This is a genomic window from Ruegeria sp. HKCCD7628, from assembly GCF_057221005.1.
This window is the reverse complement of sequence record NZ_JBWVBA010000003.1, coordinates 225,480-282,101: the sequence shown is the minus strand read 5'-3', so window position 1 is coordinate 282,101 and position 56,622 is coordinate 225,480. Positions and strand designations below refer to the sequence as shown.

At 58.2% G+C, this 56,622-nt stretch carries 54 protein-coding genes and 1 pseudogene (2 of these 55 running past the window's edge); 28 read left to right on the top strand and 27 right to left on the bottom strand.

What is annotated here, in order from left to right:
* The 3 genes from AC2TAD_RS09900 to dctP form a co-directional block, all read right to left on the bottom strand.
* Positions 1-957, bottom strand: partial view of a TRAP transporter large permease gene (locus AC2TAD_RS09900; RefSeq protein ID WP_209196515.1) — the 5' portion only. 447 nt of this gene lie to the left of the window's left edge; only the first 957 of its 1,404 coding nucleotides appear in the window; the start codon lies at positions 955-957; the stop codon falls past the left edge of the window.
* The gene (locus AC2TAD_RS09895) at positions 958-1,587 is read right to left on the bottom strand and encodes a TRAP transporter small permease (RefSeq protein ID WP_480867429.1); all 630 of its coding nucleotides are present in this window, start codon (positions 1,585-1,587) and stop codon (positions 958-960) included.
* Positions 1,588-1,650: 63 nt separating this feature from the next.
* Positions 1,651-2,667: a TRAP transporter substrate-binding protein DctP gene (gene dctP, locus AC2TAD_RS09890; RefSeq protein WP_170352915.1), complete on the bottom strand. Its 1,017-nt coding sequence runs from the start codon at positions 2,665-2,667 to the stop codon at positions 1,651-1,653.
* A gap of 428 nt (positions 2,668-3,095) precedes the next feature.
* Between dctP and acs the strand changes: the two genes are divergently transcribed.
* The 9 genes from acs (at position 3,096) to AC2TAD_RS09845 (ending at position 13,244) form a co-directional block, all read left to right on the top strand.
* Complete coding sequence (gene acs / locus AC2TAD_RS09885; RefSeq protein ID WP_170352913.1) at positions 3,096-5,060, top strand: acetate--CoA ligase; 1,965 nt, start codon at positions 3,096-3,098, stop codon at positions 5,058-5,060.
* Between the two features lie 7 nt (positions 5,061-5,067).
* On the top strand, positions 5,068-5,751 hold the full coding sequence (locus tag AC2TAD_RS09880; RefSeq protein WP_170750782.1) for an adenylate kinase: 684 nt from the start codon (positions 5,068-5,070) through the stop codon (positions 5,749-5,751).
* A 181-nt stretch (positions 5,752-5,932) separates the two neighbouring features.
* The gene (locus AC2TAD_RS09875) at positions 5,933-6,217 is read left to right on the top strand and encodes a DUF4212 domain-containing protein (RefSeq protein ID WP_170352909.1); all 285 of its coding nucleotides are present in this window, start codon (positions 5,933-5,935) and stop codon (positions 6,215-6,217) included.
* Positions 6,218-6,221: 4 nt separating this feature from the next.
* The gene (locus AC2TAD_RS09870; protein WP_170352907.1) at positions 6,222-8,006 is read left to right on the top strand and encodes a sodium:solute symporter family protein; all 1,785 of its coding nucleotides are present in this window, start codon (positions 6,222-6,224) and stop codon (positions 8,004-8,006) included.
* Positions 8,007-8,116: 110 nt separating this feature from the next.
* A complete protein-coding gene (locus AC2TAD_RS09865; RefSeq protein WP_480867425.1) occupies positions 8,117-9,940 on the top strand; it encodes a DUF294 nucleotidyltransferase-like domain-containing protein in 1,824 nt (607 codons plus the stop codon).
* 25 nt (positions 9,941-9,965) lie between these two features.
* Positions 9,966-10,484 carry a hypothetical protein gene (locus AC2TAD_RS09860; protein WP_480867424.1) on the top strand — a complete coding sequence of 173 codons (519 nt, stop codon included), beginning with the start codon at positions 9,966-9,968 and terminating at the stop codon, positions 10,482-10,484.
* A 1-nt stretch (position 10,485) separates the two neighbouring features.
* Positions 10,486-11,898: a 3'-5' exonuclease gene (locus tag AC2TAD_RS09855; protein WP_480867422.1), complete on the top strand. Its 1,413-nt coding sequence runs from the start codon at positions 10,486-10,488 to the stop codon at positions 11,896-11,898.
* A gap of 89 nt (positions 11,899-11,987) precedes the next feature.
* On the top strand, positions 11,988-12,488 hold the full coding sequence (locus AC2TAD_RS09850) for a flavin reductase family protein (RefSeq protein ID WP_209196525.1): 501 nt from the start codon (positions 11,988-11,990) through the stop codon (positions 12,486-12,488).
* Between the two features lie 54 nt (positions 12,489-12,542).
* Positions 12,543-13,244, top strand: coding sequence for a sulfotransferase family 2 domain-containing protein (locus AC2TAD_RS09845; protein ID WP_480867420.1), 702 nt, complete (start codon positions 12,543-12,545; stop codon positions 13,242-13,244).
* On the opposite strand, the gene AC2TAD_RS09840 is transcribed toward AC2TAD_RS09845, so the two are convergent.
* From AC2TAD_RS09840 to AC2TAD_RS09830, 3 genes are read right to left on the bottom strand one after another with little or no spacing between them, the layout of a single operon-like run.
* Entirely contained in the window at positions 13,245-13,724 is a 480-nt protein-coding gene (locus tag AC2TAD_RS09840; protein WP_170750768.1) for a DUF6505 family protein, read from the bottom strand.
* A gap of 2 nt (positions 13,725-13,726) precedes the next feature.
* Positions 13,727-14,416, bottom strand: a complete 690-nt coding sequence (locus AC2TAD_RS09835) for a biotin/lipoate--protein ligase family protein (protein ID WP_480867418.1) — start codon at positions 14,414-14,416, stop codon at positions 13,727-13,729.
* Positions 14,413-15,474 (bottom strand): Mrp/NBP35 family ATP-binding protein, encoded by a 1,062-nt coding sequence (locus AC2TAD_RS09830; protein WP_480867416.1) that lies wholly within the window; start codon positions 15,472-15,474, stop codon positions 14,413-14,415. The genes AC2TAD_RS09835 and AC2TAD_RS09830 overlap by 4 nt, the downstream gene beginning before the upstream one ends.
* Positions 15,475-15,583: 109 nt before the next feature.
* On the opposite strand from AC2TAD_RS09830, the gene AC2TAD_RS09825 reads away from it, so the two are divergent.
* Positions 15,584-16,312 carry a hypothetical protein gene (locus tag AC2TAD_RS09825; protein WP_170352887.1) on the top strand — a complete coding sequence of 243 codons (729 nt, stop codon included), beginning with the start codon at positions 15,584-15,586 and terminating at the stop codon, positions 16,310-16,312.
* On the opposite strand, the gene AC2TAD_RS09820 is transcribed toward AC2TAD_RS09825, so the two are convergent.
* Positions 16,306-18,258, bottom strand: coding sequence for a 4Fe-4S binding protein (locus AC2TAD_RS09820; RefSeq protein ID WP_480867414.1), 1,953 nt, complete (start codon positions 18,256-18,258; stop codon positions 16,306-16,308). The genes AC2TAD_RS09825 and AC2TAD_RS09820 overlap by 7 nt on opposite strands.
* A gap of 264 nt (positions 18,259-18,522) precedes the next feature.
* Here AC2TAD_RS09820 and AC2TAD_RS09815 point away from each other — a divergent pair, with 264 nt between their 5' ends.
* The 10 genes and pseudogenes from AC2TAD_RS09815 to AC2TAD_RS09770 all read left to right on the top strand — a co-directional run bounded on the left by AC2TAD_RS09815 (position 18,523) and on the right by AC2TAD_RS09770 (position 27,688).
* Positions 18,523-19,077 carry a DUF3305 domain-containing protein gene (locus AC2TAD_RS09815; RefSeq protein WP_170352885.1) on the top strand — a complete coding sequence of 185 codons (555 nt, stop codon included), beginning with the start codon at positions 18,523-18,525 and terminating at the stop codon, positions 19,075-19,077.
* Positions 19,062-19,658 (top strand): annotated as a pseudogene (locus AC2TAD_RS09810) (DUF3306 domain-containing protein); the annotation flags it as partial. The gene AC2TAD_RS09815 and the pseudogene AC2TAD_RS09810, both read left to right, overlap by 16 nt.
* 4 nt (positions 19,659-19,662) lie before the next feature.
* Positions 19,663-20,274, top strand: coding sequence for a TorD/DmsD family molecular chaperone (locus AC2TAD_RS09805; protein WP_480867413.1), 612 nt, complete (start codon positions 19,663-19,665; stop codon positions 20,272-20,274).
* Between the two features lie 63 nt (positions 20,275-20,337).
* Positions 20,338-20,526 (top strand): ubiquinol-cytochrome c reductase iron-sulfur subunit N-terminal domain-containing protein, encoded by a 189-nt coding sequence (locus AC2TAD_RS09800; protein ID WP_353393099.1) that lies wholly within the window; start codon positions 20,338-20,340, stop codon positions 20,524-20,526.
* A gap of 106 nt (positions 20,527-20,632) precedes the next feature.
* Complete coding sequence (locus AC2TAD_RS09795; RefSeq protein WP_480867411.1) at positions 20,633-23,527, top strand: formate dehydrogenase subunit alpha; 2,895 nt, start codon at positions 20,633-20,635, stop codon at positions 23,525-23,527.
* 12 nt (positions 23,528-23,539) lie between these two features.
* Positions 23,540-24,133, top strand: a complete 594-nt coding sequence (gene fdh3B / locus AC2TAD_RS09790) for a formate dehydrogenase FDH3 subunit beta (protein WP_037307340.1) — start codon at positions 23,540-23,542, stop codon at positions 24,131-24,133.
* A gap of 73 nt (positions 24,134-24,206) precedes the next feature.
* Positions 24,207-25,412 (top strand): formate dehydrogenase subunit gamma, encoded by a 1,206-nt coding sequence (locus AC2TAD_RS09785; protein WP_480867409.1) that lies wholly within the window; start codon positions 24,207-24,209, stop codon positions 25,410-25,412.
* Positions 25,413-26,672: a c-type cytochrome gene (locus tag AC2TAD_RS09780; protein WP_480867407.1), complete on the top strand. Its 1,260-nt coding sequence runs from the start codon at positions 25,413-25,415 to the stop codon at positions 26,670-26,672. It abuts the gene before it with no gap.
* A gap of 17 nt (positions 26,673-26,689) precedes the next feature.
* Positions 26,690-26,815 carry a hypothetical protein gene (locus AC2TAD_RS09775; RefSeq protein WP_269149587.1) on the top strand — a complete coding sequence of 42 codons (126 nt, stop codon included), beginning with the start codon at positions 26,690-26,692 and terminating at the stop codon, positions 26,813-26,815.
* Positions 26,816-27,688, top strand: coding sequence for a substrate-binding domain-containing protein (locus AC2TAD_RS09770; protein ID WP_480867406.1), 873 nt, complete (start codon positions 26,816-26,818; stop codon positions 27,686-27,688).
* On the opposite strand, the gene AC2TAD_RS09765 is transcribed toward AC2TAD_RS09770, so the two are convergent.
* From AC2TAD_RS09765 to AC2TAD_RS09725, 9 genes are all read right to left on the bottom strand, one after another.
* Complete coding sequence (locus AC2TAD_RS09765) at positions 27,685-28,503, bottom strand: ABC transporter substrate-binding protein (RefSeq protein WP_480867404.1); 819 nt, start codon at positions 28,501-28,503, stop codon at positions 27,685-27,687. The two genes, AC2TAD_RS09770 and AC2TAD_RS09765, sit on opposite strands and share 4 nt — an antisense overlap.
* A gap of 20 nt (positions 28,504-28,523) precedes the next feature.
* Positions 28,524-29,258 (bottom strand): ATP-binding cassette domain-containing protein, encoded by a 735-nt coding sequence (locus AC2TAD_RS09760; protein ID WP_480867402.1) that lies wholly within the window; start codon positions 29,256-29,258, stop codon positions 28,524-28,526.
* Positions 29,251-29,964: an ABC transporter permease gene (locus AC2TAD_RS09755; protein ID WP_480867401.1), complete on the bottom strand. Its 714-nt coding sequence runs from the start codon at positions 29,962-29,964 to the stop codon at positions 29,251-29,253. The genes AC2TAD_RS09760 and AC2TAD_RS09755 overlap by 8 nt, the downstream gene beginning before the upstream one ends.
* Positions 29,965-30,116: 152 nt before the next feature.
* The gene (locus AC2TAD_RS09750) at positions 30,117-31,106 is read right to left on the bottom strand and encodes an ABC transporter substrate-binding protein (RefSeq protein WP_170750741.1); all 990 of its coding nucleotides are present in this window, start codon (positions 31,104-31,106) and stop codon (positions 30,117-30,119) included.
* 53 nt (positions 31,107-31,159) lie between these two features.
* Complete coding sequence (locus AC2TAD_RS09745) at positions 31,160-32,005, bottom strand: ABC transporter permease (protein WP_480867399.1); 846 nt, start codon at positions 32,003-32,005, stop codon at positions 31,160-31,162.
* Positions 32,002-32,919, bottom strand: coding sequence for an ABC transporter permease (locus AC2TAD_RS09740; protein ID WP_480867579.1), 918 nt, complete (start codon positions 32,917-32,919; stop codon positions 32,002-32,004). Before AC2TAD_RS09740 ends, AC2TAD_RS09745 begins: the two co-directional genes overlap by 4 nt.
* Before the next feature lie 4 nt (positions 32,920-32,923).
* Positions 32,924-33,721 (bottom strand): ABC transporter ATP-binding protein, encoded by a 798-nt coding sequence (locus tag AC2TAD_RS09735; RefSeq protein ID WP_170750737.1) that lies wholly within the window; start codon positions 33,719-33,721, stop codon positions 32,924-32,926.
* A 462-nt stretch (positions 33,722-34,183) separates the two neighbouring features.
* Positions 34,184-35,638, bottom strand: a complete 1,455-nt coding sequence (gene hydA / locus AC2TAD_RS09730; RefSeq protein WP_170352863.1) for a dihydropyrimidinase — start codon at positions 35,636-35,638, stop codon at positions 34,184-34,186.
* A gap of 92 nt (positions 35,639-35,730) precedes the next feature.
* A complete protein-coding gene (locus AC2TAD_RS09725; RefSeq protein ID WP_480867397.1) occupies positions 35,731-36,981 on the bottom strand; it encodes a Zn-dependent hydrolase in 1,251 nt (416 codons plus the stop codon).
* A gap of 171 nt (positions 36,982-37,152) precedes the next feature.
* Here AC2TAD_RS09725 and AC2TAD_RS09720 point away from each other — a divergent pair, with 171 nt between their 5' ends.
* On the top strand, positions 37,153-37,761 hold the full coding sequence (locus tag AC2TAD_RS09720; protein WP_170750733.1) for a TetR family transcriptional regulator C-terminal domain-containing protein: 609 nt from the start codon (positions 37,153-37,155) through the stop codon (positions 37,759-37,761).
* Positions 37,762-37,795: 34 nt separating this feature from the next.
* Here AC2TAD_RS09720 and preA read toward each other — a convergent pair whose 3' ends face one another.
* The 3 genes from preA to AC2TAD_RS09705 all read right to left on the bottom strand — a co-directional run bounded on the left by preA (position 37,796) and on the right by AC2TAD_RS09705 (position 41,272).
* Entirely contained in the window at positions 37,796-39,100 is a 1,305-nt protein-coding gene (preA, locus tag AC2TAD_RS09715) for an NAD-dependent dihydropyrimidine dehydrogenase subunit PreA (RefSeq protein ID WP_480867395.1), read from the bottom strand.
* Positions 39,101-39,144: 44 nt separating this feature from the next.
* The gene (locus AC2TAD_RS09710) at positions 39,145-40,479 is read right to left on the bottom strand and encodes an NAD(P)-dependent oxidoreductase (RefSeq protein ID WP_480867394.1); all 1,335 of its coding nucleotides are present in this window, start codon (positions 40,477-40,479) and stop codon (positions 39,145-39,147) included.
* A 160-nt stretch (positions 40,480-40,639) separates the two neighbouring features.
* Positions 40,640-41,272 (bottom strand): cupin domain-containing protein, encoded by a 633-nt coding sequence (locus AC2TAD_RS09705; protein WP_480867392.1) that lies wholly within the window; start codon positions 41,270-41,272, stop codon positions 40,640-40,642.
* Between the two features lie 152 nt (positions 41,273-41,424).
* Between AC2TAD_RS09705 and AC2TAD_RS09700 the strand changes: the two genes are divergently transcribed.
* The 3 genes from AC2TAD_RS09700 to AC2TAD_RS09690 all read left to right on the top strand — a co-directional run bounded on the left by AC2TAD_RS09700 (position 41,425) and on the right by AC2TAD_RS09690 (position 44,499).
* Complete coding sequence (locus AC2TAD_RS09700; protein WP_480867390.1) at positions 41,425-42,420, top strand: hypothetical protein; 996 nt, start codon at positions 41,425-41,427, stop codon at positions 42,418-42,420.
* A 72-nt stretch (positions 42,421-42,492) separates the two neighbouring features.
* Positions 42,493-43,785, top strand: a complete 1,293-nt coding sequence (locus AC2TAD_RS09695) for an O-acetylhomoserine aminocarboxypropyltransferase/cysteine synthase family protein (protein WP_480867389.1) — start codon at positions 42,493-42,495, stop codon at positions 43,783-43,785.
* Between the two features lie 3 nt (positions 43,786-43,788).
* Positions 43,789-44,499 (top strand): GNAT family N-acetyltransferase, encoded by a 711-nt coding sequence (locus AC2TAD_RS09690; protein ID WP_480867388.1) that lies wholly within the window; start codon positions 43,789-43,791, stop codon positions 44,497-44,499.
* A 3-nt stretch (positions 44,500-44,502) separates the two neighbouring features.
* On the opposite strand, the gene AC2TAD_RS09685 is transcribed toward AC2TAD_RS09690, so the two are convergent.
* Positions 44,503-45,198, bottom strand: a complete 696-nt coding sequence (locus AC2TAD_RS09685; RefSeq protein ID WP_480867386.1) for an SIMPL domain-containing protein — start codon at positions 45,196-45,198, stop codon at positions 44,503-44,505.
* Between the two features lie 165 nt (positions 45,199-45,363).
* Here AC2TAD_RS09685 and AC2TAD_RS09680 point away from each other — a divergent pair, with 165 nt between their 5' ends.
* A complete protein-coding gene (locus tag AC2TAD_RS09680; protein ID WP_480867385.1) occupies positions 45,364-47,262 on the top strand; it encodes a hypothetical protein in 1,899 nt (632 codons plus the stop codon).
* Positions 47,263-47,310: 48 nt separating this feature from the next.
* On the opposite strand, the gene hppD is transcribed toward AC2TAD_RS09680, so the two are convergent.
* Positions 47,311-48,408 carry a 4-hydroxyphenylpyruvate dioxygenase gene (hppD, locus tag AC2TAD_RS09675; RefSeq protein ID WP_480867383.1) on the bottom strand — a complete coding sequence of 366 codons (1,098 nt, stop codon included), beginning with the start codon at positions 48,406-48,408 and terminating at the stop codon, positions 47,311-47,313.
* A gap of 146 nt (positions 48,409-48,554) precedes the next feature.
* Between hppD and AC2TAD_RS09670 the strand changes: the two genes are divergently transcribed.
* Both AC2TAD_RS09670 and AC2TAD_RS09665 read left to right on the top strand, forming a co-directional pair.
* Positions 48,555-49,010 carry an Lrp/AsnC family transcriptional regulator gene (locus AC2TAD_RS09670; RefSeq protein WP_170352849.1) on the top strand — a complete coding sequence of 152 codons (456 nt, stop codon included), beginning with the start codon at positions 48,555-48,557 and terminating at the stop codon, positions 49,008-49,010.
* A gap of 15 nt (positions 49,011-49,025) precedes the next feature.
* Positions 49,026-50,906 (top strand): monovalent cation:proton antiporter-2 (CPA2) family protein, encoded by a 1,881-nt coding sequence (locus AC2TAD_RS09665; RefSeq protein WP_170352848.1) that lies wholly within the window; start codon positions 49,026-49,028, stop codon positions 50,904-50,906.
* Positions 50,907-50,928: 22 nt separating this feature from the next.
* Here the strand turns inward: AC2TAD_RS09665 and cobT are convergent, their stop codons facing one another.
* Entirely contained in the window at positions 50,929-51,942 is a 1,014-nt protein-coding gene (cobT, locus tag AC2TAD_RS09660) for a nicotinate-nucleotide--dimethylbenzimidazole phosphoribosyltransferase (RefSeq protein WP_480867382.1), read from the bottom strand.
* A gap of 79 nt (positions 51,943-52,021) precedes the next feature.
* On the opposite strand from cobT, the gene cobS reads away from it, so the two are divergent.
* Positions 52,022-52,786 (top strand): adenosylcobinamide-GDP ribazoletransferase, encoded by a 765-nt coding sequence (cobS, locus tag AC2TAD_RS09655; RefSeq protein ID WP_480867381.1) that lies wholly within the window; start codon positions 52,022-52,024, stop codon positions 52,784-52,786.
* On the opposite strand, the gene AC2TAD_RS09650 is transcribed toward cobS, so the two are convergent.
* From AC2TAD_RS09650 to AC2TAD_RS09630, 5 genes are all read right to left on the bottom strand, one after another.
* Positions 52,783-53,553 carry an ion channel gene (locus AC2TAD_RS09650; protein WP_170750707.1) on the bottom strand — a complete coding sequence of 257 codons (771 nt, stop codon included), beginning with the start codon at positions 53,551-53,553 and terminating at the stop codon, positions 52,783-52,785. The two genes, cobS and AC2TAD_RS09650, sit on opposite strands and share 4 nt — an antisense overlap.
* 114 nt (positions 53,554-53,667) lie before the next feature.
* Positions 53,668-54,177, bottom strand: coding sequence for a CarD family transcriptional regulator (locus AC2TAD_RS09645; RefSeq protein ID WP_170352844.1), 510 nt, complete (start codon positions 54,175-54,177; stop codon positions 53,668-53,670).
* Between the two features lie 283 nt (positions 54,178-54,460).
* A complete protein-coding gene (gene fdxA, locus AC2TAD_RS09640) occupies positions 54,461-54,799 on the bottom strand; it encodes a ferredoxin FdxA (protein ID WP_170352843.1) in 339 nt (112 codons plus the stop codon).
* Between the two features lie 66 nt (positions 54,800-54,865).
* Positions 54,866-55,231 (bottom strand): RNA-binding S4 domain-containing protein, encoded by a 366-nt coding sequence (locus AC2TAD_RS09635; RefSeq protein ID WP_480867379.1) that lies wholly within the window; start codon positions 55,229-55,231, stop codon positions 54,866-54,868.
* A 6-nt stretch (positions 55,232-55,237) separates the two neighbouring features.
* Positions 55,238-56,622 carry the 3' portion of a helicase-related protein gene (locus AC2TAD_RS09630; protein ID WP_480867377.1) on the bottom strand. 1,426 nt of this gene lie beyond the right edge of the window, so only the last 1,385 of its 2,811 coding nucleotides appear in the window; its start codon lies beyond the right edge, outside the window; the stop codon is at positions 55,238-55,240.

Below are 56,622 nucleotides of genomic sequence, written 5' to 3'. Positions count from 1 at the left end.
AGCGAAACCGAGGAACCGCACGTAGATCAGAACCCCCCAGATGATCGAGAAGATCATCGCCGTCAGTTTGGCTGTTTCCAGCAGAGCGGATTTCAGTTCAGTCCAACGCATTCCGTGAAACAGGGCAAAACAGAAGACGATGAAGGCTCCGATAGCGCCGCCTTCGGTGGGGGTGCCCCAAGCCTTATCTCCGAACGGGTTGTAGACGAAGCAGATGATGATGAGGATCACAGCGACGATTGGGAACGCACCGGGCAGTGCCGCAAAGCGCTGCTTCCAAGTGAACCCAGTAACGGGTGGACCAACTGATTTGAAGATCACGGCGATGCCAACGATCAGCAGACCGTAAATGACCGCTGAAAATGCGCCGGGGATGAAACCGGCCAACAGCAGTTTGCCGACATCCTGTTCAACGATGATCGCATAGATCACCAAAATCGCAGATGGCGGGATCAGCGAGGCCAGTGTTCCGCCAGCAGCGACGACGCCGGCCGCGAATTGTTTATTGTACCCGACCTTCAGCATCTCGGGGATGGCGATGCGCGCAAACACGGCAGAAGTGGCGACCGAAGCGCCCGACACTGCCGCAAAGCCAGCCGTGGCGAAGACGGTGGACACCGCCAACCCGCCGGGCACCCAAGCGACCCAGCGTTTGGCGGCCTCGAACAGCGCGCGGGTCAAGCCTGCGTAATAGGCCAGATAACCGATCAGAATGAAGGTCGGAATCAGGCTGAGCGTATGGGCGGCAACCTTGGAATGGGGCACTTGTCCCGCCGTTTTGACAGCCACGGTCAGTGCTTTGCCAAAGCGGTCGGGATCATAGCCGAACTTGGCCCAGAAAATCCAGACCAGCCCAACCAGACCTGCCAAACCTGCCGCAAAGGCCACGCGCATCCCAGTGACGACCAGAACCAGAAGGCCGCCTGTGACCCACAGGCCGATATCAATCGTGTCCATCTAGTCCTGCCCTTCGAATTGCTCGGCCTCGGCAGCCGCCTGGGCGGCGACATCCTGTATCAGCGGCACGGCCACTGGTTTCTCCAGCCCTAAGACAAAGGCGCGGCCATAACCCCAGATTTGCAGGATCAGCCGCAAGCAAAGCACCGAGAAAGCAACCGGAGCCAACAGTTTGGCAGGCCAGAGCGGAATACCGATGTCGATTGAGCTGTCACGGCTCCACAACGGTGCGCCGAAATCGAACGAGCGGTCGAAATGGGACCAGCTGCCCCAGACAAGGGCTAGCATCAGAACAAGGATCAATACGACCGAGATCAGTTCGAACAGCCACAGCGCCCGCCCGTGCAGGCGCGAGATGACGATATCCATTCGGATGTGCCCGCCATCCCGCTGGACAAAGGAAATGCCAAGGAACGCGATCAGTGGCATGGCCTGTTCGATCCAGTCCACATAGCCAGGCAAAGGTGCGTTGAACGCGTTACGCCCGCTAACCGATACCACGGCCAAAACCATCAGCCCAAATACAGCTATCCCACTGATCAGTGCTAGGAGCTTCTCCAATCGCAATAGATGATGATCCAGACGGCTGAGACGGCTGCCGTCTTCAAGCACCGTGGCCTGTCCTGCCATGCCGGTGTTCCCCTGTTGTCTTTATAGGTGTCCGGGCGCCGAACAGGCACCCGGACTTAGTGATCAGTTACCGCCGCGCTGTTGCTTCAGCGTTGCCTGAACCAGATCATAGAGGTCTTGCGCAGGCAGACCCTGTGCTGACATATCCGCAATCCACTGCTCGCGGATCGGATCCGCGGCTTTTGTGCGGAACTCCTCGATTACGGCATCGTCGATTTCAACTTTGGCGACGCCTTTCTCGGACAGGACGCTGTCCCATTGCTCCAGTAGGCCGCCATAGTTGGCGAGGTAATGGTCAATCGCCTCATCAATCGAGCTGTTCAGCGCCTCGCGGTGCTCGGCAGGCAGCGCTTCATAAGCGTCGATATTCACCACGACCGGGCAGTTCACCGTGCCGGGATTGAGGTTCGCGGTCCACCAATCCGCCTCGTTGATGGTGCCGAACGACAGATGAGCGTGCTGGGCGAAAGCCACAGTATCCACAACACCCGATTCCATCGCATTGAACGCCTCTGTCGCAGGAACCGAGGTCGGGACACCCCCAACCGCTTCAAACGCCTGCCCCAGACCGCCGGTGGCGCGCACACGCATACCGTCAAAATCGGCCAGCTCGTCGCGCGGGTCACCTGTGCCGACAAGATTATACTGTGGCATGGGTGAGGTCATGATGATACGCGCATTCCACTGTGCCATCTCATCTTTCACCGCCGGGTGATCGTAAACCGCGTGGCTGACGGCAACCTCTTCTTCAAGGTTGCTTACACCCAGAAATGGGAGTTCGAGCACAGTGATGGCGCGGTTTTTGTCCCGGTGATAGCCCGCGCAGAACTGCGCCATCTCGAACGCGCCGATTTCAATGCCGTCCAGATTCTCTCGCGGCTTGGACAAGCCCCCGTAACTTACATTGATGGTGAATTCACCGCCGGTTTTTTCACTGACCAGCTCGGCCAGCTTTTCAACGTGCTCGGTAAAGGCGCGGCGTTTACCCCAGACCGAGGCGCTCCATTCGGTTGCCGCGGCCTCGGATACGAAGGCAACGGTCAGGGCGGCGACAGCGGCACCGCTCAGCATCTTTTTCATTATGATCTCTCCCTTATCTGCGCCCCTTGTCGAAGCGCTTGATGTCAAAGCTAGCGCCAACATCTGAGTGTGCCAACCCCCGGAAGATTTCACGGAACCAAGATAATCAGATCAAGTGACCGCTAACACGCTAAAGATGAATTTCCGATGCCATTTTTGGGCCCAACCAACGCAAACACGAGGATGGAAATCCGTTACAATTATCATCTTGTTATTAATAGATTATTATCAACATGATCCAAAAATGTTTTCATCTCAACGGCATTTAGAGAAATTTTTTTACAAACTAATCCATAGTTTCCGGTAATTTATTCCCTTGTTTTCTGTTCTCCGTATTATTCGGTATGGGGAGGAAGCGGGTCGACATTGTCAGTTTAGCAGGCAAAATTCGGCCCCACGAAATTTAGCCCAGAGGGAGGAGCCTCAGAATGACAACCGCTGCCCAGGCAGATGCCAAAACCTATCCGCCATCAGCAGACACTGTTGCCCGTGCACATGTCGATGCCGACAAATACAACGAGATGTATGCAGCCTCCGTCAACGATCCTGTTGCCTTCTGGGACGAACAGGGCAAGCGTATCGACTGGATCAAACCCTATACCCAAGTCAAGGACGTCAGCTTCGATTTCGGCTCGGTCGGTATTAACTGGTACGCCGACGGTACTCTGAATGTTTCGTCCAACTGCCTGGATCGCCATCTGAAAACCCGTGGAGATCAAACCGCGATCATCTGGGAGCCAGATGATCCAACTGATCCCGCTCAGCACATTACGTACGCCGAACTGCACCGTCGCACCTGCCGAATGGCCAACATCCTGGAATCAATGGGTGTGCGCAAAGGTGATCGAGTTGTCATCTACCTCCCGATGATCCCCGAGGCTGCTTACGCAATGCTGGCCTGTGCCCGTATCGGCGCAATTCATTCGATCGTGTTTGCCGGCTTCTCGCCCGATGCGCTGGCGGCACGGGTCAATGGCTGTGACGCCAAGGTCATCATCACAGCGGACGAAGCCCCGCGTGGCGGCCGCAAGACCCCGCTGAAATCCAACGCAGATGCGGCGCTGCTGCATTGTAAGGACACGGTGAAATGCCTCGTCGTCAAGCGGACTAACGGTCAAACCACATGGATCAACGGTCGCGACTACGACTACAACGAAATGGCGCTGGAGGCCGACGACTATTGCGCCCCCACCGAGATGAATGCCGAAGACCCGCTGTTCATTCTTTACACCTCTGGCTCGACCGGCCAGCCCAAAGGCGTCGTTCACACGACCGGCGGTTATCTGGTCTACGCCGCGCTGACCCATGAGGTAACATTCGACTATCACGAGGGTGATGTTTACTGGTGTACTGCGGACGTCGGCTGGGTCACAGGCCACAGCTACATCGTTTACGGTCCGCTGGCCAATGGCGCTACAACGCTGATGTTTGAAGGCGTCCCAACATACCCCGATGCAGGCCGTTTCTGGGAGGTTTGCGCGAAGCACAAGGTCAACCAATTCTATACAGCCCCCACCGCGATTCGCGCGCTGATGGGTCAGGGCAACGAGTTTGTCGAGAAGCACGACCTGAGCGACCTGCGCCTTCTGGGCACTGTCGGCGAACCGATCAACCCAGAAGCCTGGAACTGGTATAATGAGGTGATCGGCAAGGGCAAATGCCCTATCGTGGACACTTGGTGGCAAACCGAAACCGGCGGTCATCTGATGACCCCCCTGCCCGGTGCGCACGCTATGAAGCCCGGCGCGGCAATGAAGCCGTTCTTTGGCATCCAGCCAGTGGTTCTGGACCCCCAATCGGGCGTGGAAATCAGCGGTAACGGGGTCGAAGGCGTGCTGTGCATCAAGGATAGCTGGCCCGGTCAGATGCGTACCGTTTGGGGTGATCATGAGCGGTTCGAAAAGACCTATTTCTCGGATTACAAAGGCTACTATTTCACAGGTGATGGGTGCCGTCGGGATGAGGATGGCGACTACTGGATTACTGGCCGCGTAGATGATGTGATCAACGTATCCGGGCACCGCATGGGAACCGCCGAGGTCGAAAGCGCACTGGTCGCCCACGCCGCTGTAGCCGAAGCCGCCGTGGTGGGATATCCGCATGAAATCAAAGGACAAGGCATCTATTGTTATGTGACCTTGATGAATGATCGCACCCCCTCGGATGAGCTGCTGAAAGAACTGCGCACCTGGGTGCGGACCGAGATTGGACCGATTGCCTCGCCGGATGTGATCCAGTGGGCACCGGGCTTGCCGAAAACGCGCTCGGGCAAGATCATGCGCCGCATCCTGCGCAAAATCGCCGAGGATGACTTTGGCGCACTAGGGGACACTTCGACGCTTGCCGATCCGTCGGTGGTCGAAGACCTGATTGAAAACCGCGCGAACAAGTGAGGATGTGATGGACGCTGCCACGATCACCACACCCGTCGTCCTGATCCTTCTCGGCCCTCCGGGTGCCGGGAAGGGTACACAGGCTCGTATGCTTGAACAGAAGTTCGGGTTGGTTCAACTCAGCACCGGAGACTTGCTGCGTGCCGCCGTCGCGGCCGGGACTGAAGCAGGTTTGGCCGCCAAAGCCGTGATGGAGGCCGGAGATCTGGTCAGCGACGATATTGTCATCGCGATCCTGCGCGATCGACTGGCCGAGCCGGACTGCGCGAAAGGAATCATCCTTGACGGCTTTCCCCGCACCACGGTTCAGGCACAGGCGCTGGACACATTGTTGGCCGAATCTGGGCAAAAGATCAATTCGGCCATCAGCCTCGAGGTAGAAGACGCTGAAATGGTGATCCGGATTTCGGGTCGCTACACCTGCGGCATGTGCGGTGAAGGCTACCACGACACGTTCAAGCTGCCCGCGGTTGAAGGAAAATGCGACAAATGCGGCAGCTCAGAGTTCAAACGGCGCGCAGATGATAACGCTGAAACTGTTGCGTCCCGGCTGACGGCCTATCACGCGCAGACGGCACCGCTGATTGACTACTATCAGGCCCAGGGAGTGCTGAAGGGTATCGACGCAATGGGCCAGATAGATGACATCTCAATCGACCTGCAAGGGTATGTGCAAGAGGTCATGACTTAAAGGGTGGATCAAAGCGCAGGGCTTTAATCCTAAATCAGAATACTTCGAAGGAACTGCCTTGGCAGAACCGAGAAGTTTTACCTGACGTCACGGGGCGTTGGGCACAATCGCAAAGCGACCTGACGCGCATTAGGAGTTGTGTGCCAGGCCGTACGGCGAAAAAGCGAAGGAGGAACCCGCAATGGCGGATCAATCATCAAACTCCGCGCAGGCTGCCGAGTCCGACAAGGGCTATTGGCAGGCCAACCTGCGCCTAATTTACATCAGCCTTGTGATCTGGGCGCTGGTGTCGTTTGGATTCGGCATTCTGCTGCGTCCGCTGCTGTCGGGTATTTCCGTGGGCGGTACAGATCTGGGCTTTTGGTTCGCACAGCAGGGTTCGATCCTGGTCTTTCTGGTGCTGATCTTCAACTACGCCTGGCGCATGAACAAGCTGGACGCTGAATACGGCGTGGACGAGGAGTAACAGCATGGACCAGTTTACCATCAACCTGCTGTTTGTCGGCGCGTCTTTTGCGCTGTACATCGGCATCGCGATCTGGGCCCGGGCGGGTTCCACATCGGAATTCTACGCCGCCGGTCGCGGCGTTCACCCGGTCACCAACGGTATGGCGACAGCAGCGGACTGGATGTCAGCGGCCTCGTTCATCTCGATGGCGGGCCTGATTGCCTTCACCGGCTATGACAACTCGACCTTCCTGATGGGGTGGACCGGTGGCTACGTGCTGCTGGCTCTGCTGCTTGCGCCTTACTTGCGTAAGTTCGGCAAATACACCGTCTCGGAATTCATTGGCGACCGGTTTTACAGCCAGACCGCCCGTGTCGTTGCGGTGATTTGTCTTATCGTTGCCTCGGTGACCTACGTGATCGGTCAGATGACCGGTGTCGGCGTGGCCTTTGGCCGCTTCCTTGAGGTGTCGAACACATCCGGTCTGCTGATCGGTGCCTGTGTGGTGTTTGCCTACGCGGTGTTTGGTGGGATGAAGGGTGTGACCTACACTCAGGTTGCTCAGTACTGCGTGCTGATCACCGCCTACACCATCCCGGCGATCTTCATCTCGCTGCAGCTGACCGGCACCCCTGTTCCGGCGCTGGGTTTGTTTGGTGACACCGCAAGCGGTGAACCCCTGCTGACCAAGCTGGATGCCATTGTGACCGAGCTGGGCTTTAACGAATATACAGCCCACCACTCGAACACGCTGAACATGGTTCTGTTCACCCTGTCGCTGATGATCGGTACTGCGGGTCTGCCGCACGTCATCATGCGCTTCTTCACCGTTCCCAAAGTGTCTGACGCCCGCTGGTCCGCTGGCTGGACGCTGGTGTTCATCGCACTGCTGTACCTGACCGCCCCTGCGGTTGGCGCAATGGCCCGTCTGAACATCACCGACATGATGTGGCCTAATGGTGGTATCGAGGGCGGCGCTGTTTCTGTCGAAGCAATCGACACCGACCCGCGTTACGACTGGATGGCCACGTGGCAGAAAACCGGTCTTCTGGATTGGGAAGACAAGAACGGTGACGGTAAAATCCAGTACTATAACGACGCAAACGCCGACTTGCAGGCAATTGCCGAGGAAAAAGGCTGGGTTGGAAACGAGCTGACCAAGTTCAACCGTGACATCCTGGTTTTGGCCAACCCCGAAATTGCCAACCTGCCGGGTTGGGTGATCGGTCTGGTCGCGGCTGGTGGCCTTGCGGCTGCGCTGTCGACCGCCGCGGGTCTGTTGCTGGCGATCTCGTCGGCAGTGTCCCACGACCTGATCAAGGGTGCGATCAACCCGCAGATCTCGGAAAAAGGCGAGCTTCTGTCAGCGCGTATTGCAATGGCTGTAGCCATCGCTGTAGCAACGTGGCTGGGCCTGAATCCTCCGGGCTTCGCGGCGCAGACGGTGGCCTTGGCCTTCGGCTTGGCGGCAGCCTCGATCTTCCCGGCGCTGATGATGGGTATCTTCTCGACCCGCATCAACAACACCGGTGCGGTCGCGGGTATGCTGGCTGGTCTGGTTGTAACACTGATCTACATCTTCCTGCACAAGGGCTGGCTGTTCATTCCGGGCACCAACTCTTTCACTGATGCTGATCCGCTGCTGGGTCCGATCAAGTCGACCTCGTTCGGGGCGATCGGTGCCATGGTCAACTTTGCCGTCGCCTACTTCGTGGCCGGTGCGACCAAGGAAACTCCGCAGGAGATCAAAGATCTGGTCGAAAGCGTCCGCATTCCCCGTGGCGCGGGTGCAGCTCAGAATAAATGAGCATGATGCGGCCCAAAGCCTACTTGCCAAAGGCCGCGTCTTTCGACTGACTACTCCCGCCCGGCACTCTACCGGGCGGGATTTTTAAACCAGAAACCGAGGAGTATTCCATGCCCCTGTCCCATGATGAGATCACCCGGTTTCTGAAATCCGTACACCCTTATGACGCCCTGCCAGCGAATGTCTTGGATGCCATCGCACACCAGATCGAGGTGTGGGAGGTCGAAGAGGACTTCACGGTCTACAAATTGGGTCATTCTTTACCCGGTGTTTTTGTGATCTACGAGGGACAGATTGAGATCAAAGACCGGAACGATGTCGTCGTTTCGCATCTTGGTCTACGAAACTCATTCGGTGAACGCGGGCTTTTGAAGGATGGCAAGGCAATCACCAAGGCACGCGCCGACGCCTCATCGGTGCTGTTGCTTTTGCCTCCGGATCTGGTGCGCGAATTGATCGCCGGACATGAAGTCGTCGCAAAGTTCTTCAACCGCAGCCGCACCACACGCGCGGGACCACAGAGTCTGGCCACCAGTTCGATCGACGTTCTGATGGCGCGCAACCCAGCCACCTGCCCGCCTGATACACCGGTCCGCGAAGCCGCGCAGCTGATGCGTGACAAGCATATCTCATCGCTGTGCGTAACGGATCAGGAAACTCTTCTTGGCATCGCGACCCTGCGCGACGTGTCCGGCAAGTTTGTCGCGGACGAAATGCCAGCGGACACGCCCGTTGCCGCGATCATGACCGCTAACCCGATTACCCTGTCACCTTCCGATATCGGCTCGGATGTTCTGCATATCATGATGGAACGGGGGATTGGCCATGTTCCAATCTCCGAAGGTGGGCGGTTAGTCGGTATCGTTACTCAAACCGACCTGACCCATTATCAGGCCGTCAATTCGGCCGAACTTGTGCGCCAGATTGCAGCTGCGCAGACAGCGCAACAAATGGCGACTGTGACCAATGAAATTCCACAGCTTCTGGTACAGCTTGTTGCCGCAGGAAACCGACACGAGATCGTCACGCGCCTGATCACGGATATCGCTGACACAGCCACCCGTCGACTGTTAGCCTTGGCCGAAGCCAAGCTTGGCCCGCCCCCCGTACCCTATCTGTGGCTGGCCTGCGGATCGCAAGGGCGGCAGGAACAGACTGGTGTCTCTGATCAGGACAATTGCTTGATGCTGGAAGACAGCGTGACCGACGGTGACATGCCCTATTTTCATGCGATGGCACAGTTTGTATCGGACGGGCTGGACACATGCGGGTACTTCTATTGCCCCGGCGACATGATGGCGACAAACCCGCGCTGGTGCCAACCGGTACACGTGTGGCGCGACTATTTCAAAGGTTGGATCGCCAAGCCGAACCCCGAAGCACAAATGCTGGCATCCGTCATGTTTGACTTACGCCCGATCGGTGGCGCATTCGAGCTGTTCGACAAGCTGCAAGCCGATACGCTGGCTGCAGCCCGGGCGAATTCGATCTTTGTGGCGCACATGATTTCAAACTCGTTGAAACATACGCCTCCGCTTGGTTTGTTACGGGGATTTGCGACGATCCGGTCAGGTGAGCACCGCAATACACTGGATTTAAAGCACAACGGTGTCGTTCCCGTCGTCGATCTGGCCCGGATTTACAGTTTGCAGGGCGAGCTTCCCGAGGCGAACACGCGCGCGCGTTTACGGGCGGCTGGAGCGGCTGGTATCCTAAGCGAGTCCGGAGCGCGGGACCTGCTGGATGCATACGATCTGATTGCTGAAACCCGTCTGGAACACCAGGTGCGGCTTGTAAAAAGTGGCGAAAAGCCGGACAACTTCATGCCACCCACGGCCCTGTCCGATTTCGAACGCAGCCATCTTCGGGACGCGTTCGTCGTGATCAAGACGATGCAATCGGCGGCGGGCCACGGAAAAGGTATGCTGGGTTGAACCGGCCGAAATTGGGAGAAACGCAATGTTCCTGGAACTGATCGCCACACTCTTCGCAGGCGTTGCATTTGCAGGCGTCGTGATGCTGGTGAACAAGATGACGGGCGGTCGCTTGCCAAGGTGGGCAGCCCCTGTTGCAGCCGGTTTGGGGATGATCGGAATGACCATTTCCAGCGAATATTCCTGGTATGACCGCACCAAAGATACGCTGCCTGAAGGCATGGCGATTATTCAAGAAATCGAAAGTCGCGCTTTTTATCGCCCCTGGACCTATGCGGTCCCCTTTGTTGAACGTTTTGCCGCGATTGACACAGCCTCGGTTCGGACCAACGAACAGGTGCCCGAGCAACGGTTGGTAGACCTTTACTTTTTTGGGCGCTGGTCCCCGGTTTCCAAGCTGCCGGTCGCTGTGGATTGCGCACAAAACCAGCGCGCCAATCTGGCGGACGGGGCCGAATTCGGATCCGAAGGTCAGCTGCTGGACGCCGACTGGATCAACGCAGAAACCAACGACCCCATCATCGAGGCCACCTGCGGAGTGTAACATGCTGACCCGGTTAAGCCTGCGCTTACGCATCTTCCTGTTTTTTTGCCTGCTGGCTGTAGGCGGGTTAGCTGTCAGTTCTCTCGCCTTGTGGATCAGTTATCGGCGCGTTGCAGATCCTGAATTGGTCAACGCCTTCATCTTTGCTGAAATCCTTATGGCTTTTGGCTTTGTGGCGCTGATAGTCGCCGTTTGGTTGCTGTTTGATGACAACGTCGCCAAGCCGATCGAGCGTCTTTCGGCTGAGCTGCGCGCGCGCGCACACGCAGGCGTCAACCGGGAAATGGATGTTCAGGCCGCGCGTTACCTGGGTGATCTGGCCCCTGCTGCGGCTGGTCTGGCCGACCAGCTGTCAGAGAAGACTATGAGCGTAGCCGAAGCCGTCGCTGCTGAAACCGCCCATCTTGCTGCCGAAAAGCAGAGGCTGACAGCCTTGCTGACCGACATTCCGGTGGCCATGCTGCTGGCCAGCCCGACGCATAAGATCGTGCTCTATGATGGTCAGGCGGCCGAAGTTCTGGCGCAGATTTCACATCCCCGCCTGAATGCGTCGATGTCCGAGTATTTTCAGATGGGTCCCTTGGAACAAGCCTTTGCCAAACTTACCAAAACAGGGCTTGAGGTCGGTTGCACTCTCACAAGTATCGACGGCACACAAAACTATATGACGCGTATGAAACCCTTGGGCGACGCACCAGGTTACATGCTGATTTTTGACGACAATGCCACAAACATCGCGCCCGAGGCCGCGCGGCCGCTGGTCTATGACTTTGCCCTATTGAACTCGGCTGCCAATAAGGAACTGCGTACACTTGACCTGCGCGAGCTTTGCTTTGTTGTGTTTGATACCGAAACCACGGGGCTGCTGCCACACAAGGACGAAATTGTGCAGATCGGAGCAGTGCGTGTCGTAAATGGCCGGATCATTGAAGGCGAACGGCTGGATATATTGGTCAACCCCGGTATGCCAATCCCTGCTGCCTCGACCAAGGTTCACAAGATCACAGACAATATGGTCTCGGGCGCGCCTGGAATCGCCGAGGCTGGCAAGGTCTTTCATCAATTTGCGCAGGACGCGGTGATCGTGGCCCATAATGCGCCATTCGACATGGCCTTTCTGCGCCGCCATGCGAACCGGATGGGCGTTGAATGGAACCACCCAATTTTGGATACTGTCCTGCTGTCCGCCGTTCTGTTCGGCGCCAGTGACACGCACACGCTGGACGCCGTGTGCGACAGGCTCGACATCACTATCCCGCCAGAGTTGCGCCATACGGCGCTGGGGGATGCGGTCGCAACTGCCGAGGCGCTGGTTCGTATGTTACCGATGCTTGAGGCACGCGGCATGACCACCTTTGGCGCGGTGATCGAGGCGACCCGTCAGCACGGACGCTTACTGGAAGATCTGAACTAGGCTGGAAAAATACAGTTTCAAGCGCAGCTTTTCGTGGACAATTTCACTGGGCCGTGGCACCTGAGGCGCGGCCACTGAATGAGCGCGTGATGACCGAGACCACTTTCACCCCATCCCCCGACCAAAGCATCGCTTTCCGCGAAGCCTTGGGCTGTTTCGGAACAGGGGTCACCGTTGTGACAACGCATACCGAAATGGGGCCGCGGGCGATCACGGTGAATTCGTTTTCGTCGGTCTCGCTAGATCCACCTCTGGTTCTTTGGTGCCTTGCAAAGGACTCAAACCGGTTCGGCGCGTTCCATAACTGCCAGCATTATTCGATCCATGTCATGGCCGAAGATCAGCAGGATCAAGCACTGAAGTTTGCCGAAAATGGCGAAGACTTCTCCCACGCAGATTGGATAGCTGACCATGCCAAGCGTCCGCACCTGTCTGATTGCCTTGCTCGGTTTGATTGCACGCTAAACGCCCAACACGATGCCGGAGATCACCTTATCCTGATTGGCCAGGTCGAAAAGGTGATGTACCGCACAGGCAAGGGGTTGATTTTCAAGCGTGGACAATTTGGGGGTTTTGCCGATCTAATATAGATCAATAAGCCCAAATTACATTGCTATATCTGAATAATACAGCAATGTAGTGCGATGATCGGCACCAGGAATAAAATAGTCTTCGTCCACATACCCAAAACCGGCGGAAGCTCGGTCGCATGGGCGTTACGTAAGGAATTTGATCGGCCGAATCCGTTGCAGCGGATGTTAAAAAGCTTGGACGGTCGAACGATAAACAGGGGCATCTACCAAAAGTCGCGGTTCCAGCCGCTTCCAGATCATGCCAAGGCGATAGACTATCTGGAACGCTTGGGCCCAGTGTATTGGACAATGCGCTCGGTTGCATTCGTTCGTAATCCATTCGACTTGTTGATTTCACTTTATAGCTACATCCAACAAACCGAAATTCATCATGACCACCAGGCGGTCAAAGGTATTTCTTTTGAAGAGTTTATATTGACGCGCTGCGGAGGCGAGCTTTCACCTTACAGACAAACAAGTTTTCTGTTGGACGAACAGAACCGATGTCTTGTCAGCTTTGTTGGCCGAATGGAAAACCTAGGCACCAACTTCCAGAGTTTTTGTGCGAAAGTCGACATCCAAGCCAGTTTAAGCCACCAAAACAAGTCCAATAGATCAAGGGTAGTTGCGGATCACTACAACTCCGAGATGATAGATATTGTCGTCGAAACGTTCCGCGCGGATTTCAACTTACTAGGCTACAGCACTGATCCGAATAACCAATCCATAGACCAGATGGAGTTGCTGAAGCACCCTAAGCTGAAACCAATTTAGTCACTCGTCCAGCGACCCATGCACGGCCAGTGCCTCAAGTTGGGTTTCCTGCGGGGTGATGATGCGGAAAGCCTCATGCACACCCGTCTCGGATAGTTCACGCGCGACGGTCAGCAGGGTGTTGGGCGCATGTTCTTCGCATAGCTCGGACATATGAGTGATTTCGGCTTGCGCGACGCCCATCGCCGCCTCAACCGAAGGCGCGCCGTAGATTTGTACGAAATGCTCGGCCAGGTTCTGCGCAATCTGGTCGATCTCGGCTGGTTCCACTTGCGTCACTGCCACGAATGTCACCCGGCCAAAGGTCTCGACACCCAGCCATCCGTTCGCGAAAGCCTGCCGGGCCTTGCCCTCAAGATCGCCCTCGCCCCAGTTCGAAAACTCGAACCCGCCAGAGATGCACCACTCGCCCGTGCGGGCCGGGGAATGAAACACGTTCATGTCGCTTTCGTCGAAATGAATTGCGCGGGCCAGTTTCATCTTTAGTTCTCCAGTAGATCCGTCAAGGGGCGCAGGGTTGTTTCGGCACCGTCGCGGATCAGCATTCCGAACCGCTCGTCGGCGCCCAGAAAGACACCTGTGTCATAGGGTTCGCCCACCCCGCGTAGCAGCCCCATCCATTCGGCATGAAGCGGCGCATTTCCGTCCTCTTGCCAGCGGTTGAGCCATGTCAGCATATGCCTCGACCAGCTTTCAACCAGTTGAGTCGGCGACACCTCAGCACAGCCCTCATCATAAAGCGCTGTAATATCTGGGTTTTCACCGGGCGCATCGCTGGTTTGCAGCAGTGCCAGTTCCCAGCCGACGATCAGCCAATCGGGCTCTTCCTCGGGCGCGGTGCTTGAGGCCGTGACCTGAAACATCCCACATTTAGCCCCGTTCACACAGATCGGGCCGTCCCAGTCCAGATGGACCGCCACCTCGGGCGGGGCCAGCGCGCCCAGTGCGTTCTGAAACCCCACGGCACAGAGCGGCAACATCGCCATCGCGTCCTGCAGCGGAACTTCGGGTGCAAAGACGATAGCCACGCGTAAGCGGTCAGCCTGAATGTTGTAAACCACGGTGCCCGCATCGCATCCCAGCGCGGCCATGGCTTGCGCGCGCTGAAACGGATCTTGTCCCCCCTGCACCGGGTGACCGACCAACAGAGGGGGAAAAACCGGCTCGCTCATGCGTTTCCCTTGGCGATCAAGTCGCGGGCGATTTTGCGGAACGCGTCGGCCTGCGGGCTGTCGGGTTTGCTGACCACGATGGGCGCTCCCCCATCAGCGGCCACGCGAATGTCCAGATGCAACGGGATTTCCCCCAGCAGCGGTACACCCAGCGATTCAGCCTCGGATTTGACACCACCATGGCCGAACACATGTTCCTCATGCCCGCAATTCGAACAGATATGGGTGGACATGTTCTCGATCATGCCGACGATGGGCGTTTTCAACTGGTTGAACATGTCGATCCCCTTGCGGGCATCGATCAGGGCTACGTCCTGCGGGGTCGACACAACAATCGCGCCATCCACCTGGAACTTTTGGCTCAGCGTCAGTTGCACGTCACCGGTGCCGGGCGGCAGGTCGACGATCAGCACATCCAACGCGCCCCATTGCACCTGGTTCATCATCTGCTGCAACGCGCCCATCAGCATCGGACCTCGCCAGACAACCGCCTGCCCTTCGTTGGTCATCAGCCCCATGGACATCATGGTGACGCCGTGATTGCGTAACGGCAGAATCGTCTTGCCATCCGGGCTGGCCGGACGACCCGAAACACCCAGCATCCGGGGCTGCGAAGGGCCGTACACATCCGCATCCAACAGACCCACGCGCCGCCCCTCGGCGGCCAGCGCACAGGCGAGGTTCGCGGACACGGTCGATTTACCGACACCCCCCTTACCCGAGGCCACGGCGATGATGCGATCCACGCCCGCCACCGGCTGCGGACCTGTTTGCGAAGGTTTGGGTTTCGGCTTCAGATCCGGCGGTGCCTTGTCGGAATGCGCGGTCAGCATGGCCGAGACCTTGGACACACCATCAACCATCTGCGCGGCCTGCTCGGCCGCTGCGCGCACGGGTTCCATCTTGTCGGCGTTCTTAGGGTCGATCTCCATCACGAAGCGTACGGTGTCACCTTCGACATTCAGGGCACGCACGATCCCGGCGCTGACAATGTCTTGTCCGGACATGGGATCGGTGATTTTCTTCAGGTTCGCCAGAATTGCGTCACGAACACTCATGCCTTTTCTCCGTGTGTCGATCCAACCAAGTGGTTGATTTTCATTGCATGTGTCTCCGTCTCATTCAGTTTATTTGACGCAATCGGGGCGCTGCCGTTAGGCTGACCCCATGCGCGTTATCCTTTTGTGCCTGAGCCTGACGCTCTCCGCCACCCCCTCTTGGTCGCAAGAGGCGCTGGGACTGGCTGCCCCGCCCGAGGTTGCCGATTCTGGTCTGTTGCAACATATTCTTCCGCGCTTCTCGCTCAAGACCGGGATACGCGTTATTGCGGATGATACCGGCGTTTTGGTGTTGGAAAGCGGCCCGCCGGGTGATCCGGTCTTTGCCCGCGACGGTGTGATCTATCACCTCAGGATCGGCGAGGATGCCAAACACGAACGTTTCCGCGACTGGCTGCTGTCCGATATCGGCAAGCGCACGGTTGAAGGGTTTGCTCCGGAAACCGGCGCGCCCTTCTCGGCCGAGTTCGAAGTTGCCGCGGTGCAGGAAGAGGTGGTTGTTGATGGCGACGCCGCATGGGGAGAAGAGCTGTCGATGACTCATTGCGGGCGGTGCCACGTGATCGGCCCGCAAAACCGCATGAATGGGCTGGGCTCGACGCCATCCTTTGCAGTCCTGCGCGCCATGCCCGACTGGTCGGAACGATTCGAGGCGTTCTTTGCCCTGAACCCACACCCCGCCTTTACCCAGATCGACGGGCTGACATTGCCCTTTGACCCCGAACGCCCCTCGCCCATCCACCCCGTCCAGATGACGCTGGACGAGTTGGAGGCGATACTGGCCTTTGTATCGGTCATCAAAGCCGCGGATCTGGGCGCACCGTTGCAGCTTCAGTGATCCTTGCGCTTTGTGAAATAATCCTCGGTCGTAACAACCTTGGGACGCGGCGCAGACTGGAACGGGTTGTCCTGTTGCTGGAACTGCGCGTTCACACGGCAGTTATCGCACATCTGGATCATCCGCGCCTTGTCCGAGGTGGCAAACATCGGATGCGTGCCCGACAGCTTCTCCATGATCCGTTCGACCGTGGATTTCACACCGAACAGCGCGCCACATTCGACGCATGCAAATGGTTCTTCCTCGTTCAACACCTGCTGAGACAGGGCGGCATCGCTCAGGTCCAGTTGCGGGACCAGCGTGATCGCGTCCTCGGGGCAGATTGTTCGGCACATACCGCATTGCAGGCAGGCATCCTGCTGGAAGTTCAACTGCGGCATGTCAGGGTTGTCGATCAACGCCCCCGACGGGCAGAGCGACACGCAGCTTAGGCACAGCGTGCAACTGTCTGTGTTCACCGCCACCGCTCCGTAAGGCGCATCTTCGGGCAATGGCAACGGAGCTTCGGCCTGAGGGTTGAGCGCCTGCGCGGCCAAGCGTGCGATTTGACGCCGGTTTCCCAAGGGAAGCACCGGATCGGCCAAAGGCTCTGGTACGTCCTGTGCGTATAGTTCGTCAGACATCGCATCCGGATCAGCCTGATCAATCAGGCCCAGCTTCCCCGCGCCTGCTATGGCCTCGGCCAGTGCCAGTTCACGATCCAACGCGTCCCGCTCGGTCGTTGGTGCCAGCAAGACATCCACACGAGCAAACCCATGGGCCAGCGCGGCCAGCATTTCGGAATGGCCAAACCCCGAGATCACGTTCAGTTCCAATGGGATCACGTCGGCAGGCAAACCGCGACCAAAGCGGGCGGACAGTCGGATCATTTCAGCCCCGTGGGCATCATGAACCAGCAGCCGGGGCGCTTGTCCCTCGGCCCGTCGATAAGTGCGCGCCAGAATGTGCATCCGGGACAAAAGTGCTGCAACCGGCGGGTCTTCGTAGGTGATCGCCGTCGAGGGGCAAACCGCCGCGCATTCTCCGCATCCGGCACAGATCATAGGATCGATAGCCACATGTTCACCCGCAGAGGTGATCGCACCAGTCGGGCAGATGTCCAGACAGTTCGAACACCCTACCTGTTCGGCGCGGGAATGGGCGCAGAGGGTTTCCTCCATCCGCACATAAAGAGGTTTTTCAAAGGTGCCGACCAGTTGCGCGGCCTCAAAGGCCAGGCGTTCAACGGCGACCGTATCCTTGGGATCGGCCCTCAGATACCCCTCGCGCTTGGCAGGGGCCTGCACGAAAGGCGTATCACCGGTCAGATCCAGCACGATATCGCAGGAGGAGCCCGCCCCGTCGCGCGGTTCAGACCATGCAAACGCCCCGCGCCCGCCGGGTTCTAACTGTTGTAGCGCATCCAGCCGCAGGGAAAATCCGCCCAAAGCACCGGTCAGCGACCGAACGCGCCCGCGCACCACATCATAGGCGCGCGACATCGGCTCGCTATCGTCGGTGCTCAGGACCGTGACGGCCAAGGTAGGCGAAAGACGCTCGGCCAGATCAAACGCCACCGCGCCGGGGCCGATGATAAAACACGTGCCTTCGCTGACGACATCCCCGCCGGGCGTGATCGGCTGCGGCAACAGCGCCTCGGCCGCCAGCGCAGCCATCTTGGGGGCGGCATCCGCGCCCTCATCCGACCATCCCGCGCGGTCACGTAGATCGACGAAACCAGGTGCCTCGACCCCAAGCTCATCGGCCAAGTTGCGAAAAACTTCCTGCTCTTGCCCACAGGCGACGATCACGTCACCGTCTTGCATAAAATTCGCAGCTGTATCCAACTCGCGCGTACACAGCGCCGTGTGGACCTTGGAACATGTCGCATCGCAGGCGGATGCCATCTTGTCTGCGTCCACGCGCTGAGTGCCCGCGCAGTCGCATAATAGTAGTTTGGTGCTCATATCCCCTCCCCGGATGTCGCGCCATCTCACAGCACAGTAGGCTGTATTCGGGGGACGGCAATGTAAACCCCATCGCAAACACGCCAAATCCAACCCCCGGACGCGCTACACAACCCTGTTTTTCTACCCGGGAACAAGGCCCCTCACGAACTCGCTATCGACGTATGCGACTAAAGTCGTAGTGCTTGGACTTGGCAGAAGATCATTTTGTGTACCATAGTGGACACGGGGAAGGCAGGGGAGAGCCTTCCGGGGAGGATTTACGTGGCGAAGGCCGCTACTCAGATTGAAATGCCGATAGGCGTTGTTGTGCGCAAAACACCCGGTGTCACTCGCTGGGCGAAATGGAACTGGCGTGCGATTGCGGTGTTGCCCGGTGCGGGCCCTGCCGATTGGCACGAAATGCGCCGGGAAGGCGAAGCTGTGGAATACCACGCGGCCACCCTGCCCCTGACGCTGTGGGCGGATGAGACCGAGGCGTATATGGTCAACCTGTCCGACGGCACGCCCTCGATATACCTTGTGCTGCGGGATGCGCTGGACGGGCAACGCCCGATGGATGCTGTGCTGGTTACAGCCTCACCCTATGAAGGGCAGGATTACGCGGATACCGGCGAAGAGATTGTCGAGAAAATTCCAATGACCGACGGGCTGATCGCCTGGGTACGGGATTTCGCGTTGGAACATCACCGCGATGAAGTCTTCGTTAAACGCAAGCGCGACAAGAAACGCACTGATTTGGTCGAAGATGGCAAAGGCGATGCGCGCATACGGCAAGAGTCCGATGTTTACCGCGCCCCGCGGAGGATCATACAATGACTGAAGCCCGCGATTTCTGGTCCCGCCGCAAAGCCGCCGTTCAGGCCGAGGCTGAGGCCGAAGTAATCGCAGCCGAAGAACAGGTGATCGCAGACCAGCGCGCCGAGCTTGAGGAAAAGACCGACGCCGAGATTCTGGCCGAGCTTAACCTCCCCGATCCCGATCAGTTGCAAGCGGGCGATGACGTCTCGGGCTTTATGGCCAAAGCCGTTCCCGACCGTCTTCGCCGCCGCGCCCTGCGCAGGTTGTGGCGGCTGAACCCGGTGTTGGCCAATGTCGATGGGCTGGTCGATTATGGCGAAGACTATACCGACGCGGCCTGTGTGATCGAAAACCTGCAGACCGCCTATCAGGTCGGCAAGGGCATGTTGGCTCATGTCGAAGCGCTGGCCGCCAAGGCCGAAGTCGAGGCGGAAGATTCCGATATCGAGGTCGAGGCCGAGGAGCCTCAGCCTGAACCCGAAGAGATCGACACCCCCGACCCAGAGCCCGTTCTCTTGGCTGAAATAGAACCAGACGCGCCGGAGGAGGCGGAAGTCGCCCCTGCCCCGCGCCGCATGAAATTTGAATTCGAAGGATAACCGAATGACCGCAAGTGAAGCGCAACAGATGGATGTCTCGGCCGAGGATCGCCTGCGCGCGGATTTCTATAACTTTCTGGGCCTGCTGTTGGCCGGTCCGCCAGATCAGATGCTGCTGGACCAGATGGTGGGCCTCAGCGGCGATGACAGCGATCTGGGTCAGGCTATTCAGGCGATGGCTCGGGTGGCCAAAGTCACCAAACCTGCGGCTGCTGAACGTGAGTTCAACGCACTGTTCATTGGGTTGGGACGCGGAGAGCTTCTGCCCTATGCCAGCTTTTACCTGACCGGATTCCTGAACGAGAAACCATTGGCACAGCTGCGCAATGACATGGCCGTGCGCGGTATTACCCGGGCGCAAAACGTCTATGAACCCGAAGACAACATCGCCTCGTTGATGGAGATGATGGCGGGGATGATCGTCGGCCGGTTCGGCCCGCCCGCGTCTTTGGAAGACCAGAAAGCGTTCTGGAACAAACATATCGGCCCTTGGGCCACGCATTTCTATTCGGATTTGGAAGGCGCCGAGAACTCGGTCCTCTATGCCTCGGTCGGCACTGCCGGTCGGGTCTTCATGGAGATCGAGCGCGAAGCTTTCCGAATGTCGGCAGCGTGAGACGTTGTCATTCGCCAGCGTCCCTTGCGGGGCGTTAAACTGCAAATGGGAAAGGAGAACCCCATGAGCAAGACCAAGGAAGAAGGTGCAACGCGCCGCGACTTCCTCAAACTGGCCGGAACCGCAGCACCCGCTGCTGTCGCCGCAGCCAGCCTGACCGGAAAGGCCGAGGCAGCTGAGCTGCCCACGGACGAAACCCGGATGCAGGACACCGCGCATACACGCGCATATCTGGAAAGCACCCGGTTCTAGGATCGGACGTTTTCACCACCCGACAGACGGTTGCGATTGGCCCTGACGTCGGTTTTGCGAAGTACCAAGCAGCCGTGGCTGACACGGCACGCAAGGGAGGAAAGTAATGCTTAGGAAAAAGACCAACGGGGTTGCGAGACGCCCCCAGCGGACAAGTATCCTGTCCCAGGTCGGCGAGAAAACCGTCGATCGCCGCGCATTCCTGCGTGGCTCGGGCCTGACGATCGGCGGCCTTGCCGCGATCAGCGCCACGGGTGGAACCGTGACGCCAGCCAGTGCCCAGACAGCGGCGAACAAGGCCGTTGAAAACATCAAATCCGTATGCACCCACTGCTCGGTTGGCTGTACCGTCGTTGCCGAAGTGCAGAATGGCGTCTGGGTCGGGCAGGAACCCGGCTGGGACAGCCCGTTCAACCTGGGTGCGCACTGCGCCAAGGGGGCCTCGGTCCGCGAGCACGCTCATGGCGAACGCCGCCTTAAGTACCCGATGAAAAAGGAAGGCGGAGAGTGGAAGCGCATCAGCTGGGAACAGGCGATCGACGAGATCGGCGACGGCATGATGAACATCCGCCAGGAATCCGGGCCGGACAGCGTGTACTGGCTGGGTTCTGCGAAACACAATAACGAACAGGCTTATCTGTTCCGCAAGTTCGCCGCCTACTGGGGCACGAACAACGTGGACCATCAGGCCCGTATCTGCCACTCAACCACTGTTGCGGGCGTTGCGAACACATGGGGCTATGGCGCCATGACCAACTCGTACAACGACATGCACAACAGCCGGGCCATCTTTATCATCGGTGGTAACCCGGCCGAGGCGCACCCCGTCTCGTTGCTGCATATCCTGCGTGCGAAAGAGCAAAACAACGCCCCTCTGATCGTCTGCGACCCGCGCTTTACGCGCACCGCGGCCCACGCGGATGAATATGTCCGTTTCCGCCCCGGCACCGACGTTGCACTGGTCTGGGGCATCCTGTGGCACATCTTCGACAACGGCTGGGAGGACAAAGAGTTCATCCGCACCCGTGTCTGGGGTATGGACCAGATCCGCGAAGAGGTTGCCAAGTGGAACCCCGACGAGGTTGAGCGCGTCACCGGTACGCCCGGCTCGCAGCTGCGCCGCGTCGCCCGGACCATGGTGAACAACCGTCCTGGCACCGTCGTATGGTGCATGGGTGGTACACAGCACACCAACGGCAACAACAACACCCGCGCGTACTGCGTGCTTCAGCTTGCGCTTGGCAACATGGGCACATCGGGTGGTGGCACCAACATCTTCCGCGGCCACGACAACGTGCAGGGCGCAACAGACCTTGGTGTTCTGTCCCACACCCTGCCCGGCTACTATGGCCTGTCCAAGGGTGCTTGGGGCCACTGGGCGCGTGTCTGGGGTGAAGACCCTGAATGGCTAGCGGGTCAGTTCGCCACGATCAAGGACAAGGAAGGCAAGGACAAGCCGCTTCAGAACGAGCGCGGCATCCCGGTCTCCCGTTGGATCGATGGTGTTCTGGAAGACCCAGCCAACATGGATCAGGACAATAATGTCCGTGCCATGGTTCTGTGGGGCCACGCGCCCAACTCGCAGACCCGGATGACGGAAATGAAGACGGCGATGGAGAAGCTGGACATGCTGGTCGTGATCGACCCGTACCCCACCGTCTCGGCCGTGCTGCATGACCGCACCGACGGCGTCTACCTGTTGCCCGCCTGTACGCAGTTCGAAACACGTGGCTCGGCCACGGCATCGAACCGGTCGCTGCAGTGGCGCGACAAGGTGGTTGATCCGCTGTTCGAAAGCTTGCCGGACGAGGTCATCATGGCCAAGTTCGCCAACAAGTTCGGCTGGGCGGACCGCTTCTTCCGTAATATCGAGATGGAAGATGCCGAGACCCCGAATGTTGAAAGCATCACGCGTGAATTCAACTCGGGCCTCTGGACCATCGGCTATACCGGGCAGTCGCCGGAACGTCTGAAAAGCCACATGGCCAACCAGCACACGTTCGACAGAACCACGCTGCAAGCCATCGGTGGACCCAACGACGGCGAATACTACGGCCTTCCGTGGCCCTGCTGGGGCACGCCGGAGATGGGTCATACGGGGACACCGAACCTCTATGACATGTCCAAACCGGTGGCCGAAGGCGGCCTGACTTTCCGCGCCCGTTTCGGTGTGGAACGCGATGGTGACAACCTGCTGGCCGAAGGGGTCTATAGCGTTGGATCGGAAATTCAGGATGGTTATCCGGAATTCACGATGCAGATGCTGATGGATCTTGGCTGGGATGGCGATCTGACAGCCGAGGAACGCGCGGCGATTGACGCTGTTGCGGGTCCTGAAACCAATTGGAAGACCGACCTCTCCGGCGGTATCCAGCGGGTTGCGATCAAGCATGGCTGTGCGCCCTTCGGGAACGCCAAAGCCCGCGCGGTCGTCTGGACCTTCCCGGATCCGATCCCACTGCACCGCGAGCCGCTATATACCAACCGGCGCGATCTGGTGGAGGACTATCCGACCTACGAGGACCGTCAGGCTTATCGTCTACCCACCCTTTATGCTTCGATCCAAAAGAACGACTTTTCAAAGGATTATCCGATAATCCTGACGTCAGGTCGTCTGGTCGAATATGAAGGCGGCGGTGATGAAACCCGGTCGAACCCATGGCTGGCCGAGCTTCAGCAGGACATGTTCGTCGAGATCAACCCCCGCGATGCCAACAACCTTGGTATTCGTGACGGATCACAGGTCTGGGTCGAAGGTCCTGAGGGCGGAAAGGTCAAGGTGATGGCGATGTTGACCAACAGGGTTGGCGCCGGCGTGGCCTTTATGCCGTTCCACTTTGGCGGCCATTTCCAGGGCGAGGATCAGCGGCACAAATACCCCGCAGGTGCAGACCCCTATGTCTTGGGTGAAAGTTCTAACACCGCCCAGACCTATGGCTACGACTCAGTAACCCAGATGCAGGAGACCAAATGTACTCTCTGCAAGATCTCGGCAGCGTAAAGGAGGACGAAAATGGCTAGAGCAAAGTTTCTCTGCGACGCTGAACGCTGCATCGAGTGCAACGCCTGTGTCACCGCGTGTAAAAACGAGCACGAGGTGCCATGGGGCATCAACCGCCGCAGGGTGGTGACGATCAATGACGGCAACCCGGGCGAACGCTCGATCTCGGTGGCCTGTATGCATTGTTCGGATGCGCCTTGCATGGCGGTGTGCCCGGTCGACTGCTTCTATCAAAACGAAGAAGGGGTCGTCCTGCACTCCAAAGACCTGTGCATTGGCTGCGGCTATTGCTTCTACGCGTGCCCGTTCGGTGCGCCGCAATACCCGCAGGCGGGCAACTTCGGATCACGCGGCAAGATGGATAAATGTACCTTCTGTGCCGGTGGTCCCGAAGAAACGCACTCGACCGCAGAGTTCGCCAAATATGGTCGCAACCGGATCGCCGAGGGCAAACTGCCTATCTGCGCCGAGATGTGTTCCACCAAGGCCCTGCTTGCCGGTGACGGCGACGTGGTCTCGGCCATCTACCGCGAACGCGTTGTGGCACGCGGGTTTGGCTCGGGCGCGTGGGGTTGGGGCACCGCCTACGACCAGAAAGACGGCTAAGTTCGTCTTATTGAACCAAACAGACGACCCGCATGCGTGGGTCGTCTGAACTGGATTTATGACCGAGGTTCAGATGTTCCGCTTACTCACCGCATTGTTGCTAACTTTTACGATGGCAAACGTAGCCATTGCACAATCAAGTGACACCGACGCTCCTGCCGCGAACGAGCGCACGTCGACAGGTGGAGCGACAACGCTTGAAGACATTCTTGCCCGTCAACGTGGTGAGAAAGTCGACAATACCTATCGGTCTGAAAACACTGGACAGGGTAACGTCGAAGGATTGTTGGGCCAGTTTGGAACACGCGGCGTGGCGTCCGACAGTGACGTCTATCGCGCTCTTCGATACGGTTCGGCGGATGTGACCGTTTCATCAAAAGGACCTGCTGCAAGCGTCTTGATCCAAGATGGTGGCATGTGGTGGTGGGCTTTCCGCACCGGACCTCTGCGCGAATACGGCACTTACATCATCGCAGGCATGGCTGCAGTAATCTTGTTGTTTTTCCTGATCCGCGGAAAAATCCGCATTGATGGCGAAAAAACAGGCCGCACAGTCACGCGTTTCAACGGTTTCGAACGGTTTGGCCACTGGCTTTTCGCCGGATCGTTTTTGATCCTCGGGCTCACTGGCTTGCTGACGCTTTACGGTCGAGACTTTCTAATCCCAATCTTTGGAAAAGAAGGCTTTGCGACGATCGCGCAAGCCTGCAAATGGCTTCATAACAACTTGGCATGGGCCTTCATGCTGGGCCTTGTCATCGTCACTGTAAACTGGATCGCCCATAACATCCCAAACCGTACCGACCTAAAGTGGTTGGCCGCTGGCGGTGGGCTTTTCACCAAAAACAGTCATCCTCCAGCCAAGAAATTCAATGCAGGGCAAAAGGTCATTTTCTGGGCCTGCATTTTGCTTGGCGTGTCGATCAGCCTGTCGGGTTTGTCCCTGTTGTTTCCGTTCGAGATGCCCCTGTTTGCCAAAACATTCCAGATCGCCAATGCAACCGGGTTGCCTCAGGCAATGGGCCTGAATCTGCCGGTGCAAATGTCGCCGCAAGAGGAAATGCAATACGCCCAAATCTGGCACGTGATGATTGCCTATGTCTTTATCGCCATCATTATCGCGCATATCTATCTGGGCTCGGTGGGAATGGAGGGCGCCTTCGACGCCATGGAAACCGGCGAGGTCGAGGAACAGTGGGCGCGTGAACACCATTCGCTGTGGCTGGCAGAGGTGCAGGAAAAAGAGGCTACCAAGGGCGCAGCCTCGCCTGCCGAATAGATGCGCGTACTGGCGCTGATCCTTGCGCTGATACCCCTGCCCGCGTGGTCCGAGTTCTTTACGCTAAAAGGCCATGGCGGGCCGATCATGGGGATCGCGACGGCCCCGGATGGGCGGATCGCTACGGCAAGCTTCGACAACTCGGTCGGCCTCTGGTTCGACCAGATGCCCGAATGGCTGGAAGGCCACGAGGCGGCGGTAAACGCAGTCGCCTTCAACGGCACCGCGATCTATTCCGCAGGTGATGATTTCACCCTGCGCCGCTGGCCGGGCGGAGAGGTTGTGGGCCAGCACAAGGGCAAGATCGTCCACATCGCAGCGTCGAAAACCCATGTGGCGACGGCCAGTTGGGACGGCACAATTGGCCTTTGGCCGGCGGATGGGTCGGACCCCACGGTTCTGTCTGCGGGCGGCGGCGTCAATGCGGTTGTGTTTACGCCCGACGGATCACAGCTCTATTCCGCCGGGGTCGACGGGGCGTTGCGCCTGTGGGATGTCGCAAGCGGGCAGGAAACTCTGCGTGTGGTCGAGCATGGCTTTGGCATCAATGAGCTGGTCCTGAACGCGCAAGACAACTGGATCGCCTATGGCGCGGTCGATGGCGTGACCCGCATTCGCGATCTGACCACGGGTGAGGAACGAGATTTCACCCTCGACCGCCGTCCTATTCTGGCGCTGGCGCTCAGCCCGGATCGCAGCTTGTTGGCGGTGGGGGATGGCGAAGGCTATATCATGCTCATCGACACGGTCAATTGGCGCATCGCACAGGATTTCCGCGCCACGTTGCGCGGGCCAGTTTGGGCGCTGGCCTTTTCGCCGGACGGCCAGAACATCCATGCAGGCGGGATTGACGAGGCCATGTATAGCTGGCCCATCGCCACCTTGCGCGAACAGGACCAGATGGCCGCCGTGGAGCCCAGTTTCCTGAAAAACCCCGATCAGATGAGCAATGGTGAACGGCAGTTCGCCCGCAAATGTTCGATCTGTCATAGCCTGATACCAGACGGCCAGCGCCGCGCCGGGCCGACGCTGCATGGGGTGTTCGGACGCAAGGCCGGGTCACTGCCGGGATATTTCTACTCGGACACGCTGCAAGACTCTGATATCATTTGGAATGACGAGACCATAAATGCCCTTTTCGACGAGGGGCCAGACCACTACATTCCGGGGTCGAAGATGCCGATGCAGCGGATCACGCAGCCCAGCGACCGGGACGATTTGATCGCCTTTCTGCGCCGCGCCACGGCACCGGAAAACTGAAAGACCGGAGGAGACAGATGAAAGCCTTCCTTGCCGCCGTGGCCGCCATGGTCGTCATTGCAATAGCAGCGCCTTTTGTGCTGAATCAGATCGGATTCAGTGCCGCCGATGCTGGAACCGGTTCAGCGGTGCGCCTCGACTGAATGCCTGAATTCCTGACCACAAAGGAACTGGCCGACCTGCTGCGTATCGGCGAGCGTAAAGCCTATGATCTGGCCTCGTCGGGCGAGGTGCCCTGCGTACGCGCCATGGGAAAGCTGCTGTTTCCCCGCGCCGAGGTCATCGCCTGGCTGAACGCGTCGCGCAGTGGCCCGCAGGTGGCAGAACCGCCCCTGCCTCCGATTGTCGCGGGTAGCCATGATCCACTTCTGGACTGGGCGCTGCGCGAAAGCGGTTCGGGGTTGGCGACGTACTATGACGGCTCGTTCGATGGCCTGAACCGGTTGAAAGACCGGACTGCGCAGGCCGCCGCGCTGCATATTCACGAAGACGGCGGGTTCAACCTTGGGGCTCTGCGCGGTGCGTTGGGCGAGGCGCCGGTGGTTTTGTACGAAGTTGCGCAGCGTCAGCGTGGATTGCTGTTGGCTCCGGGTGTGAGTGACATCTCAGGATTTACCGACCTGAAAGGCCGCCGCGTGATCCTGCGGCAGGAGTCGGCCGCCAGCCAGCGCCTGTTTGACGGGCAACTGGAGGCACATGGCCTCACCCGCGCGGATCTGGACGCCCTGCCCACTTGCGCCCGTACCGAGGAAGAGCTGGCCATCGCCCTGCATGACGGCAAGGCTGAGGCCGGGTTTGGTCTGGGCGCGCTGGCGGGGCTGTATGATCTGGGCTTCTGTCCGACCCATGCTGAACGGTTGGACCTGGCCATCTGGCGGCGGGCCTATTTCGACGAACCGATGCTCAAACTGCTGGCCTTTGTGCAATCCGACCGATTTGCCGCCCGCGCCGCAGAGTTTGGCGGCTATGACCTAAGCCATCTGGGCACGATCCATCACAACGGAGCCAGCGGTTAAGACCCGCTGGCATTGGGAAAGAACAACTGCTGGCCGTCCAGCTTGTAAGACGCAATCGCCGCTTGCCCGTCCGGCCCGGTCAGCCAATCGATGAACCGCTGGCCCGCTGCAGCCCGAACACGTGGATGCTTGTCCGGGTTCACCAGAATAACGCCATATTGGTTGAACAGACGCGGGTCGCCCTCGACCATCACCTCAAGATTGCCCCTGTTGCCAAAGGATTGCCACGTGGCGCGGTCGGTCAGCACATAGGCATCCATGCCGCTGGCCACATTCAGGGTCGCCCCCATACCCGAGCCCGTCTCGCGATACCATGCGCCCGATGCAGCCGTGGGATCAACCTCGGCCGCAGTCCAATGGCGCATCTCGGCCTTATGCGTGCCGCTGTCATCCCCGCGCGAGGCAAAGGGGGCCTCGGCCTCGGCCACAGCGGTCAAAGCCGCCACGATATCCGTGCCGCCTTTCACCTTGGCCGGGTCGGATTTCGGCCCGACCAAAACAAAATCGTTATACATGACGTCAAAGCGTTCGACGCCCCAACCATCGGCGACGAACTGATCCTCGGCCTGTTTGGCATGGACCAGCAGAACGTCTCCGTCCCCGTTGACCGCATTGCGGATCGCCTGCCCGGTGCCCACAGCCACCACACGCACGTCTATCCCAGTTTCGGCCTCGAACCCCGGCAGGATATAGTCCAGAAGCCCCGAGTTCTGCGTGGACGTGGTCGATTGCACGACGATAAACGGCTCTTCGGCGAACGCAGGTGCGGCCAGGCCAAGCGAAAGCAATGCTGCCCGAAGAAAATTCCGGATCATTTCGATCTCCGTCTTATTGATTAAGTCACAAGCCCGCCCGCCAGATAGCGGCGTGCGGCATCACTTTGAGGCGCGTTTAAGACCTGTTTAGCCAACCCATGTTCAACCACATGCCCACCCTGCATCATGACGATATCCGCAGCCAGTCGGCGAGCCTGCCCAATGTCATGGGTCACCATGACAATCCGCACGCCGCGACTTGATGCCCTCAGGATCATCCGCTCGATCATCTGGGTCGCGCTTGGGTCCAGCGCGCTGGTGGGTTCGTCCAGAAACAGCGTCTCGGGGTCCAGCGCCAGCGCGCGCAGGATGGCCAGCCGTTGAGCCTCGCCCCCGGACAAGGATCGCGCGGGCTGACGCGCCTTGCCTTCCAGCCCGCCCTCAGCCAACAGGCTTTCGATCCGTAGCTTGCGGGCACCGCGCGGCAGCCCCTGACGTTTCAGAACGAAATCAAGATTGGCCGCAACCGAGCGGCGCAGCAGCACAGGTTGTTGAAACACCATCGCCTGTTGCGCTTTGTGCCTATCGGTCAGCGGTGACCCATCCTGCTCAACCCGCCCCTGATCCGGTTCGATCAAGCCATGCAAACAACGCAAAAGCAGGCTTTTGCCAGCCCCGTTCGGCCCCAGGATCAGTGTCGGACCCGGCCCGTCCAGCGAAAGGCGCGAAACATTAAGCAGCGCTTTGCCGTTTCGAACAATGCGCAAATTTCGCACCAACAGGCTGCTGGCTGTATCACATAGCATATCACGCATGACGCAGCCCTTCCTGTTCAGCGCGCAGGCTGACTGCGCTGACCATAGCGTTTACCGCGATTGCAATTCCGATCAGGATCGCGCCCAACGCCAATGCCAGCGCCAGATTGCCCTTGGAGGTCTCAAGCGCGATGGTCGTGGTCATCACCCGCGTCACGTGATTGATGTTGCCGCCCACGATGATCACCGCGCCCACCTCGGCGATAGCGCGGCCAAACCCGGCCAGCAGCGCCGTGATCAACGCCAGCCGCGCGTCCCATAGCAGCACCGGGACCGAGGCCAGACGCGACACGCCCAGCGATCGCAACTGTTCCGAATATTCCTCGGCTAGCATCTCAATCACCTGTCGTGTCAGAGCAGCTACGATCGGTGTCACCAGCACGACCTGTGCGATGATCATGGCCGAGGGCGTATACAGCAGTTCCAGCACACCCAATGGCCCTGAGCGCGACAGCATCAGATAAACCAACAGCCCCACAACGACCGGAGGGAACCCCATCAAAGCATTCATCAACACGATCATCGCCCGCCGCCCCGGAAAGCGCGCAACGGCCAGCGCTGCCCCAACAGGCATCCCGATCAATGCAGCGATCAGCACGGCAAAAATCGAAACTTTCAGGGACAACAGAACAATCGCCCACAACTCGGCATCCCCGTTCAGGATCAGAGCCAAAGCCGATGTAAATTCTGCTGCAAATCCCTGCATAATCTCCCCATATCCACGCAATCGGAACCAAATGCGTTTAATTTCATAGTAATACTAAGGCATTCTTCAACGAATGGCACACACTTTTCCGGCATCTCAAACGCAAAACGCGGCCCCCGAAGGGACCGCGTCAAATGCGTCTGACAGACGGCTTAGTTCAGGGCTGCATCCGTGATCTGATGTGTCCAAGCGCCCTCAGGCTGCTTGGTGATCACTGGATCCGACCCGCCAGCCAGCAGTGTGCCCACCGTGCGTTCAAAATCCGCAGGGTCCAGCGCACCGTTCGAACCAGCGGTCAGCTTGGCGATTTCACCCATCATGCGCTTTTGGTGCTCTTCAGTCTGGGCACCGGTCGCGTCGTTTTCCAGCACGATTTCGGCCGCCTCATCCGGGTTTTCCTCGGCGTATTTCCAGCCTTTCATCGATGCGCGCACAAAGCGTTCCATCTTGTCCGTAAAGGCCGCATCACTGAGGTTTTCCTCAAGCACATAGAGACCGTCTTCCAACGTGGCGACGCCCTGATCTTCGTATTTGAACGTCACCAGCTCATCAGGGCTAACGCCTGCGTCGATCACCTGCCAATACTCGTTGTAGGTCATGGTGCTGATGCAATCGGCCTGACGCTGCAACAGAGGGTCCACGTTAAAGCCCTGTTTCAGAACCTCAACTCCGCTTTCGCTCTTGCCACTGGTGTCGATGCCCAGCTGGCTCATCCAGCTCATGAACGGAAATTCGTTGCCAAAGAACCAGACACCTAGCGTACGGTTCTTCAGATCCTCGGGCGAAGTGATCCCCGCATCCTTCCAGCAGGTCAGCATCATGCCCGAGCTTTTGAAGGGCTGGGCGATATTGACCAGCGGAAGCCCCTTTTCGCGCGCGGCCAGCGCGGCGGGCATCCATTCAACGGTTACATCGGCGCCGCCCCCTGCGATCACCTGCGTGGGTGCGATATCGGGGCCGCCGGGCAGGATGGTGACGTCCAGCCCCTCTTCCTCGTAGAACCCTTTGTCTGCCGCCACGTAGTAACCCGCAAACTGCGCCTGCGTGACCCATTTCAGCTGCAATGTCACCTCATCCGCCGACCATGCCGCACCGGCTGTAAGTCCAAAGGCAGCAAGCGCCCCGCTAAGTAGCTTATTCATCTTCATGTCTCCTAGTTGCTGTTGGTGCCCCGTTTTCGGGGTCTGTTGAAGTGTTATCCTCTTTGTGACGGGTGCCAGAAGGTCACCGCCTTTTCGATCATCGCGACCGCGCCATAGAATGCGGTTCCGGCTAGTGCGGCTACCACGATCTCGGCCCAGACCATATCCAGCGAAAGCTGACCGACGCTGGTGGAAATCCGAAAGCCCATACCCAGGGTCGGAGAGCCAAAGAACTCGGCCACGATAGCGCCGATCAGCGCCAATGTGGTGGAAATCTTCAACCCGTTGAACACAAACGGCATCGCCGCAGGCAGGCGCAGTTTCAGAAAGCTCTGCCAATAGGTTGCGGCATAGGTCTCCATCAGGTCGCGCTGCATCGCCGTCGCCTCGCGCAGGCCGGCCACAGTATTCACCAGCATCGGAAAGAACACCATCACAACGACGACTGCGGCCTTGGAATGCCAGTCGAACCCAAACCACATCACAAGAATGGGGGCCGTGCCGACGATGGGCAGAGCGGCGACGAAATTTCCAACGGGCAGCAGACCCAGACGCAGGAAATCCCAGCGGTCCACGGCGATCGCCATCAGAAACGCGGCACCACACCCGATGATGTAGCCGCTAAGCGCCCCTTTGACGATGGTCTGCACGAAGTCCGCCCACAGGATCGGCAGACTGTCCGCAAAGCGCACCGCAATCACCGAGGGCGCGGGCAGGATGACCAGCGGCACTTCGAGCCCACGCACCAGCAGCTCCCACATACCGATGATCGTAAGGCCAAAGATCAGCGGGGCCACGACGCCCACAATGCGCGTGTCAGCATAAGGCCCGCTGGCCAGACGGCCATTCACCCACCAGCCCAGCAGCCACAGAAGGATTGCACCAATAACCAAGATCATTGCGCCATTCCCATTCGTTTCAGCACCGTCCGTTCGATCAAGCCCAGCAGCGCCACAAGACCGGCCGCCAGAATGGCCGCCGCAAACAGGGCCGACCAGATTTGCACCGTCTGACCATAATAACTGCCCGCCAGCAGACGCGCGCCCAGGCCAGCGACGGCCCCGGTCGGCAGCTCACCAACGATGGCCCCGACCAGCGAAGCAGCGATGCCGATTTTCAGCGAAGTGAACAGATACGGCATCGAGGCTGGCAGGCGCAGTTTCCAGAAGCCTTGCGACCGACTGGCACCATAGGTGCGGAGCAGGTCCAGCTGCATCGCGTCGGGGCTGCGCAGACCTTTGACCATACCTACGACCACCGGGAAAAAGCTGAGATAGGCCGAGATCACCGCCTTGGGAATGATGCCCTGAATGCCCACCGAATACAGCACCACGATAATCATGGGCGCCAGCGCGATGATCGGGATGGTCTGGCTGACAACGGCCCATGGCATCACCGACAGGTCCATCACCCGGCTATGCACAATCCCCACCGCCAGCAAAATGCCCAACCCGGTGCCGATGGCAAATCCCAGCATCGTCGCACTCAGCGTCACCCAGCCATGATAGATCAGCGACCGTTTCGAGGTGATCTTTTTCTGCACCGTCGTCTCCCACATCTCAATGGCGACCTGATGTGGCGCAGGAAGACGGGGGCGGTCCTGCTCCCACGTGGCGGGGATGGCAAAGCTGTTGTTCAGCACCAGGCCGAACTCGGACATGTCGCGCCGATCCTTGGCCGAGGGCGGCTGCACCTCGGCCCCTGCCCGCTCTTGTTCGGTCAGCACGCCCTTGATGTTCATCGGCACGCAGGCCGCGTACCAGAACGCAACGATCACGGTCAGGACGGTCAGCACCGCCCAAAAGGCTTTCAGGCCGCTAGTCATCCGAATGCCCCGCCCGCAGCCCTTCACGCACGCGATGAGCGACCTCAATAAACTCGGGCGTGTCGCGGATATCCAAAGGCCTTTCCTTGGGCAGAGGGCTGTCGATCACATCCGTAATCCGCCCGGGCCGAGGGCTCATCACCACGATCTTGGTGCTGAGATAGACCGCCTCCGGGATCGAATGCGTCACGAATCCGATGGTCTTGCCCGTCCGCGCCCACAGCGCCAAAAGCTGTTCATTCAGGTGATCGCGCACGATTTCGTCGAGCGCGCCAAAGGGTTCATCCATCAGCAGGATATCGGCGTCAAAGGCCAGCGCCCGCGCGATACTGGCCCGCTGCTGCATCCCGCCCGACAGCTGCCACGGGAATTTGCCACCAAAGCCCGCCAGATCGACCAGTTCCAGAACCTTGCTGACCCGTTCTTCCTGTTCGGCCGCCGAATAGCCCATGATCTCAAGCGGCAGTTTGATGTTCTTGGCGATGGTCCGCCACGGATACAGCCCAGCGGCCTGAAACACATAGCCATAGGCCCGTTTCCGCCGCGCCTCATCCGGGGTCATGCCGTTGACGGTCAGTGTTCCCCCGGTTGGCGTCTCAAGCGCCGCAATACAGCGCAGGAAGGTGGTCTTGCCACAGCCCGAGGGGCCGATAAAACTGACGAAATCGCCCTTGTCGATGGTCAAGTTCACATCTTTCAACGCGTGAACCGGGCCATCATTGGTTTGGAAGGTGAGGTCGAGATTGGCAGCTTCTACGACTGCGGAATTGTTGTTTGGATCGGTTGGCATTTCTTACTCAGGAATAGGCAGTGTGACACACGCCGCAATCATTGCGGCAGGGACTCCGAAAATTAACAGGAAGGCATTCCCAAAGGGCTGACTAGCTGAACTGAAAGCCCAAAACAGTATGCCAGCGCCAGTCCAGGAAAACACGGATACAGCTACTGCCGCGATCAGTGTAGGCCCGCGGCGACCGATTGGAAGTCTGGTGACGACGCGACGCATCGCCACAAAAACAACGCAACCCGGAAATAGCGCGCAAAGCAGTATCGGACCCCATATTGGCCATCCGAGCAGCAAAGTAAGCGTTAACATCGACAGCAGGCTGGGAAGCAAGTTCGCTAGCCCAATTTTGGGCAGTGCGAGCATTGCACCAATTACCCAAAACGCGAGCACAGCGATTAGCGTGGCGAGAACCGCGAACGCAATAAACTGAATCGCAGTTGGGTATTCTGTGCTTTGCGTCAACTCTTAAACCCCCGTCGCCGGAATACCCGTCCGCTCGACCGGACGCGGTGCGGTCAACTCTTTCCAAGTGCTCAGCGCCCGGTTCACATGCCCGTTAGGCTCGCGCGCTACGAAGTCGCCATGACCTTCCTGCGTACGGATTTCCCCGTCATGTACGGCCACCTGACCGCGTGTCAGGGTAAAGCGTGGCAAGCCCTTGACCTCTTTGCCTTCGAACACGTTGTAGTCGATCGAGGACTGCTGCGTCTCGGCGCTGATCGTCTTGGTTTTTTCGGGATCCCAAACAACGATATCCGCGTCAGCCCCAACCAGAATCGCACCCTTTTTCGGATAACAATTCATGATCTTAGCGATGTTTGTTGAAGTGACAGCCACGAATTCGTTCATCGTCAGACGCCCGGTGTTTACACCATAGGTCCACAGCATTGGCATCCGATCTTCCAACCCGCCGGTCCCGTTGGGGATCTTGGTGAAATCACCCACGCCATAGCGTTTCTGATCGGTGGTAAAGGCGCAATGGTCGGTGGCCACCACGCTCAACGTTCCTGAATGCAACCCGTTCCACAGGCTATCCTGATGCTGCTTATTGCGGAACGGAGGGCTCATGACCCGGCGTGCCGCGTGGTCCCAATCCTGATGGAAATATTCACTCTCATCCAGGGTCAGGTGCTGGATCAGAGGCTCACCCCACACCCGCTTACCATTCATCTTGGCCCTACGAATGGCCTCATGCGCCTCTTCACACGAGGTATGCACTACATACAAAGGCACACCTGCCATGTCGGCGATCATGATGGCCCTGTTCGTGGCCTCGCCCTCAACTTGAGGCGGCCGGGAATAGGCATGCGCCTCGGGCCCTGTATTGCCTTCGGCCAGCAGCTTGGCGCTGAGCTCAGCCACCACATCGCCATTTTCAGCATGAACCATGGCGATCCCGCCCAGCTCAGCCAGACGTTTGAACGAGGCAAACAGCTCATCATCATTCACCATTAACGCGCCTTTATAGGCCATGAAATGCTTGAACGTGTTGATCCCGCGCGTCTCGATCACGGTCTTGATGTCGTCGAACACCTGCTCGCCCCACCAGGTGACGGCCATGTGGAACGAATAATCGCAATTCGCACGCGTCGATTTGTTGTCCCAACGCTTCAACGCATCCAGCAGGCTCTCACCCGGGTTGGGCAGCGCGAAATCCACCACCATCGTGGTGCCCCCGGCCAAAGCAGCCCGCGTCCCGCTTTCAAAATCATCGCTGGAATAGGTGCCCATGAACGGCATCTCTAGATGAGTATGCGGATCAATCCCACCCGGCATGACATAGCAGCCAGTCGCATCAAGCTCTTTGTCGCCCTTCAGATCCAAGCCGATTTCGGTGATCACCCCGTCCTCGACCATGACGTCTGCTTTATAGGAAAGATCCGCGGTTACGACGGTCCCATTCTTGATAACAGTGCTCATTCTAATCTCCCTGACGCGGTCTGCGCCGCTTGCTTCATCTGGCTAAAAATACCTCGGGGGAGTCGCCCAGGGGGCAACGGGGGCAGCGCCCCCTACTCCACGATCTCCGCCGTCTCAACGACCGCATGAAACAGAACATCCGTCCCGGCTGCTGCCCAGTCCTTGCTGATCTCTTCGGCCTCGTTATGGCTCAACCCATCCACGCACGGACACATCACCATGGCCGTCGGTGCCACACGATTGATCCAACACGCATCATGCCCCGCGCCCGAGATGATATCCGTATGTGAATAGCCCAGCCGCTCAGCCGCATCGCGCACTGCGGCCACGCACCCTTCGTCGAATTGCACCGGATCGAACCCACCCACCTTCTCGAACTCGATCTGCAGGCCCATTTCATCCACGATATCCTCAGCCGCGACCCGCAGACGCGCCTCCATATCCTTGATCACCTCCAGATCGGGCGAGCGGAAATCGACCGTGAACACTACTTTGCCCGGAATCACATTGCGCGAGTTCGGGAACACATCGATATGCCCCGCCGCCCCAACTGCATGAGGCGCATGGGACCATGCGATCTCATCCACTTTCTCAAGTATACGCGCCATCGCCAGCCCGGCATTCTTGCGCATGGGCATCGGAGTCGAACCGGTATGTGCATCCTTGCCCGTCACCGTGATCTGCGTCCAGCTGAGGCCCTGACCATGAGTGACCACACCGATATCCTTGCCCTCGGCCTCAAGGATCGGGCCCTGTTCGATATGCAGCTCAAAGAACGCATGCATCTTGCGCGCGCCAACCTCTTCGTCTCCACGCCAGCCAATCCGTTGAAGCTCATCACCAAAAGCCTTGCCTTCGGCATCTTCGCGCGCATACGCCCAATCCTGCGTATGCACTCTGGCAAACACGCCCGATGACAGCATGGCTGGCGCGTACCGGGTACCCTCTTCGTTGGTCCAGTTGGTTGCAACAATGGGGTGTTTCGTCTTGATCCCCAAATCATTCAGCGTGCGGATGACCTCCAGCCCGCCCAGAACCCCCAGCACACCGTCATACTTGCCGCCCGTCGGCTGCGTATCCAGGTGCGAGCCTACGTAAACCGGCAGCGCGTCCGGGTCTGTGCCTTCGCGCCGGGCGAACATGTTGCCCATCTGATCGAGCCCCATCGAACAGCCCGCATCCTCGCACCATTTTTGAAACAAGGCGCGGCCTTCGGCATCCTCATCCGTCAAGGTTTGACGATTGTTGCCACCGGCTACGCCGGGGCCGATTTTGGCCATCTCCATCAGGCTGTCCCACAACCTGTCGCCATTAATCCGTAGGTTCTGCGCCGGAGCTGCCATCTTGTTCTTCCCTGTCGCTTGCGATTTGGCTCGCTTTTGGTGTCTTGATTTGACCATCTGGTCAAACTCACGCTATCACGGGTTCGAGATCAGTCAAGAAATTGCAGGACTCCGCCAGATTTTTTGACCTATTTCACGCCCGAATGCCGGAAAAAGAGACAGCCTGAAAACATGCCTAAAGACCGCGCCCCGACCCGTATTCAGAAAAAGAACCGCGCCGCGATTCTCGAGGCCGCATTAAACGTGTTTTCAGCGCACGGATTCCGGGGTGCAACCGTGGATCAAATCGCGGCCGAAGCGGGTCTGAGCAAGCCAAACCTGCTATATTACTTCCCGTCGAAAGAAGCGATTCATACCGCCCTGCTGTCCGGCCTGCTAGACGTCTGGCTGGCCCCTTTGCACGATTTGGACGAAGCGGGCGATCCGATGCAAGAGATGCTCTCGTACATCCACCGCAAGCTGGAAATGAGCCGCGACCTGCCGCGAGAAAGCCGCTTGTTTGCCAACGAACTGGTTCAGGGTGCCCCCAGAATTCATGCGGCTCTGTCGAGTGACCTCAAGTCGCTGGTCGATGAAAAGACCGCTATTCTGATCAGATGGATGGAGCAGGGTAAAATTGCAAAACTGCATCCTTATCACCTGATCTTTTCGATCTGGGCACTGACTCAGCATTATGCGGATTTTGATGTTCAGGTCCGTGCGATACTAGCTGATGAAGACCCGTTCGAAGGCGCTGAACCCTTTATCGATACACTTTATCGCAAACTTCTGACGCCCTGATAAAAGGGGCCGATTGCCGGCCCCTTTTTTGTGATTACTCAGCCGCTGTGGCCATCGGGTTGTTCGGGTGCGTCGTCCAGTTCGCATAGTTGGGCTGCACTTCGCGGCCAGTGCGTGGGTCTACCTCTCCCGCGGCCATCGGCTCCATGGAAATACACCCATCTACAGGACACACATCCACACACAGGTTGCAGGCAACGCATTCATCGTCCATCACCTCAAAAACACGGTCTTCAGACATTGAAATCGCCTGATGGCTGGTGTCTTCGCACGCAGCGTAGCAACGGCCGCATTTGATGCACTGGTCCTGATCGATCTTTGCTTTTGCGACGTAGTTGAGGTTCAAATACTGCCAATCCGTCACGTTTGGCACAGCCAGACCAACAATTTCAGAGACGTCTTTGTACCTCTTCTCATCCATCCATTTCGACAGCCCGGCGGTCAGTTCGTCGATGATTTTAAAGCCATAGGTCATCGCAGCAGTGCAGACCTGAACTGTACCACAACCCAACGCCATAAACTCGGCCGCATCGCGCCATGTAGTCACGCCCCCGATGCCGGAAATCGGCAGGCCATGCGTCGCTTGAGCCCGTGAAATCTCGGACACCATCGACAGGGCAATCGGTTTCACCGCCGGGCCGCAATACCCTCCGTGGCTGCCTTTACCGTCGATCGAGGGTTCAGGGCTGAACGTGTCCAGATTGACGCTGGTGATCGAGTTAATCGTGTTGATCAGCGACACCGCATCAGCGCCGCCATTCTTTGCGGCTTCGGCAGGTTTGCGAATATCCGTGATGTTTGGCGTCAGCTTCACGATCACCGGGCGGTCATAGTATTTTTTGCACCACCGGGTGACCATCTCGATATATTCCGGCACCTGGCCGACAGCAGATCCCATGCCACGCTCGCTCATGCCGTGCGGACAGCCAAAGTTCAGCTCGATCCCATCTGCCCCGGTTTCGGCGACCCGTGGTAGAATAGCTTTCCACGCCTCTTCCTCGCACGGAACCATGATCGAAGCGATCAGCGCGCGATCCGGGTAATCGGCCTTGACCCGCGCCATCTCTTCAAGGTTCACCTCAAGCGGACGATCGGTGATCAACTCGATATTGTTCAGACCCAGCAACCGCCGATCCGCGCCATAGATCGCGCCGTACCGAGGCCCGTTTACGTTCACCACCGGAGGCCCCTCGGACCCCAGCGTTTTCCAGACCACACCGCCCCATCCGGCCTCGAACGCGCGGCGGACGTTGTATTCTTTGTCAGTCGGCGGCGCCGAGGCCAGCCAGTACGGGTTCGGGCTTTCGATTCCCAGAAAGTTAGTTTTTAAATCAGCCATTTATCCGGCCCTCCTGATGCCACTCAGCATCCCAAATCCAGTTTTCACGCGGTCAGATTTGCGTGGATATCCATTGCCGCATCGCGGCCCTCGGCTACAGCGGTCACGGTCAGGTCTTCGCCGCCGGCAGCGCAGTCGCCTCCGGCCCAGACACCCGTGATCGAGGTACGCCCCGCGCCCGTGACAGCGATCTTGTTACCGTCGAGTTTCAGCCCTTCGGGCGCGCCCTCCAACGTCTGACCAATCGCTTTCAACACCTGATCTGCAGGCAGGCGGATTACCTCGCCCGTGCCGGTCAGTTGCCCACCTTCGCTAGATGTATACTCCAGCTCAATCTCAGCCGCAGCGCCGTTTCCATGCACGGCCACGGGCTGCACGTTAGTCATGATCTTGACCCCATGCGAAGCCGCCAAGTCCTGCTCGTACCGGCTGGCACCCATGGCGTCGCGGCCCCGGCGATAAGCGATGGTCACATGCTCGGCCCCCAGCAGCTTGGACTTTACCGCCGCGTCAACAGCGGTCATGCCACCACCGATGACAACGACATTGCGCCCCACGGGCAATGCCGCCAGATCACTGGCCTGCCGCACGTCCGAGATGAACTCGACCGCCGGGCGCACGCCGTCTTTGTCGACGCCACCGGCGCGCAGGGCATTCACCCCTGCCAGACCGATCGACAGGAACACCGCGTCGTAATTCGTGGACAGCCCATCCAGCGAGATCGTCTCGCCCAGAACCGATCCCGTCTCAATCGTGATACCACCGATCTGCATCAGCCAATCCACCTCGGCCTGCGCGAAGTTGTTGGTCGATTTATAGGCTGCGATCCCGTACTCGTTCAGGCCGCCGGGCTTGGGCTTGCTTTCGTGAATGACAACGTCATGCCCGAGCATCGCCAGCCGATGCGCGCAGGCCAGCCCAGCGGGCCCTGCCCCGATCACCGCGACGGTCTTTCCGGTCGGCGCGGCACGGTCGAACGGATGCGCCCCGCCCGCCATTACACTATCGGTCGCATAACGCTGCAAACGCCCAATCTCGACCGGAGCCCCTTCGGCAGCCTCGCGTACACAGGCTTCTTCACACAGTGTCTCGGTCGGACATACGCGGGCGCACATACCGCCCAGAATGTTTTGCGCCAGAATGGTCTCGCCCGCTGCTTCGGGCTGCCCGGCCTGAATATGCCGCATGAACAGCGGGATATCGATCTCGGTCGGACAAGCCGCCACACACGGCGCGTCATAGCAGAAATAGCACCGATCAGCAGCCACGGCAGCCTCGTGCGGGGCCAGTGGTGGATGCAGATCCGTGAAATTCGAGGTCAGCTCATCGCTGGAAAGCCGCCCGGAGACAATGCCGGGGGCCATCTGGCCCTGTGCCATCGCTCTACTCCCTGTAGATATGGTTGTTATGGGATCAGCTTGCCACAGTCTGAAATTTTATCAATTGGTAAAATTTGCCAAATGGTCAAAAAATCAAAAAACCGGGCTCAGCGGCCCGGTTTTCGGAAAAATATGCCTGTTTTTGATGCAGCGGCGAAATTCAAACCATCTGCGATAGATGCCCAGACTTGATCCAGACCCGTGCGCCGGCCTCTCCTGCCGTGGCGACGGAGTGGGTGCCGGGCGGCAAGCGAAGCCAATCCCAATCGGAAAACGCCTCATCCGATTCCCGAACAGTGCCTTCGATGACAAACAGCTCGAGCCCCTTTTCGGCATTCAAATCCAGCGCTTCATTCGGCGCCAAACTGAGAACCCGCACGTCCTCAAGGTCATCCTTGAACAGCTGGAGTTTTTCTGCCCCCTCGATTGACCGGCGCACTTCGGTTCTGTCTGCAGGGTCGAACTGATGCAGCTTGACCAGAATCGTCGCGCCGTTCTTGGCCGAGGGCGTATGAGAGGACGTCGGCGGGTTGCGCACATAGCTGCCGACCGGAAAGTCGCCTGTTTCGTCCTGAAACACTCCATCCAGAACCAGGTATTCCTCGCCGCCATCATGGGTATGCGCAGCGAACGCGCTGCCCGGCGCAAATCGTACGATTGTAGTGGCGCGGGCAACTTCTTCACCGATACGGTCCAGCATTTTTCGCTCGACCCCGGCTGCGGGGGACGCGACCCATTCGTTCTGATCAAAGTGGACGGCGACGCGCTTTGTGAAATCTGCGTTGACCCTCATGCGGTATCTCCTTCTGGACATCTCAGCCTAAGATGGGGGCATCATGCCGGTTTTCAATTTTTGCATCATGCGATCGTCTTCACATCTGGTTTTGTCTGCATACCCTGCGTACTGTGCCGCCAACAGATAATACGAGCGACGACCACCGACCGATGCAGGCCAGCCCTTCGAAATTCAATATTGTCATCATTGGCCAGAATAACCGGCTGCAATACGAGGCATTGCTTTTTGCCGCCTCTTTGCGCCACAGCAGCCCCGATTTCGCCGGCCGCCTGTTTGTCGCTATTCCACAACCCAGCCAACGATGGTCACAAGATCCCAGCATCCAGGACGAAGATATCCTTAAAGCGCTGCGCCAATTGGATGCCGAGCTGCTGCCTTTTGAAAATCAGGTCTTTGGCCAGACTTACCCGCATGGGAACAAGATTGAGGCGTTGTCGGCTTTGCCAGAAGGCGAGCCATTTGTATTCTTCGACAGTGACACGCTGATCACCGGAGATTTGAACGCCGTTCCCTTCGACTTTGCCCACCCCGGTGCATCGCTGAAAGTCGAGGGGACATGGCCACACCCAACGCTTTATGGGCCCGGATATGATGGTATCTGGAAGGCGCTTTATCACAGGTTCAATCTTGATTTCGAAAGTTCGGTCGACACAAGCCAACCGCATGATTATTGGCGGCGGTATTTGTACTTTAACGCTGGTTATTTCTTCCATTCCTGCCCCCGCATCTTTGGCGACAGGTTCCGTGACTATGCGCGCACTATCCGGGATGAAGATATCCCAGAGCTGGCCGGCCAGACATTGGACCCCTGGCTTGACCAGATCGCTCTGCCCTTGGTGATCCATTCCCTTGGCGGGGGGCGAGACGCCCTGCCCCACGGCCTGTTGGATGGCACCGTGAGCTGTCACTATCGCCTGTTCCCACTGCTTTACGCACGTGAAAGCGACCATGTGGTCGAGCTGCTGGAGACGGTGGTAGCGCCAAACCGCATCAAAAAAGTGCTCAAAGGGTATGAGCCGATCCGAAAGCTGGTCATTCAGCGAAAGGGTCACAAGATCCGCGAGATGTTCGACCGAGACAACCTGCCCCAACGCGAGCAGGCTATACGTAACAAAATCAAGGCAAAGGGCCTATGGATGCGCTGACAGGATTGTTGTGCGCAGCCCGTCAATCGCCTACAGAGTCTGCAACCAAAAAATCAACGGGAGATTTCCAGAATGTCTGACGGCCCAAGCTACGGTTTCGACACGCTTCAGATTCATGCGGGCGCACGTCCCGATCCGGCGACAGGTGCGCGCCAAACGCCAATCTACCAAACCACCGCTTACGTGTTCCGCGACGCCGATCACGCCGCTGCGCTGTTCAACCTGCAAGAAGTGGGCTTCATATACTCCCGCCTGACCAACCCGACCGTGGCCGTTCTGCAAGAACGCGTCGCCACGCTGGAAGGCGGCGTTGGGGCTGTGTGTTGTTCCTCGGGTCACGCCGCGCAGATCATGGCGCTGTTCCCGCTGATGGGACCGGGCTGTAACGTCATTGCCTCGACCCGCCTTTACGGCGGCACGGTGACTCAGTTCAGCCAGACCATCAAACGCTTTGGCTGGTCCGCTAAATTCGTCGACATGGACGATCCCGAGGCGGTAAAAGCCGCGATTGATGACAACACCCGTGCAGTGTTCTGTGAATCCATTTCGAACCCCGGCGGCTATGTGACCGATATTCGGGCGATGGCTGACATCGCCGACGAAGCCGGCGTACCGCTGATTGTCGACAACACTTCGGCAACACCTTACCTGTGCCGCCCCATTGAACAGGGCGCGACACTGGTGGTGCACTCGACCACCAAATACCTGACCGGGAACGGCACCGTCACCGGCGGCTGCATCGTGGATTCGGGCAAATTCGACTGGTCAGCGAATGACAAGTTCCCCTCGCTCAGCGAGCCCGAGCCAGCCTATCACGGGTTGAAATTCCACGAGACCTTTGGCCCGCTCGCCTTTACCTTCCACGGCATCGCAATCGGTCTGCGCGATCTGGGCATGACCATGAACCCGCAAGCCGCCCACTACACGCTGATGGGGATTGAGACCCTGTCGCTGCGGATGGAGCGTCATGTCGAGAACGCACAAAAGATCGCGGCCTGGCTCGAGGCGGACGACCGCGTCGATTATGTGACCTATGCGGGCCTGCCCTCGTCGCCCTATCACGACCGGGTCAAGGCACAATACACCAAGGGTGCCGGTGCCCTGTTCACCTTTGCTGTAAAGGGCGGCTATGACGCCTGCGTCAAACTTGTGAACGCGCTGGAGATCTTCAGCCACGTCGCGAACCTTGGCGATGCGCGGTCGCTGATCATCCACTCGGCCTCGACCACGCACCGTCAGCTGACACCCGAACAGCAAGAGGCCGCAGGGGCCGGTCCGGGGGTTGTTCGCGTTTCGATCGGGATCGAAGACGTCAATGACCTGATCGCGGATCTGGACCAGGCTTTGGCAAAGGCGACTGCCTAAATCATGCCGCGGCACACGATGAACTCACTTGGCCAACCCGTGGGCATGCCGGTCTCGGGTGAGTTTCCTCGCCCGACGCCAGCTCGCACGGGCATGCAGGGTCGGTTCTGTTCAGTGGTGCCTTTGGACGCGAAACAGCATACGTCCGGTCTGTACCGGGCGTTTGCCGAAGACAAGGACGGTCGAAACTGGACCTATCTGCCCGAAGAACCAATAACATCTGAAGTGGCTTTCGCAGATTGGATGGTTTGGGCTGAGAACAGCGCAGACCCGTTGTTTCACACGGTGCTTGACGGCGATGGAGCTCCGGTTGGGCATGCCACATATCTGCGCATTCAGCCCGACGCCGGGGTCATCGAGGTCGGGTACATTCATTTCTCACCCTTGTTGCAGCGCACCCCTCTGGCCACCGAGGCCATGTATCTGATGATGCGCCGCGTCTTTGATGAGCTTGGCTATCGGCGCTATGAGTGGAAATGCGACGCCCTGAATGCCCCCTCACGTAGCGCGGCCGAGCGGTTGGGCTTTACCTTCGAAGGCATTTTTCGCCAGGCAACCCACTATAAAGGGCGCAACCGGGACACCGCGTGGTATTCAATTCTGGATAGTGAATGGCCACGCATCCAGACTGCATTCGAAACATGGCTATCGCCAGAAAACTTCGACCAATCGGGCCAGCAGCGTCACACACTGCAGGCCCGAGCGGCAGAGTAGTATTTATTCGGATATCGCAAATTCCATCGTGACATTGACCGAGACTGAAATCTCACCGCCTGCCACCGGAACCCCCGCCGAATCCGCAACTTTGAATTCGCGCATCTGCGCGGCAGGGCGGATACCTCCGACATGCTCGTTGATTTGTTGCACAGGTCCCAAAGTCAGCGAGGCAGCCTGCGCCAGTTGCTCTGCCTTGGCAGTTGCTTCTGCCACAGCTTTGGCGCGGGCTTGCGCCTCAAGCGGTTTAGGGTCCTGAACACCAAAGCTCAGCCCCCCGAAGTCATTTGCGCCATCTTGGATGACGGCATCCATTACGGCACCCAGTTGTGTTAGGTCACGAACCCGTACGAATACTCGGTTTGATGCCGAAAAGCCCGAAATCTCGGGTCGGTCGCCGTTGGGGTTATTTCGGCCCGACCAAACCGGCGAGAGCGACAGATCCCTTGTCTGGACATCCCGTGCTTCAATGCCCATCTGCTCCAGACGCGCCAATATTGCCGACACCGCGTCGGACGTCGCCTGCATCGCGTTCGCGGCCTCGGCATCCTCGTGTGTCACTCCCAGTGTTATGGTCGCCATATCGGGCACTGCCAGAGCGGTCCCAAGGGCGTCGACAGTAATGCGACGTTCTTCCGCATGGGCCATCCCTGCCGCCGTTGCAGCCATAAAAGCCGCTAAAAAAGCGTATTTCTTCAAGGTCTTCCCTCCGATCTCTTTGTCATAAACATGGGGTGGCAACGGTCTGCCGAACAAGGGGGAAACCCGGCTTTTTCTTTCCCTCGGCAAGATCCTGCTTTAATGTCAGTCTGCGGACAGAATGACTGTCTGCTTAGACGATGACAATTATGGTTCTTCCGGATTATGAAACCCGCTTTTGCGCTGTCTTTTTCTACTGCCGGAATTTCTTTGCACCACTTTTCGGATGGTGACTGGTTCTGCGTTGGTGATGTCTCGCTGGATGCCCCGGATTTTTCGGATCAGGTCAAAGCACTGCGCGACAAAGGATTCGCGCTGGAAAATGACCTGAATTGCAAGCTGGTCCTGCCGGCCGATCAGGTTCGGTTCCTTAGCCTTGGAACCGGCGATGAAGATGCCGAAGGACAGAGCCTATTGGTTCAGACCGCGTTAACGGATGCGACGCCCTATACGCTTGAAGACCTGAGATACGACACCGCAACCGACGGCGCGGTGATACATGTGGCAGCGATCGCCCGGCAGACGCTGGATGAGGCAATGGCATTCGCCAACGACTATGGCTTTGTTCCGACCCAGGTCACGACCAACACCGACGAGCAGGGCTACCCGTCCGAGCCTCAATTCCTGGCACCAAGAAACCCGGCCCCCGCAGAAGAGACTCCCGTTTCGGCGCTTCCGGTGCACGCGATCGCGGCCGAAGAAAAGCCAACGGAATTCCGCGCAGCTGCGGCTGCAGAGCACCACGAGGCGTCACTTTCAAACCGTCTTGAAGGATACGGTATACCTATCAGCGCCGCGGCTGCTCTGGGTATCGCCGCCGTTTTGATGTGGGCCTTCCTTGGGTCGGGTGATGATGATGTCACTCTACCGGAAACTGCACTTGTCGAAGAAGCAGCGCAGGAGGCACCATCCAAAACCGCCGTGTCGGAAGCAGAAACACCGGAATCGTCCCCGATCACAGCCGAAACCGAACCAGCTGAAAAGCCAACTGAATTGACCGTTGTCGAACCGGCACCAGAAACCTCAGTTGAAGAAACCGATCCCAAAGCGCCCAAGGTTTCTCCGACCGATGCCGCCATTCTTGAGGCTTTGAAGATTGCACCCACCGAAGTCGAGCCGATTGAAACAACCCCCGAACCAGAGCAGCTGCATGCTGGCGCGCAAATAGGCTCGGTTGAGCCTCTGTCTGGTCCTGCGTCGGAATCGCCTGATGCCCAATTTATAGCGTCAACCGATCGATCAGACCTGTCGCGCGATGCCGTGGCTCCGCCATTGGTGACCAGCTTTGCGATGGGAGACGTATACTCCCAACCCAGCGAACCCAGCGCCTCAGGGACGCGGTTTGATCTGGACGAACGCGGACTTGTGAGCGCAACAGCAGAAGGCACGCTGAATCCGGACGGTGTTCTAGTTTTCCTTGGCCGACCGTCAAAAGTCCCGCCAGAAGTACCAGTCCGTTTCGAACAGGAACCAATTGAAGAAGACCCAACGACCAGACTGGCAGAGCTGCGGCCCAACCCTCGTCCATCCGATCTGATAGAACGGTTCGAACGGCAGCAACTTGGCGGTCGAACTCTTGCCGAATTGGCGGTTCTTCGGCCCAAGCTACGTCCGGCGTCGTTGCAACAACGCCCACAGGTAGACGAAACACCAACCGCGCTGGCGGTTGTTCGCGTCCCGCGCCCGAAACCGCGTCCTGCTGGTGTTACCCGACCTGCAAGCACCACCGCAGTCAGTCTTGGGTCGACCGCTGCGATACAGCGAAGCACCAACGAACCTGACACTTTCCAACCGCGGGCGGTGGCCCCGAAAATTCCGTCATCGGCGTCGGTTGCGCGGCAGGCAACGATCGACAACGCAATCAACCTGCGAAAACTGAATCTCATAGGCGTGTATGGCACCCCGGCAAACCGTCGAGCGTTGGTGCGGTTGCCCAGCGGGCGCTACAAAAAGCTGAAGGTTGGGGATCGTCTTGATGGCGGCAACGTTGTCGCGATCGGTGACAGCGAATTGCGATATCAAAAACGCGGTCAGAACGTTACGCTGAAAATGCCCAGAAGTTAAAGGCGACACAGGTGATGCGCCGCCCAATTTACGCATTTGATAACCAGCTCAAGCCGCTGATATTTCACCACTTTCGATCTGCTCGCGCTCGATGGATTCGAACAGCGCCTGAAAGTTGCCCTCGCCAAATCCATCGTCACCTTTGCGCTGGATGAACTCGAAGAATATCGGCCCAATCACTGTTTTTGAGAAAATCTGAAGCAAGATCCGCGTTTCGCCACCGTCCAGAACGCCTTCGCCGTCGATCAGAATGCCGTGTTTCATCATCCGATCCAGTGGCTCTTCGTGGTCGACCACGCGGTCTTTGGACATTTGGTAATACGCTTCGTTTGGGCCGGGCATGAATTTCAAACCCTTTTCGGCAATCGCATCCGTCGACGCATAGATATCCTCGCTGCCGACGGCGATATGCTGGATGCCTTCACCCTTGTACTTTTTCAGATAAGAGACGATCTGCCCGGTCTCGCCGCGATCTTCGTTGATCGGGATGCGAATACGGCCACAGGGCGATGTCAGCGCGCGGCTGTAAAGCCCTGTGAACTTACCCTGAATATCGAAAAAGCGGATCTCACGGAAGTTGAACAAATCGCCGTAAAACTTGAACCACTTGTCCATATTTCCCTTGTAGACGTTGTGGGTGAGGTGATCGAGGTAATAAAACCCGTCACCCCGCGGCTTGGACTGTTCGGTCCACTTGAACTCTTGGTTGTAGGGAGACGTCTCATAATATTGGTCGATGAAATAGATCAAAGACCCGCCGATCCCTTTGATCGCAGGTACGTCCATCGTTTTGTCCGCAGCATCATAGGGCTCGGCGCCCTTGCTGACCGCGTGTTCATAGGCTTTTTGCGCATCCACGACGCGCCACCCCATCGCCGGTGCACAAGGGCCATGTTCTGTAACAAAATTAGCTGCAAAACTGTCCGCATCCGCATTGAGGATGTAAGTCACATCGCCTTGCTGCCACAGTTCCACCGATGGCTTCGTCTTATGGTGACCGACCAACTCAAAGCCCATCTTGGTGAAAAGATCACGCAGCTCTTGCGGGTTGGGATGGGCAAATTCGACAAATTCGAAACCGTCGGTTCCGGCGGGGTTTTCGTTGCTGATGGCGGATTTCGGGGCGTTATGCGGGAAGGGTCCCATGGCGCGTCTCCGTGAAAACAGGAATTTCTTTGCTGATTCCAAAATACGCCTTATTCGGCGCTGTTTCTGCGCATTGTTTTCGAGTAAACTAGGTGGAAACGCGCGATATCCGCACCAAAACAGATTTTTACGAAAGAAGTCCGCATATGCTGGATTCCACCGATACGCGACTCTTATCAGCACTTCAGACAAATGCGCATCTGACGGCGCATCAGCTGGGTGAGATGCTGAACCTGTCGCCCAGTCAAGCCGGCCGCCGTCGTCAAAGGCTGGAGGCTGAAGGATACATCACCGGCTACGCCGCGCGTCTGGACCCGCTGAAGCTGGGGCTGCAGGTACAAGGCTTTGTTCAGGTCCATCTCGGCACTCACGGTCCGGAACAATCCGAAAGTTTTGCCCGCATGGTCGACACCCGGCCCGAAATCACCAGCGCTTGGACGATGACAGGTGAGGCAGATTACCTGCTTCATGTCTATTGCGACGATCTATCCGCCCTCAATCGCTTGCTTCATCAGGTGATACTGCCGCATCCTGCGGTAGCACGTGTGCAAAGCCAGATCGTTATGGACCAACTCAAGCGCGACGCGCCCCTGCCTACCTGACCCAAAGAGGATAATATGGACGATTTCCTTTACCAGGCTTCGATCTATCTGGCTGCCGCCGTGATCGCTGTGCCGCTGTCGGCGCGCCTGGGGCTTGGTTCGGTCTTGGGATACCTGGCCGCAGGGATCGTCATAGGGCCCATGTTTGGACTGGTCGGCGCCGAAACCGAAAGCCTGCAGCATGTGGCCGAGTTCGGCGTGGTCATGATGCTGTTCCTGATCGGGCTGGAACTGGAACCCCGCGCTTTGTGGGACATGCGCGAGCGCTTGCTGGGATTAGGTGGCCTTCAGGTTTTGCTGTCTACCGGAGTGATCGCGGGCGTTGCCATCTACGCCAATCATCCATGGTCCGTGGCACTGGCAGTCGGTTTGACCTTGTCTTTGTCCTCAACAGCGATCGTTTTGCAAACCTTGTCCGAAAAAGGCTTGATGCAAACGAACGGAGGGCGCGCGACTTTCTCGGTGCTTTTGACGCAAGACATTGCAGTGATCCCGATCCTTGCGCTGCTACCGTTGCTGGCCCTGCCGGCGATTCCGCAAATTCAGAATGACGGTTCCATAAACAGGGCCGCAACGGACCTTCACGACAAGGCGCATCACAGCTTGTCACTGGTCGAAGGCCTGCCGGGCTGGGCCGTCACATTGGTCACTATCGGTGCCATTGCCTTTGTCATTCTGGCTGGTGTCTACCTGACCCGCCCCCTATTCCGCTTTATCCATGCTACGCGCCTACGTGAGATGTATACGGCATTGGCATTGATGATCGTTGTCGGGATTTCCTTTTTGATGACGTTGGTTGGCCTTTCCCCGGCCCTCGGTGCGTTTCTGGCGGGGGTAGTGCTGGCCAGCTCGGAATTCCGGCATGAGATGGAAAGCGATCTGGAACCCTTTAAGGGTTTGTTTCTGGGCCTGTTCTTCATCACCGTCGGGGCCGGAATTGACGTCGCCTATTTCTTCAATGATCCGTTCGATCTGATCGGGCTGGCCCTTTTAGTCATCCTCGTCAAAGGGATCATTCTTTTTCTGGTCGGCCGCGCGTTTAAATTACGTGGTCGCGATCATTGGCTGTTCACGCTGGGGCTGGCGCAAGCGGGCGAGTTTGGGTTTGTTCTACTTGCCTTTTCGACCCAGCAGAACGTCATCCCTCCAGATTTGTCACAAAAGCTGCTGATGATCATCGCTTTGACCATGTTGATCACGCCGCTTCTGTTCATCATCTATGACCTGTTGTCGCGCCGGATGAGCGACGGCGCTCCGACACCCGAACCCGATGAGATAGATGAAAAAGGCCCTGTGATCATTGCCGGGATTGGCCGTTTCGGTCAGATCGTCAACCGGCTGGTTCAGGCCAGTGGGACCAAGACGGTCGTTTTGGACCACGACATTGAGACGGTCCAACTGATGCGTCGGTTCGGCGTCAAAGGGTTTCTGGGCGACCCCACCCGTCCTGAACTGCTGCGCGCCGCTGGCCTGGAAAAAGCTGCTGTTTTGGTGGCCGCGATGGACGATCCTAAACAAGTTACTCGTCTGGTTGGGTTCGCACGTCGTCAGCGACCCGATTTGCACATTATCGCCCGCGCCCGGGACAGAACCCATGTCTATGAACTGTATCAGGCTGGCGCCAATGATATCGTGCGCGAGATGTTTGACGGATCACTGCGTGCTGGTCGGTATGTTCTGGAAAACATCGGCCTGAGCGAATACGAGGCCGCGCAGGCCGAACAGACCTTCTATCATCACGACAGGATGTCGGTACGCGAGTTGGCCGAGCTTTGGATTCCCGGAATGCCGACAGCCGAGAACAAGAAATACATCGAACGGGCCCGACAGTTCGAAAAGGATCTCGAAACCGAGCTGTTGGAACTGGCCGAAAAACACGCCAAAAAGTCAGCGTGACCCAAAGGGTCAGGCCATAAGATCAACCGTCTGACACGCCCGCCTCGGCAAAAGTTGCCATGCCAGAATGACAGGCCACTGCGCTTTTGAGGATATTGATCGCCAGAGCGCCACCCGATCCCTCGCCTAGTCGCAAACCAAGGTTCAGCAGCGGCTGTTTGCCCAGCTTTGCCAAAACCGCGCCATGGGCACCTTCGGCACTTTGATGTCCAGCGACGGAATGATCCAACGCGCCGTCGGCGACATCCGCCAAACACGCAGCGGCGGCCGAGCAGATGAAACCATCCAAGATGACCGGGATGCGCAATACCCGCGCTGCCGCGATCGCTCCAGCCATGGCGGCGATCTCGCGTCCGCCGAGACGGCGCAGAATTTCGATCCCATCACCCGTGCCGCCATGCAGCACAACGCCCTCGGCCACAACACGGGTTTTATTCGCAAGACCAGCGTCGTCTACACCGGTGCCCCTGCCCGTCCAGTCCGCAGCGTCACCGCCAAACAAGGCGCAGGCAATTGCGGCAGCCGGGGTGGTGTTGCCAATTCCCATCTCGCCAACCACCAACAGATCGGCGGTTGCGTCTACCGCGTCCCACCCTGTGCGAAGCGCGGCCAACACCTCGGCCTCAGACATCGCAGGACCCGCGGTGAAATCCGCTGTTGGACGGTCCAACTCAAGCGCATGTACATCCATGGTCGCTCCAGCCGACTTGGCAAGCTGGTTGATGGCCGCTCCGCCATGCTCAAAGTTCATCACCATCTGAACGGTGACTTCCGGTGGAAATGCAGACACACCCTGCGCCGTTACGCCATGGTTTCCGGCGAAAACAATCACCTGCGGTGCCGAAATCTGTGGCCGCGCATCCCCGCGCCAACCCGCATACCAGATGGCCAGATCCTCAAGCCGCCCCAATGCGCCGGGTGGCTTGGTCAGTTGCCCATTTCGGTCTGCGGCTCCGTTCACAGCGTCCTGATCAGGGCCCGGCGCACGAAGAAGGGCATCTCGAAAGGAATTTAGGTCTTTAAGTTCAGGCAGCATCCAAAGCCTCGTTGCATCAGAGTGGTCCTGTGTGTTTAACCGAAGCAATCCATCCAACAAGACCCTGAAAGGCGTGGAAATGGCAAAAAACGACACGGTGCCCATTTCCTTGTGGGATATTCCGCTGGCTTTGGTCCTGTTGACGCGTTTGCCCGTCCCCAAACTGCCTTCGCAGGTATTTGCGCGACAGGCCAGCGCTGCATGGGCCTTTCCTTTCGTCGGAGCTATTCTTGGCGCTTTGGCCTGCTGTGTAGGTTGGGCTGCGATGTCAATCGGGCTGAACGCCACGGCCAGCGCCATTTTGGTGGTAACCGCACTAATTCTGTCCACTGGCGCCATGCACGAGGATGGCCTGGCAGATACAGTTGACGGGTTTTGGGGCGGCTTCACCCCCGAACGTCGGCTGGAGATCATGAAGGACAGCCACATTGGCACGTATGGCGTTTTGGCGTTGATCATGTCACTTTTCTTACGCGTCACCTTGATAGAGACGCTGCTCGCGGCCCAGTATTTCTCGGCAATTTTGGCAGCAAGTGTCTGGTCGCGCGCGATGATGCCTCCTGTTATGGCCAGCTTACCGAATGCACGAGGGTCGGGGCTGAGCCAATCGGTTGGCGCCCCAAAGATATCTATTGTCGCGGGCGGCGTCGGATTGGCGTTCGGGATTTGCGCAGTTCTGATCGGGATTTCCGCTTTAGCGGCCGTTCTGTTGAGCGCGCTGGCAGTTTTTGCTCTGGCAATGGTCGCAAGGTCCAAGATCGGCGGTCAGACAGGCGACGTACTGGGCGCGACTCAGCAAATCTCTGAAATCGCTATGCTGCTGACATTGGTTACTTTGCTTTAGGACGAGCCACCTGTCTCAATCCGCAGCACCTCGCCGCAGTGTTTGCAATGAACTGCATCGGGGTCGTGACGGAATAGGCCGCAACTCGGGCATTTGTAGCGCACCTTCTGCGGCATGAAAATTGCCTGCGCGAGACGCACAAATAGCGCAACACCGACCACCATAATGAAAACTGAAAAGAGTTTACCACCCGGAGTGGCCAATGTGATGTCCCCGAAGCCAGTGGTGGTCAGCGTCGCCATCGTAAAATACAGCGCGTCGATATAGGCTGTCTGGCTGTTCTCAGGGATGAAGAATACCAAAACAGCTGTCGAGGTCACGAACACAAAAACCAAAAGGTTGATCGCCGCGATCACCGCATCTTCATGTGTGCGGAAAAACGAGCTGTCACGGCGCAGGTCTCGCAGCAAGTGATACGAATGAATCAAGCGCAAAGCCCTGAGAATACGCAAAAACGCCAGATTACCAGTGATCAGGGGGTCAAGCATCAAAGACAGAATGACTACCACATCCGCCAGTGTGTAAACCTTGAAGAAAAGCTGCCAGGGTTTCTTTGCGATCCACAGACGGGCAGAAAAATCCAACAGGATCAAAAAACCCACGATCATGCTGGCGGCTGAAATTCCGGGACCATGAGGAATATGCGCCGTGGCAATAAAGAAAACGATAGTTCCGGCGTCGAACAGGATCAGACAATATCGGAACCAGACCGACACCGGATCGTGGCCGATATATAGATACCTGAGAGTTTTCTTTATCCTTGCCATCTATCCGCCTCTACCCAAACGGAAATTAGCGGATTTTCCTCAGTTCACCAAGCCCGTCAAACGGAAAAGGCCGCCTGTGATACAGGCGGCCCATCGAAATTTGTAGTAGGTCGATTAGGCGGCGCGCGATGTCAGGACTTCGTCCACTTGTTTGGCCGCAGACACCTCGCCTGCCCCTGAAACGGCGGCAACTTCACGGGTCAGACGCTCAAGCGCAGCCTCGTACAGCTGACGTTCGGAATAGCTTTGTTCGCGCTGATCATCGGTGCGGTGCAGATCGCGGACAACTTCGGCGATCGAAATCAGGTCGCCTGAGTTGATTTTCTGTTCATATTCCTGCGCCCGACGCGACCACATTGCGCGCTTGACCTTGGCCTTACCCTTCAAGGTTTTCATCGCTTGGCTAATGACGTCCGGTGAACTCAGCGACCGAAGGCCAGATTCTGTTGCCTTGTTGGTCGGAACGCGCAAGGTCATCTTGTCTTTTTCAAAAGAAATCACGAACAGCTCGAGCGAATATCCCGCGACTTCCTGCTCCTCGATCGAGATGATCTGTCCCACGCCATGGGCTGGGTAGACAACATAATCGTTCGGGCGGAACTCAAGCTTTTTCGACTTAGACATACAGGTTCATCCTTGGTTAAATGAGCTGGACAACAGACAACAATACGCCCCAACCCGCGCCACTCTGGCCCGGTCAGGCGGTTTGTTTGTCTAAAAATCAAAACTCCAAAGCGTACATACTTACGGAGTCATCCCCAGCTCAGTCATCATTCAACTACCAAGTATATCACAAAAATGCGACACACGAAAGCAGCGCGGATAGACAAAGCATTAAATTTAAATAAAAACAAAATGTTAAGAGGATTTCTTGCTCTTAAACTAAAGAGTTTAGGCGGCGAATCGCTTAACCGCCTTCACCCGGTGCTTCCGAGAAATACTTCTCCATTTTACCCTCTTCACCGTCGCGTTCTTCGGCTTCGGGCAGCGGGTCTTTTTTGGTAATGATAACCGGCCACATTTCCGAGTATTTCCGGTTGAACTCGACCCATTGGTCCATGCCCGGCTCGGTGTCGGGGCGGATGGCGTCGGCGGGGCATTCGGGTTCGCAAACGCCACAGTCAATGCATTCGTCCGGATGAATGACCAGCGTGTTTTCACCTTCATAGAAACAATCCACCGGGCACACTTCGACACAGTCGGTGTATTTGCAGCCAATGCAGTTTTCAGTGACAACGTAGGTCATGTTCGGATTCCCGTTTGCGCTTTGGACGTCTAGCTAAATCAGTATGGCGTCAGCTTCAAGATAGGATCAGCTATCGAGATTGCGAGAAAGATCAAGCGCGCGCCGATCTTTCTTGGTTGGACGACCTTTTCCTTCAAAGCTTGGATTTCGCGGCGGCTTGTCCTGCTTTTCGGTCAAATCCGTATATAGCGTTTGTGCCTCGGGGGCCGGGCCGCGGCGTTCACCCAGTTTTTCCACCCGCACAACACACACAATGCGGCCCTGCGGAAAGGTCAGAACGTCTCCGGGGCTGATGGCTGTCGCCGGTTTCAGCACCCGGTTGCCGTTCAAGCGCACATGGCCGCCGCTGACCTGTTTGGCCGACAGGCTGCGGGTCTTGAAGAACCGCGCCTGCCACAGCCATTTGTCGATCCGCAGCTTGGCCTCGGACATGCGCGTTTAGTTGCCGTCCTTCAGACCCATCAACGCAGCGGCGAAGGGGTTGTCGGGATCAATGGCTTTCTCTTTCTTGGGCGGACGGGCCGAGAAGGATTTCGCGCCTTGCGGCTTGCCACCCTTTTTGCCCTGCGGGCGGCGGTTGTCCTGAGGTTTGCCACGCGGCTTGCCCTTGCCCTGCCCCTGTTCGCGGCGCGGACCGCGGTTTTGCTGGCGCTGGCGGCCCCATGTGAAGGTGTAGAACACCTCAACCTCGGGCTCATCAGTTGCGGGTCCTGCGACCGGAGCCTTGGCTGCCGCCTCGGTGCTTTCGGTGGCCTCGGCTGGCGCCTCGGCGGGTGCGGCGGCCTCATCCGTCGCACCTGCGTCGGCCGAGGTTTCCTCAGTCACAGGTTGCTCGGACGCTTCTGCCGCAGGTTGTTCAGCAGGAGCGGCTTTGACCTTTTCACGCTCGCCACGCTCGGCCTTGTAACCCAAGCCTTGCATCAGGTCGGCGAATTGCTCGAGCGTCATACCGGTGATCGAGAGCATGTCGGGCTTGGCTTCGAACCCACCACGACTGTCCTCAGACCGCAGCATGTCGGCCAGACGTTCCAGCATATCGATACGGATCGAACGCTCACCGGCATCGCGGTAACCGCACATTGTGTCATAGCCCCGCGGCGCGTCCTTGGCGACTGGCACCGTGACCAGGCCCGGAGGTGGCGCTTCGGGAAATTCCTGCAAGCCACCCGCAAGCGCCCACAGAACAAGACGTAGGCGCGTCGGCGCAGGTTTCAGCAGCAGCGGCATGAAGATGGTAAACTGGCCAAACCGGATACCGTGCTTGCGCAGCGCTCCGCGGGCGTCCTGATCCAGATCCTTCACGTCTTGCGCGACCTGCGCGCGAGGCAGAATGCCCAATGCCTCGACCATGCGGAAGGCAAAGCCCTTGGCCAGACCGCTCAGCTCCTCGTCCCGTGACAAGTTCAGCAGCGGTTCAAACAGCGCGGCCACCTTGCGGTCGATGAAGTGCTGCAAGCGGCGCTGCACTTTTTGTTCGACGTCGGGGCCTGCGGCTTCATCCACGAAGACCTCGACCATGGGCTTGAGCGGTTCTGCCCCGGCAACCAGCTTGCCGACGGCATATTCGCCCCACATCAGGCCACCTTGTTCGGTGAAATCAATTTCGGTATCGGGCGCGTTGTAGAAGCGATCGGCGCGCAGATGGAATTGCGGCGCGAGGGCCTGCAAGGACGCCGATTTCAAAGCTTTCGCCTCGGTCCCCTGCGCAGCCTTGTCCGGGCTAAACCGGAACCCTTCCAAACGACCGACGAATTCGCCTTCGACGGTCACTTCACCCTTGTCATTTACTTCGGCCAAAAGGGCCTCCTTCTGTTTGAGCCGCC

Excerpts from the sequence above, each read along its gene's own strand:
- AC2TAD_RS09805 (WP_480867413.1), top strand. The coding sequence starts at position 19,663 with ATGACCGCAAGTGAAGCGCAACAGATGGATGTCTCGGCCGAGGATCGC.
- preA (WP_480867395.1), bottom strand. The coding sequence starts at position 39,100 with ATGGCTGATTTAAAAACTAACTTTCTGGGAATCGAAAGCCCGAACCCG.
- AC2TAD_RS09855 (WP_480867422.1), top strand. The coding sequence starts at position 10,486 with ATGCTGACCCGGTTAAGCCTGCGCTTACGCATCTTCCTGTTTTTTTGC.
- AC2TAD_RS09785 (WP_480867409.1), top strand. The coding sequence starts at position 24,207 with ATGTTCCGCTTACTCACCGCATTGTTGCTAACTTTTACGATGGCAAAC.
- AC2TAD_RS09635 (WP_480867379.1), bottom strand. The coding sequence starts at position 55,231 with ATGTCCGAGGCCAAGCTGCGGATCGACAAATGGCTGTGGCAGGCGCGG.
- AC2TAD_RS09870 (WP_170352907.1), top strand. The coding sequence starts at position 6,222 with ATGGACCAGTTTACCATCAACCTGCTGTTTGTCGGCGCGTCTTTTGCG.
- acs (WP_170352913.1), top strand. The coding sequence starts at position 3,096 with ATGACAACCGCTGCCCAGGCAGATGCCAAAACCTATCCGCCATCAGCA.
- dctP (WP_170352915.1), bottom strand. The coding sequence starts at position 2,667 with ATGAAAAAGATGCTGAGCGGTGCCGCTGTCGCCGCCCTGACCGTTGCC.
- AC2TAD_RS09680 (WP_480867385.1), top strand. The coding sequence starts at position 45,364 with ATGAAACCCGCTTTTGCGCTGTCTTTTTCTACTGCCGGAATTTCTTTG.
- hppD (WP_480867383.1), bottom strand. The coding sequence starts at position 48,408 with ATGGGACCCTTCCCGCATAACGCCCCGAAATCCGCCATCAGCAACGAA.
- fdxA (WP_170352843.1), bottom strand. The coding sequence starts at position 54,799 with ATGACCTACGTTGTCACTGAAAACTGCATTGGCTGCAAATACACCGAC.
- AC2TAD_RS09650 (WP_170750707.1), bottom strand. The coding sequence starts at position 53,553 with ATGGCAAGGATAAAGAAAACTCTCAGGTATCTATATATCGGCCACGAT.
- AC2TAD_RS09775 (WP_269149587.1), top strand. The coding sequence starts at position 26,690 with ATGAAAGCCTTCCTTGCCGCCGTGGCCGCCATGGTCGTCATTGCAATA.
- AC2TAD_RS09700 (WP_480867390.1), top strand. The coding sequence starts at position 41,425 with ATGCAGGCCAGCCCTTCGAAATTCAATATTGTCATCATTGGCCAGAAT.
- AC2TAD_RS09735 (WP_170750737.1), bottom strand. The coding sequence starts at position 33,721 with ATGCCAACCGATCCAAACAACAATTCCGCAGTCGTAGAAGCTGCCAAT.
- AC2TAD_RS09780 (WP_480867407.1), top strand. The coding sequence starts at position 25,413 with ATGCGCGTACTGGCGCTGATCCTTGCGCTGATACCCCTGCCCGCGTGG.
- AC2TAD_RS09895 (WP_480867429.1), bottom strand. The coding sequence starts at position 1,587 with ATGGCAGGACAGGCCACGGTGCTTGAAGACGGCAGCCGTCTCAGCCGT.
- AC2TAD_RS09850 (WP_209196525.1), top strand. The coding sequence starts at position 11,988 with ATGACCGAGACCACTTTCACCCCATCCCCCGACCAAAGCATCGCTTTC.
- AC2TAD_RS09745 (WP_480867399.1), bottom strand. The coding sequence starts at position 32,005 with ATGATCTTGGTTATTGGTGCAATCCTTCTGTGGCTGCTGGGCTGGTGG.
- AC2TAD_RS09665 (WP_170352848.1), top strand. The coding sequence starts at position 49,026 with ATGGACGATTTCCTTTACCAGGCTTCGATCTATCTGGCTGCCGCCGTG.
- AC2TAD_RS09760 (WP_480867402.1), bottom strand. The coding sequence starts at position 29,258 with ATGCGTGATATGCTATGTGATACAGCCAGCAGCCTGTTGGTGCGAAAT.
- AC2TAD_RS09835 (WP_480867418.1), bottom strand. The coding sequence starts at position 14,416 with ATGAGCGAGCCGGTTTTTCCCCCTCTGTTGGTCGGTCACCCGGTGCAG.
- AC2TAD_RS09670 (WP_170352849.1), top strand. The coding sequence starts at position 48,555 with ATGCTGGATTCCACCGATACGCGACTCTTATCAGCACTTCAGACAAAT.
- AC2TAD_RS09800 (WP_353393099.1), top strand. The coding sequence starts at position 20,338 with ATGAGCAAGACCAAGGAAGAAGGTGCAACGCGCCGCGACTTCCTCAAA.
- AC2TAD_RS09825 (WP_170352887.1), top strand. The coding sequence starts at position 15,584 with ATGCGCGTTATCCTTTTGTGCCTGAGCCTGACGCTCTCCGCCACCCCC.
- AC2TAD_RS09845 (WP_480867420.1), top strand. The coding sequence starts at position 12,543 with ATGATCGGCACCAGGAATAAAATAGTCTTCGTCCACATACCCAAAACC.
- AC2TAD_RS09705 (WP_480867392.1), bottom strand. The coding sequence starts at position 41,272 with ATGAGGGTCAACGCAGATTTCACAAAGCGCGTCGCCGTCCACTTTGAT.
- AC2TAD_RS09725 (WP_480867397.1), bottom strand. The coding sequence starts at position 36,981 with ATGGCAGCTCCGGCGCAGAACCTACGGATTAATGGCGACAGGTTGTGG.
- cobS (WP_480867381.1), top strand. The coding sequence starts at position 52,022 with ATGGCAAAAAACGACACGGTGCCCATTTCCTTGTGGGATATTCCGCTG.
- AC2TAD_RS09710 (WP_480867394.1), bottom strand. The coding sequence starts at position 40,479 with ATGGCACAGGGCCAGATGGCCCCCGGCATTGTCTCCGGGCGGCTTTCC.
- AC2TAD_RS09695 (WP_480867389.1), top strand. The coding sequence starts at position 42,493 with ATGTCTGACGGCCCAAGCTACGGTTTCGACACGCTTCAGATTCATGCG.
- AC2TAD_RS09865 (WP_480867425.1), top strand. The coding sequence starts at position 8,117 with ATGCCCCTGTCCCATGATGAGATCACCCGGTTTCTGAAATCCGTACAC.
- AC2TAD_RS09770 (WP_480867406.1), top strand. The coding sequence starts at position 26,816 with ATGCCTGAATTCCTGACCACAAAGGAACTGGCCGACCTGCTGCGTATC.
- AC2TAD_RS09880 (WP_170750782.1), top strand. The coding sequence starts at position 5,068 with ATGGACGCTGCCACGATCACCACACCCGTCGTCCTGATCCTTCTCGGC.
- AC2TAD_RS09750 (WP_170750741.1), bottom strand. The coding sequence starts at position 31,106 with ATGAATAAGCTACTTAGCGGGGCGCTTGCTGCCTTTGGACTTACAGCC.
- AC2TAD_RS09690 (WP_480867388.1), top strand. The coding sequence starts at position 43,789 with ATGCCGCGGCACACGATGAACTCACTTGGCCAACCCGTGGGCATGCCG.
- AC2TAD_RS09875 (WP_170352909.1), top strand. The coding sequence starts at position 5,933 with ATGGCGGATCAATCATCAAACTCCGCGCAGGCTGCCGAGTCCGACAAG.
- fdh3B (WP_037307340.1), top strand. The coding sequence starts at position 23,540 with ATGGCTAGAGCAAAGTTTCTCTGCGACGCTGAACGCTGCATCGAGTGC.
- AC2TAD_RS09765 (WP_480867404.1), bottom strand. The coding sequence starts at position 28,503 with ATGATCCGGAATTTTCTTCGGGCAGCATTGCTTTCGCTTGGCCTGGCC.
- AC2TAD_RS09720 (WP_170750733.1), top strand. The coding sequence starts at position 37,153 with ATGCCTAAAGACCGCGCCCCGACCCGTATTCAGAAAAAGAACCGCGCC.
- cobT (WP_480867382.1), bottom strand. The coding sequence starts at position 51,942 with ATGCTGCCTGAACTTAAAGACCTAAATTCCTTTCGAGATGCCCTTCTT.
- AC2TAD_RS09830 (WP_480867416.1), bottom strand. The coding sequence starts at position 15,474 with ATGAGTGTTCGTGACGCAATTCTGGCGAACCTGAAGAAAATCACCGAT.
- AC2TAD_RS09840 (WP_170750768.1), bottom strand. The coding sequence starts at position 13,724 with ATGAAACTGGCCCGCGCAATTCATTTCGACGAAAGCGACATGAACGTG.
- AC2TAD_RS09860 (WP_480867424.1), top strand. The coding sequence starts at position 9,966 with ATGTTCCTGGAACTGATCGCCACACTCTTCGCAGGCGTTGCATTTGCA.
- hydA (WP_170352863.1), bottom strand. The coding sequence starts at position 35,638 with ATGAGCACTGTTATCAAGAATGGGACCGTCGTAACCGCGGATCTTTCC.
- AC2TAD_RS09795 (WP_480867411.1), top strand. The coding sequence starts at position 20,633 with ATGCTTAGGAAAAAGACCAACGGGGTTGCGAGACGCCCCCAGCGGACA.
- AC2TAD_RS09820 (WP_480867414.1), bottom strand. The coding sequence starts at position 18,258 with ATGAGCACCAAACTACTATTATGCGACTGCGCGGGCACTCAGCGCGTG.
- AC2TAD_RS09645 (WP_170352844.1), bottom strand. The coding sequence starts at position 54,177 with ATGTCTAAGTCGAAAAAGCTTGAGTTCCGCCCGAACGATTATGTTGTC.
- AC2TAD_RS09755 (WP_480867401.1), bottom strand. The coding sequence starts at position 29,964 with ATGCAGGGATTTGCAGCAGAATTTACATCGGCTTTGGCTCTGATCCTG.